Annotated in this window: 50 protein-coding genes and 3 pseudogenes (2 of these 53 cut by a window edge); 35 read left to right on the forward strand and 18 right to left on the reverse strand. The window is 71.5% G+C overall.

Annotated features, from left to right (window positions below; translation table 11 throughout):
• The 3 genes and pseudogenes from gltB to IPK81_04335 form a co-directional block, all read left to right on the forward strand.
• Window positions 1–381: pseudogene (gltB, locus tag IPK81_04325) on the forward strand (glutamate synthase large subunit) (it extends 4,267 nt beyond the left edge of the window).
• 33 nt (window positions 382–414) lie between these two features.
• A complete protein-coding gene (locus IPK81_04330) occupies window positions 415–1,866 on the forward strand; it encodes a glutamate synthase subunit beta (protein ID QQS13476.1) in 1,452 nt (483 codons plus the stop codon).
• On the forward strand, window positions 1,863–2,120 hold the full coding sequence (locus IPK81_04335) for a ribbon-helix-helix domain-containing protein (protein ID QQS13477.1): 258 nt from the start codon (window positions 1,863–1,865) through the stop codon (window positions 2,118–2,120). Before IPK81_04330 ends, IPK81_04335 begins: the two co-directional genes overlap by 4 nt.
• A gap of 15 nt (window positions 2,121–2,135) precedes the next feature.
• Here the strand turns inward: IPK81_04335 and IPK81_04340 are convergent, their stop codons facing one another.
• Complete coding sequence (locus tag IPK81_04340; protein ID QQS13478.1) at window positions 2,136–5,534, reverse strand: AsmA family protein; 3,399 nt, start codon at window positions 5,532–5,534, stop codon at window positions 2,136–2,138.
• A 103-nt stretch (window positions 5,535–5,637) separates the two neighbouring features.
• On the opposite strand from IPK81_04340, the gene IPK81_04345 reads away from it, so the two are divergent.
• From IPK81_04345 to IPK81_04355, 3 genes are read left to right on the forward strand one after another with little or no spacing between them, the layout of a single operon-like run.
• Window positions 5,638–5,880 (forward strand): DUF4169 family protein, encoded by a 243-nt coding sequence (locus IPK81_04345; GenBank protein QQS13479.1) that lies wholly within the window; start codon window positions 5,638–5,640, stop codon window positions 5,878–5,880.
• Window positions 5,877–6,170 (forward strand): N-acetyltransferase, encoded by a 294-nt coding sequence (locus IPK81_04350; GenBank protein ID QQS13480.1) that lies wholly within the window; start codon window positions 5,877–5,879, stop codon window positions 6,168–6,170. Before IPK81_04345 ends, IPK81_04350 begins: the two co-directional genes overlap by 4 nt.
• Entirely contained in the window at window positions 6,167–6,445 is a 279-nt protein-coding gene (locus IPK81_04355; GenBank protein ID QQS13481.1) for an N-acetyltransferase, read from the forward strand. Before IPK81_04350 ends, IPK81_04355 begins: the two co-directional genes overlap by 4 nt.
• 2 nt (window positions 6,446–6,447) lie before the next feature.
• Here the strand turns inward: IPK81_04355 and IPK81_04360 are convergent, their stop codons facing one another.
• The 9 genes and pseudogenes from IPK81_04360 to IPK81_04400 all read right to left on the reverse strand — a co-directional run bounded on the left by IPK81_04360 (window position 6,448) and on the right by IPK81_04400 (window position 18,424).
• The gene (locus tag IPK81_04360) at window positions 6,448–7,764 is read right to left on the reverse strand and encodes a methyltransferase domain-containing protein (GenBank protein QQS13482.1); all 1,317 of its coding nucleotides are present in this window, start codon (window positions 7,762–7,764) and stop codon (window positions 6,448–6,450) included.
• Between the two features lie 32 nt (window positions 7,765–7,796).
• Entirely contained in the window at window positions 7,797–9,413 is a 1,617-nt protein-coding gene (locus IPK81_04365; protein ID QQS13483.1) for a GMC family oxidoreductase N-terminal domain-containing protein, read from the reverse strand.
• Window positions 9,414–9,477: 64 nt separating this feature from the next.
• On the reverse strand, window positions 9,478–10,002 hold the full coding sequence (locus tag IPK81_04370; protein ID QQS13484.1) for a helix-turn-helix transcriptional regulator: 525 nt from the start codon (window positions 10,000–10,002) through the stop codon (window positions 9,478–9,480).
• A 51-nt stretch (window positions 10,003–10,053) separates the two neighbouring features.
• A complete protein-coding gene (locus IPK81_04375; GenBank protein ID QQS13485.1) occupies window positions 10,054–11,238 on the reverse strand; it encodes an adenylate/guanylate cyclase domain-containing protein in 1,185 nt (394 codons plus the stop codon).
• Between the two features lie 11 nt (window positions 11,239–11,249).
• Entirely contained in the window at window positions 11,250–12,980 is a 1,731-nt protein-coding gene (locus IPK81_04380) for an SDR family NAD(P)-dependent oxidoreductase (protein QQS13486.1), read from the reverse strand.
• A gap of 462 nt (window positions 12,981–13,442) precedes the next feature.
• Window positions 13,443–14,701: pseudogene (locus IPK81_04385) on the reverse strand (thiolase family protein).
• 38 nt (window positions 14,702–14,739) lie between these two features.
• Window positions 14,740–16,065 (reverse strand): aminotransferase class III-fold pyridoxal phosphate-dependent enzyme, encoded by a 1,326-nt coding sequence (locus IPK81_04390; protein QQS13487.1) that lies wholly within the window; start codon window positions 16,063–16,065, stop codon window positions 14,740–14,742.
• Window positions 16,066–16,215: 150 nt separating this feature from the next.
• Window positions 16,216–16,458 (reverse strand): Lrp/AsnC ligand binding domain-containing protein, encoded by a 243-nt coding sequence (locus IPK81_04395; protein QQS13488.1) that lies wholly within the window; start codon window positions 16,456–16,458, stop codon window positions 16,216–16,218.
• 61 nt (window positions 16,459–16,519) lie between these two features.
• Entirely contained in the window at window positions 16,520–18,424 is a 1,905-nt protein-coding gene (locus tag IPK81_04400; GenBank protein ID QQS13489.1) for a DEAD/DEAH box helicase, read from the reverse strand.
• Window positions 18,425–18,772: 348 nt separating this feature from the next.
• Here IPK81_04400 and tatC point away from each other — a divergent pair, with 348 nt between their 5' ends.
• The 9 genes from tatC to IPK81_04445 all read left to right on the forward strand — a co-directional run bounded on the left by tatC (window position 18,773) and on the right by IPK81_04445 (window position 27,713).
• Window positions 18,773–19,549 (forward strand): twin-arginine translocase subunit TatC, encoded by a 777-nt coding sequence (gene tatC, locus IPK81_04405; GenBank protein QQS14953.1) that lies wholly within the window; start codon window positions 18,773–18,775, stop codon window positions 19,547–19,549.
• 73 nt (window positions 19,550–19,622) lie between these two features.
• Window positions 19,623–20,903, forward strand: coding sequence for a serine--tRNA ligase (gene serS, locus IPK81_04410; GenBank protein QQS13490.1), 1,281 nt, complete (start codon window positions 19,623–19,625; stop codon window positions 20,901–20,903).
• Window positions 20,904–20,913: 10 nt separating this feature from the next.
• Window positions 20,914–21,702: a 5'/3'-nucleotidase SurE gene (gene surE, locus IPK81_04415; protein QQS13491.1), complete on the forward strand. Its 789-nt coding sequence runs from the start codon at window positions 20,914–20,916 to the stop codon at window positions 21,700–21,702.
• 13 nt (window positions 21,703–21,715) lie between these two features.
• Window positions 21,716–22,360, forward strand: coding sequence for a protein-L-isoaspartate(D-aspartate) O-methyltransferase (locus IPK81_04420; protein QQS13492.1), 645 nt, complete (start codon window positions 21,716–21,718; stop codon window positions 22,358–22,360).
• Window positions 22,361–22,746: 386 nt separating this feature from the next.
• Window positions 22,747–23,634, forward strand: coding sequence for a M23 family metallopeptidase (locus tag IPK81_04425; GenBank protein ID QQS13493.1), 888 nt, complete (start codon window positions 22,747–22,749; stop codon window positions 23,632–23,634).
• Between the two features lie 84 nt (window positions 23,635–23,718).
• Window positions 23,719–24,066, forward strand: a complete 348-nt coding sequence (locus IPK81_04430) for a RidA family protein (GenBank protein QQS13494.1) — start codon at window positions 23,719–23,721, stop codon at window positions 24,064–24,066.
• A 164-nt stretch (window positions 24,067–24,230) separates the two neighbouring features.
• Window positions 24,231–24,734: a peptide-methionine (R)-S-oxide reductase MsrB gene (gene msrB, locus IPK81_04435; GenBank protein QQS13495.1), complete on the forward strand. Its 504-nt coding sequence runs from the start codon at window positions 24,231–24,233 to the stop codon at window positions 24,732–24,734.
• 11 nt (window positions 24,735–24,745) lie between these two features.
• Window positions 24,746–25,372 carry a peptide-methionine (S)-S-oxide reductase MsrA gene (gene msrA, locus IPK81_04440; protein ID QQS14954.1) on the forward strand — a complete coding sequence of 209 codons (627 nt, stop codon included), beginning with the start codon at window positions 24,746–24,748 and terminating at the stop codon, window positions 25,370–25,372.
• Window positions 25,373–26,390: 1,018 nt separating this feature from the next.
• Entirely contained in the window at window positions 26,391–27,713 is a 1,323-nt protein-coding gene (locus tag IPK81_04445) for a tetratricopeptide repeat protein (protein QQS13496.1), read from the forward strand.
• 177 nt (window positions 27,714–27,890) lie between these two features.
• On the opposite strand, the gene IPK81_04450 is transcribed toward IPK81_04445, so the two are convergent.
• Together IPK81_04450 and IPK81_04455 are read right to left on the reverse strand one after the other, a co-directional pair.
• Entirely contained in the window at window positions 27,891–28,346 is a 456-nt protein-coding gene (locus tag IPK81_04450) for a hypothetical protein (protein QQS13497.1), read from the reverse strand.
• Window positions 28,347–28,545: 199 nt separating this feature from the next.
• Window positions 28,546–29,955, reverse strand: coding sequence for an FAD-binding protein (locus IPK81_04455; GenBank protein ID QQS13498.1), 1,410 nt, complete (start codon window positions 29,953–29,955; stop codon window positions 28,546–28,548).
• Between the two features lie 165 nt (window positions 29,956–30,120).
• On the opposite strand from IPK81_04455, the gene IPK81_04460 reads away from it, so the two are divergent.
• On the forward strand, window positions 30,121–30,336 hold the full coding sequence (locus tag IPK81_04460; protein QQS13499.1) for a transcriptional regulator: 216 nt from the start codon (window positions 30,121–30,123) through the stop codon (window positions 30,334–30,336).
• A gap of 27 nt (window positions 30,337–30,363) precedes the next feature.
• Here IPK81_04460 and IPK81_04465 read toward each other — a convergent pair whose 3' ends face one another.
• Both IPK81_04465 and IPK81_04470 read right to left on the reverse strand, forming a co-directional pair.
• Window positions 30,364–30,930, reverse strand: a complete 567-nt coding sequence (locus IPK81_04465; protein QQS13500.1) for a hypothetical protein — start codon at window positions 30,928–30,930, stop codon at window positions 30,364–30,366.
• Window positions 30,931–30,940: 10 nt separating this feature from the next.
• Window positions 30,941–32,104 (reverse strand): iron-containing alcohol dehydrogenase, encoded by a 1,164-nt coding sequence (locus tag IPK81_04470; protein QQS13501.1) that lies wholly within the window; start codon window positions 32,102–32,104, stop codon window positions 30,941–30,943.
• A gap of 141 nt (window positions 32,105–32,245) precedes the next feature.
• Between IPK81_04470 and IPK81_04475 the strand changes: the two genes are divergently transcribed.
• The 4 genes from IPK81_04475 (at window position 32,246) to gluQRS (ending at window position 35,306) form a co-directional block, all read left to right on the forward strand.
• Window positions 32,246–33,238, forward strand: a complete 993-nt coding sequence (locus tag IPK81_04475; protein QQS13502.1) for a hypothetical protein — start codon at window positions 32,246–32,248, stop codon at window positions 33,236–33,238.
• Window positions 33,239–33,294: 56 nt separating this feature from the next.
• Window positions 33,295–33,630: a DUF1491 family protein gene (locus tag IPK81_04480; GenBank protein QQS13503.1), complete on the forward strand. Its 336-nt coding sequence runs from the start codon at window positions 33,295–33,297 to the stop codon at window positions 33,628–33,630.
• Window positions 33,631–33,860: 230 nt separating this feature from the next.
• Complete coding sequence (locus IPK81_04485; protein ID QQS13504.1) at window positions 33,861–34,421, forward strand: hypothetical protein; 561 nt, start codon at window positions 33,861–33,863, stop codon at window positions 34,419–34,421.
• Window positions 34,422–34,454: 33 nt separating this feature from the next.
• Entirely contained in the window at window positions 34,455–35,306 is an 852-nt protein-coding gene (gluQRS, locus tag IPK81_04490; GenBank protein QQS13505.1) for a tRNA glutamyl-Q(34) synthetase GluQRS, read from the forward strand.
• Between the two features lie 4 nt (window positions 35,307–35,310).
• Here gluQRS and IPK81_04495 read toward each other — a convergent pair whose 3' ends face one another.
• From IPK81_04495 to IPK81_04505, 3 genes are read right to left on the reverse strand one after another with little or no spacing between them, the layout of a single operon-like run.
• Window positions 35,311–36,729, reverse strand: a complete 1,419-nt coding sequence (locus tag IPK81_04495) for an amidase (GenBank protein ID QQS13506.1) — start codon at window positions 36,727–36,729, stop codon at window positions 35,311–35,313.
• A 29-nt stretch (window positions 36,730–36,758) separates the two neighbouring features.
• Window positions 36,759–38,177: an amidase gene (locus IPK81_04500; protein QQS13507.1), complete on the reverse strand. Its 1,419-nt coding sequence runs from the start codon at window positions 38,175–38,177 to the stop codon at window positions 36,759–36,761.
• A gap of 46 nt (window positions 38,178–38,223) precedes the next feature.
• Window positions 38,224–39,609, reverse strand: a complete 1,386-nt coding sequence (locus IPK81_04505) for a tetratricopeptide repeat protein (protein ID QQS13508.1) — start codon at window positions 39,607–39,609, stop codon at window positions 38,224–38,226.
• A gap of 201 nt (window positions 39,610–39,810) precedes the next feature.
• Between IPK81_04505 and IPK81_04510 the strand changes: the two genes are divergently transcribed.
• Both IPK81_04510 and IPK81_04515 read left to right on the forward strand, forming a co-directional pair.
• On the forward strand, window positions 39,811–41,691 hold the full coding sequence (locus IPK81_04510) for a CoA-acylating methylmalonate-semialdehyde dehydrogenase (protein ID QQS13509.1): 1,881 nt from the start codon (window positions 39,811–39,813) through the stop codon (window positions 41,689–41,691).
• Window positions 41,692–41,869: 178 nt separating this feature from the next.
• Window positions 41,870–43,690 carry an ATP-binding cassette domain-containing protein gene (locus tag IPK81_04515; protein QQS13510.1) on the forward strand — a complete coding sequence of 607 codons (1,821 nt, stop codon included), beginning with the start codon at window positions 41,870–41,872 and terminating at the stop codon, window positions 43,688–43,690.
• 7 nt (window positions 43,691–43,697) lie between these two features.
• Here IPK81_04515 and IPK81_04520 read toward each other — a convergent pair whose 3' ends face one another.
• On the reverse strand, window positions 43,698–45,086 hold the full coding sequence (locus tag IPK81_04520) for an inner membrane CreD family protein (GenBank protein QQS13511.1): 1,389 nt from the start codon (window positions 45,084–45,086) through the stop codon (window positions 43,698–43,700).
• Window positions 45,087–45,247: 161 nt separating this feature from the next.
• Between IPK81_04520 and IPK81_04525 the strand changes: the two genes are divergently transcribed.
• The 13 genes and pseudogenes from IPK81_04525 to IPK81_04585 all read left to right on the forward strand — a co-directional run.
• Complete coding sequence (locus IPK81_04525; GenBank protein ID QQS13512.1) at window positions 45,248–45,976, forward strand: response regulator transcription factor; 729 nt, start codon at window positions 45,248–45,250, stop codon at window positions 45,974–45,976.
• Window positions 45,973–47,559, forward strand: a complete 1,587-nt coding sequence (locus IPK81_04530; protein ID QQS13513.1) for a histidine kinase — start codon at window positions 45,973–45,975, stop codon at window positions 47,557–47,559. Before IPK81_04525 ends, IPK81_04530 begins: the two co-directional genes overlap by 4 nt.
• Before the next feature lie 80 nt (window positions 47,560–47,639).
• Window positions 47,640–48,464, forward strand: a complete 825-nt coding sequence (locus IPK81_04535) for a thioesterase family protein (GenBank protein ID QQS13514.1) — start codon at window positions 47,640–47,642, stop codon at window positions 48,462–48,464.
• An 86-nt stretch (window positions 48,465–48,550) separates the two neighbouring features.
• Window positions 48,551–50,166, forward strand: a pseudogene (locus tag IPK81_04540) (peptide chain release factor 3).
• 26 nt (window positions 50,167–50,192) lie between these two features.
• Window positions 50,193–50,753 carry a chromate transporter gene (locus tag IPK81_04545; protein QQS13515.1) on the forward strand — a complete coding sequence of 187 codons (561 nt, stop codon included), beginning with the start codon at window positions 50,193–50,195 and terminating at the stop codon, window positions 50,751–50,753.
• The gene (locus IPK81_04550; protein ID QQS13516.1) at window positions 50,750–51,292 is read left to right on the forward strand and encodes a chromate transporter; all 543 of its coding nucleotides are present in this window, start codon (window positions 50,750–50,752) and stop codon (window positions 51,290–51,292) included. Before IPK81_04545 ends, IPK81_04550 begins: the two co-directional genes overlap by 4 nt.
• Window positions 51,293–51,341: 49 nt before the next feature.
• On the forward strand, window positions 51,342–51,977 hold the full coding sequence (locus IPK81_04555) for a redoxin domain-containing protein (GenBank protein QQS13517.1): 636 nt from the start codon (window positions 51,342–51,344) through the stop codon (window positions 51,975–51,977).
• A gap of 36 nt (window positions 51,978–52,013) precedes the next feature.
• The gene (locus tag IPK81_04560; GenBank protein QQS13518.1) at window positions 52,014–53,273 is read left to right on the forward strand and encodes an FAD-dependent monooxygenase; all 1,260 of its coding nucleotides are present in this window, start codon (window positions 52,014–52,016) and stop codon (window positions 53,271–53,273) included.
• A 19-nt stretch (window positions 53,274–53,292) separates the two neighbouring features.
• On the forward strand, window positions 53,293–54,141 hold the full coding sequence (locus IPK81_04565; protein ID QQS13519.1) for a DNA-3-methyladenine glycosylase 2 family protein: 849 nt from the start codon (window positions 53,293–53,295) through the stop codon (window positions 54,139–54,141).
• A gap of 9 nt (window positions 54,142–54,150) precedes the next feature.
• Window positions 54,151–54,810 (forward strand): dienelactone hydrolase family protein, encoded by a 660-nt coding sequence (locus tag IPK81_04570; protein QQS13520.1) that lies wholly within the window; start codon window positions 54,151–54,153, stop codon window positions 54,808–54,810.
• Entirely contained in the window at window positions 54,807–56,075 is a 1,269-nt protein-coding gene (locus IPK81_04575) for a beta-lactamase family protein (GenBank protein ID QQS13521.1), read from the forward strand. Before IPK81_04570 ends, IPK81_04575 begins: the two co-directional genes overlap by 4 nt.
• Window positions 56,063–56,560, forward strand: a complete 498-nt coding sequence (locus IPK81_04580) for a GNAT family N-acetyltransferase (GenBank protein ID QQS13522.1) — start codon at window positions 56,063–56,065, stop codon at window positions 56,558–56,560. The genes IPK81_04575 and IPK81_04580 overlap by 13 nt, the downstream gene beginning before the upstream one ends.
• On the forward strand, window positions 56,560–57,517 hold the 5' portion of the coding sequence (locus IPK81_04585) for an MFS transporter (protein ID QQS13523.1). The gene runs 323 nt beyond the window's last position; 958 of the gene's 1,281 nt are visible here — the first part of the coding sequence; the start codon lies at window positions 56,560–56,562; its stop codon lies off the right edge, out of view. Before IPK81_04580 ends, IPK81_04585 begins: the two co-directional genes overlap by 1 nt.

Below are 57,517 nucleotides of genomic sequence, written 5' to 3' on the forward strand. Positions count from 1 at the left end.
GCCGGCATGTCCGGCGGCATCGCCTACGTCTACGATCCGGACGGAAGGTTCGAGAGCCTGTGCAACGGCGCGATGGTAAAGCTGGAGCCGGTCGCGCCGGCCGATCCGGCCGCGACGGACCACGCCGACCGGCCGCGCCAGCGCTCGATCTCCGTCGACGACAGCGGCATGGGCGATCTGCTGCGGTTCGACGCCGAGCGCCTGCGCATCCTCGTCGAGCGGCATCTGCTGTTCACCGGTAGCGCCCGCGCCCGCGCGCTGCTGGGCGACTGGGACGCGGCGGTCAAACGCTTCGTGAAGGTCATGCCGACGGACTACCGCCGCGCGTTGACCGATCTCGCCGCCGAGCGCGCCGCGGCGAAAGCCGTCGCCGCCGAGTGACCGACACCGAATTCGCGTATTGGAGCTAAGGCCATGGGCAAGCCCACCGGCTTCCTGGAGATCGAGCGCAAGGACCGCGGCTACGAGAAGGTCGACGTCCGTCTCAAGACCTGGCGGGAGTTCGTCACGCCGCTGCCGGCGGCCGACGTGCGCCAGCAGGCGGCGCGCTGCATGGATTGCGGGATTCCGTTCTGCCACAACGGCTGTCCGGTCAACAACATGATCCCGGACTGGAACAACCTCGTGCACCGCGACCAGTGGCGCGCGGCGCTCGAGGCGCTCCACTCGACGAACAACTTCCCGGAGTTCACCGGCCGCATCTGCCCGGCGCCGTGCGAGGCGTCGTGCACGCTGAACATCGACGACAACTCGGTGACCATCAAGACCATCGAGTGCGCCATCGTCGACCGCGGGTGGGAGGAAGGCTGGATCCCGCCGCGGCCGGCGGCGCGCAAGTCCGGCAAGCGCGTCGCCGTCGTCGGCTCCGGTCCCGCCGGCATGGCCTGCGCCCAGCAGCTGGCGCGCGCCGGCCATGCCGTGACGCTGTTCGAGAAGAGCGACCGCGTCGGCGGTCTGCTGCGCTACGGCATTCCCGACTTCAAGATGGAGAAGCACCTCATCGACCGCCGCGTGCGCCAGATGGCGGCCGAGGGCGTCGAGTTCCGCACCGGCGTCGAGGTCGGCGTGACCATCTCCGTGAAGTCGCTGCTGGAGGGCTACGACGCCGTCGCCATGACCGGCGGCGCCGAGGCGCCGCGCGACCTCGAGGTGCCCGGCCGCGAGCTCGCCGGCATCCACTTCGCCATGGATTTCCTGACGCAGCAGAACAAGCGCGTCGCCGGCGACGACGAGGCCCGTGCCGCGCCGAAGGGCACCCTTTCGGCCAAGGGCAAGCACGTCGTCGTCATCGGCGGCGGCGACACCGGGTCGGACTGCATCGGCACGTCGAACCGCCAAGGCGCGGCGTCCGTCACCCAGCTCGAGATCATGCCGCGCCCGCCGGAGAAGGAGAACAAGGCGCTGACGTGGCCCGACTGGCCGCTGAAGATGCGCACCTCCTCCTCGCACGAGGAAGGCGCCGAGCGCGACTTCGCGGTGCTGACCAAGCGCGCGGTCGGGTCGAACGGCCGGATCGAGGCGCTGGAATGCGTGCGCGTCGACTGGGTCAAGGACGACGCCGGCCGCATGGTTCTCAAGGAGGTCCCCGGAAGCGCCTTCCAGCTCAAGGCGGACCTGGTTCTGCTGGCGATGGGCTTCGTCGCGCCGGTGCACGCCGGCATGATCGCCGAGTCGGGCGTGGCGCTCGACGCGCGCGGCAACGTCAAGGCGACGATGACCGACTACAAGACGTCGGTGGCGAAGCTGTTCGCCGCCGGCGACATGCGCCGCGGCCAGTCGCTCGTCGTGTGGGCCATCCGCGAAGGCCGCCAATGCGCCCGCGCCATCGACGAGCTCCTGATGGGAAGCAGCGACCTGCCGCGATGACGGAGTCGCCGCCGCGCGTGCGCAAGCGGTCGGTGACGATCGGCCGGCACCGCACCAGCGTGTCGCTCGAGGCGGCGTTCTGGGACGAGTTGAACCGGATCGCCGCGGCCGACGGCGTGTCGCTGAACGCGCTGGTGGCCGAGATCGACCGGGCGCGCATGGTCGGCCGCGACCCGCGCGACGCCACCAACCTGTCGAGCGCGCTGCGTCTGCGCGTGCTCGACGACCTGCGGCGGCGCGCCGGCGCGACGTGACGCGGGCGTCCGCCCTCAGAAAATCTTCTTCAGCTTCTTGAGCGGATCCGCCGGCTTCTGCTGCGCCGGCGCCTGGCCCGGCGCGGCCTGTCCCGGCTCCGCCGCCGGGGTGGTTCCCGGCGCGCCAGGCGCCGGCTGCTGCGGCCTGCCGGCCGACGCCGCCGCCGGCCCGCGGTCGATCTTGCGGCTGGGCGAGTCGATGGCGCCGGTCTGCCGGACGATCACGTAGGGCGCCTCCGGCGACTCCTGGACGTAGACGTTCGTCGTCGTCGCCATGGTCCACGCCGGCAGGTTGACCTGGGCGTCGGTGAGCGCCCATGCCCGGTTGCCCTCGACCCGCAGATCGCTGGTGCGCAGCTGGCCGTCGCGCATGGCGATCGTGCCCGACATCGGCCCCGACCGGTTGGCGAAGCGCTCGTTGGCGACACGTATCGCGGCGTTGATGTCGCCGATCTCCTCGGTGACGCCGCCGCTCTTGCCGCCGGCGAGCTTGTCGATCTGCTTGCCCAGCCCCTTGAGCGCCGCGCCGGCGACCTGGCCGCCGACCTGCTCGCTGGCCGAGGCGTTGAACCGCACGGTGCCCGAGACCTTACCTTCGCCGTCGATCGACGACACGATGGCCGCGACGCTGGTCAACGAACCTCGCGCGGCGAAGGTCAGACCGATCGTGCCGTCCACCCGCTTGCTGTCGCCGATGGTACGCGCCGCCGTGCCGAGATTGATGTTCGTCGCGCCGAGGCGCAGATCGAACGCGGCCCGGCCCGCGTCGATCGTGCCCGATAGATCGACGCCGCCACCGAACATCCCGCCGCTGAGCTTGGCGATGGTGAGCACCCCGCCGCGCAGAGTGGCGCGCAGCTGCGCGCCGTCGAGCCGCCATGGCGATTTCGCGATGGACGGCGCCTGGAGGTCGATATCGGCCTCAAGCGATTTGAGCGCCGACAGATTGATCGGCGCGTTGGAGAACCGGCCTCCCGAACCGCCGCCACCGGAGGCGGCCGCCGCGCCGCCGGGCGCCGCCGACCCGCCGCCGCCGGACAACTGGTCGACGTCCAGGGCGCTGGTCTTGAGGTTCGCGACGATCCTCGGCACGGCGCCACCCAGCGCGGCGTTGACGGTGCCCGAGCCTTGCACGCCCTTCACGGCGAACGAGCCGTTGAACGCGACGTTGTTCGTGTCGCCCTTGGCCGCGCCCGACGCGCTGACCGACCCTATTCCGGGCGGCGCGTTGCCGAGCGCCGCCATCAGCTTGTCGAGATCGGCCGTCTGGAAGGTGAACGCCGATAGATCGTAGCGCGTGCCGCCCTCCAGCAGCGCCACCTTGCCGGTCATCCGCAGCGCCATGCCCAGCGCGTTGACGGTGAAGTCGCGGAACGTCAGGTCGCGCGCCGTGCCGGCGACGCCACCCTGCAACGTGACGGCGCCGAGCGGCCCCTTCTTCAGCGGCGACGGCGCGCCCGCCAGCTTCAGCAACCGGTCGGCGTCGTTGGTCTGCACGTTCACCGAGAGGTCGAAGCTCGGGGTCGTCTCGAGATTGGCGACGCTGCCCTTCAGCGCGACGGCGGCGCCGGCGACGCTGCCGATCCGCGTGTCGCCGAACGTCAGCCTGCCGCCGCGGTAGGTGACGTCGGCGTCGACACCCTCGATGCGCTCGCCATTGTAGACGACACGGCCGATCTTGGCCTTTATGCGGGCGTCGATCGCGGCCGGAGCGGTGGCGGCGACCGCCGGCGCAGGAGTCGTCGCGGCCTTTCCGGCTGGCGCGCCTGGCTTCCCCGCCGGCGTTGCCGCCGCCGCGGGCGTGCGCTTGGGCAGGTAGGCGTCGAGGTCGATCGTGTCGGCCTGGAAATCCGCCGTCACGACAGCCGGCGTCGCCGCCAGCGTCGTCGACAGGCGACCGCGCATCGTCATGCCGTCGAGCTGCACGATGGCGTCGTCGACCCGCAACGCGGTGGCGCCGTCGCCGGCGATCTTGCCCTTGAACGAGAACGCGCCGAGCTTCCCCGACGGCACGCCGGCGACATCGACCTTCAACCACGCCAGCGTCTCGCGCAGGCGCGGGCCGGCGAGGCTCAGCTCGCCGGTGGCGCTGGGCTTTCCCTGCGCCGTCGTCATGGTCGAGGAGCCCGAGAGCTGGGCGTCGCCGGGCAGGGTCGCGTCCAGCTTGCGGATCGTCAGCAGACCCTTGTCGAGCGTCAGGTCGGCCACGACCTTGCGCATGGCGGCGCCGTTGTAGACGACCTCGCCCGCGTCGAAGACCAGCGCGACGGCGACGTTCGTCGGCAAGGCCGCGACCGCCGGAGCCGCCGCCGGCCGCGTGGGAGCGGCCGGAGTGGCCGGTCGGCTCGTCGGCGCGCCGGCGGCCGGCGCCGCCAACGCCAGCCACTTGTCGAGATCGAGCTTGGTGAACGACAGCTTGCCCTCGACGCTCATGGGATCGAGCTTTACCGTGATCGTGCCGCTGCCCTGGTCCTCGCCGAGCGTCAGTTTAAAGTCGCGCGCGGCGAACGCCGACGCCGACGCCTCGATCGCCCCGTTGAACGCGATCTTGCGCGATAACGTCGGCGGCAGCGCCGGCGCGGGCAGACCGGCCGCGCGCGCCAACGAAGCGACGAACGCCTCGAGGTTGGCGGCGTTCAGCGAGGCGTCGCCCTTCAGCGCCGCCGTCGCGGCGAGGTCGGTGGCGACGCCCGTGAACTTCGCCTCGCCGGCGTCGCTACGGACGAACAGCGACAACGGCACGCCCTGCGCGCCCTTGACGCCCAGCTTGCCGTCAAATCTGAGGGGGACGCCGTTGGCGGTCAGGCCGCCCTCGACAGCGAACGGACCGGCCAGGGACGGCACGGAGAGGGTCATCGACACCTTCTCGAACCGCGCCTCGCGGCCGGTCTTGGCGTCACTGTAGGTCAGCAGCCCGTCGACGACCACGATGCGCTGCGCCGAGATCGCGACGCCACCGCCCTCCTTGGCGCCCGTGGACGCCGCCGGCGCCTGCGCCGCGCCCGCCGTCGGCGGGGCGCCGGCCGGCGTGAACTCGTAGTTCGCGCGCCCGTCCGCCGCCACCTCGATCGCGATCTTCGGCTCGATCAGCCTGACTTCGGAGATCTCGACCCGCTTCGACAGCAGCGGCCACAGCGCCACGCCGGCCGAGGCCGCCTTCAGGTCCAGCATCTGCGCCGCCTTGCCGCCGGGCGCGTTCGAGAGGCGCACGCCTTCGGCCGAGACCGACGGCGTGGGGAACATCGACAGCCTCAACGGACCGTCGATCACCAGATCGCGGCCGGTCGCCTCCTTCACCTTGGCGACGATCTGCGGCTTGAACGCGTTCGGATCGATGAGGAACGGCGTCGCGACGCCGGCGGCGACGATCAAACCGACCAGGACGCCCACGCCGATGAGGATCTTCTTCAGCATCGCAACTCTCCTGCGCGCGTCCGGATCACGCTCGACGCTTCCATTCTAGCCCAGTCCAAGCGAGAATCGCGGCGACTTTGTGGTCGTCCCGGAAACGTGAACCATGGCCGAGATCGTCAATCTCCGCGCCGCGCGCAAGCGCCGGGCGCGCGACGCCAAGTCCCGCGAGGCCGACGCCAACCGCGCGAGCTTCGGCGTCTCGACGACCGCGAAGGCCGCCACCCGGCTCGAGAACGCCCGCGCCGAGCGAACGTTGCGCGGCCACCGGATCGACGGAACCCCCGAGGGAGACCCGCCGTTATCCACAGACGCGGGGCCGCCGGCCCGCCCATCGAGGCCGAAATGACCGACCATGTGCGCGACAACGCCGAGCGCGGCCGCTACGAGCTCCCGGCCGGAAACGCGACCGCCTTCGCCGAGTACATTCCGGCCGGCGACGTCCGCATCGTCACGCACACCGAGGTACCCCGGGCCGTCTCCGGCCGGGGAATCGGATCGACCTTGGTGCGCGGCATGCTCGAGGACATGCGCGCGCGGGGCCTGAGGATCGCGCCGCGCTGCTCCTTCGTCGTCGATTTCATCCGGCGCCATCCCGAGTACGCCGATCTGCGCGCGGAGCCGGGACCGCGGCCGTGACCGACACGGTGGTCGACCGTCCGGACCGCCGACAGTACGAGCTGGAGGTCGACGGCGTCGTCGCCTTCATCGAGTACGAGCCTGGCGACGGCCGCGTAGCCGCGACGCACACGGTCGTGCCTGAGGCGCTTGGCGGACGCGGCGTCGGATCGACCCTCGTGCGCGGGATGCTCGACGATCTGCGCGCGCGCGGTCTGAAGATCGAGCCCCGGTGTCCGTTCGTCGCGGCGTGGATCGGCAAGCATCCCGACTACGCGGACCTCGTCGCGGCGTAGCGCTACGCCGGCCGCACGCCAACGGCGCAGTGCATGGGATGGGCCATGAACAGCAGACCCTCGGCGGCGGCGCCGTCGCGCACGCGACGCCACGTCGTGGTCTCCTCCGGCGATAGCAGCGACAGCGCGTGGTCCTCGCGGTAGCGCCAGATCGGCCCCGACGGGTCATCGAGCGTCACCAGCGACGGAAAGCAGGTCAGATCCCGCAGGCCGGCGGCGCGCATGCGCCGGTACAGAGACCGGTCGGCGACGCCACGCGCGCCCACCGATTGCGGCGGCGTGGTCACCTTGCGACGGATATCGTCCGGCAGATCGAGATGCCACCATTGCGGCATGTCGAGCGCGCGCACGACCACGCCGACCCGCCCGCCCGGTTTCACCACCCGCATCATCTCGGCGATGGCCCGGTCGGCGTCGCATTCCTCCAGCACCGTGACGGAGAAGGCGCAGCCGAACGACGCGTCGTCGAACGGCAGCGACTCGGCGTCGCCCTCGGTGAAGCGGATCGCCGCGCCCGGGCACGCCGCGTCGACCAGCGCGGCGGCCTCGCGCAGCAGGAATGGATTAGTGTCCATCGCCGTGATCGGGGTCGCCGGGCCGAGCCGCGCGGCGAGCAGGCGGTCGAGCGAGCCCGCGCCGCAGCCGACGTCCAGGACGGCTTCGCCCGGCGCCGGCGCCATCACGTCGACCAACGCGCGGAACATCGCGCGGTAGCTCGGCGCGCGGGCACGGTCCTCCAGCGCCGCGACGCCGCCAAGATGCGCGCCGCCGAGCACGATCACGGTGAAGCGCTCCGCCAGCGCCGCGAGCGCCGGCTCCCATTGTGACGGCGCGAGGAAGAACGGCAGCAGCAGCAGCACCGGACCGGCTCCATGCGTGCGGTACGTGATGCCGGCGTGCGCGCCGCTTGCGGTAGCGATCGCCGGCGCGGTGGCGCGCCGCCCCGCCGCCTCGACCGCGTCGATGAACCCGCGCATCCCCGCGACCAGTTCGTCGCGGCGGTCGGCGACCACGTCGGCCCAGCCCGGCGCGTCGTACCCTTCGAGCGCCAGCCGCCGGGCGCCGGGCAGGCGCTCCGCGGCGCGCGCCGTCGTCTCGGCGGTCAATCCGCCGGCGCCGGCGATCATCAGGAGGCGATCCGCGACGCCGCCGAACGACGCCGCGTCCAGACGGGTCGGCACGCAGCAGACGATCCCCGCGAGCCGGTCGGCATGCGCCGACGCCAGACCCGCGATGTCGCCCGGCATCTGCGTCGCGACATGCGCCGACGCGATGCCGAGATGGTCGAGCAGCGCCAGCAGCCGTTCCGTCGGCGTCATACCGGTTCCCCGCATTCCAATGGACGGCCGGGCTAGGCCGCGCGCGCGTCCTCGCGGATCATCACGGCGGCCTTCTCGCCGATCATGATGGTCGGCGCGTTCGTGTTGCCGGTCGTCAGGGTCGGCATGATCGAGGCGTCCGCGACCCGCAGCCCGGCGATGCCGCGCACGCGCAGCCGCGAATCGACCACGGCGCGCGGATCCTCGCCCATCCGGCAGGTGCCGACGGGATGGTACAGCGTGTTGCCGGCGCGCTTGGCGTAGTCGGCGAAATCCGCGTCCGTCTCGATCCCTGGCCCCGGATACAGCTCGCCGGCGCTGTGACGCGCCATGGTCGGCGCCGCGAAGATCCGCCTCGTGTGGCGCACGCCCGCGATCAGCGCCGCCAGGTCGTCGGGCGACGAGAGGTAGTTCGGCCGGATCGCCGGCCGCGCCAGCGGATCGGCCGACGCCGCCATGATCGTGCCGCGGCTCGACGGCTTGACGACGCACACCGCGACGCTGATGCCCGGCTCGCGCTCGAGATGGCCGAAATTCTTCGGGTCGGCGCTGCCCGGCGTGAACAGAAGCTGCAGATCCGGGCTGGCGAGGCCCTCGCGGCTGCGGGCGAAGACCTGCGCCGTGGTGACGCCGAAGGTCAGCGCGCCGCGGCCCTCGACCACCCAGCGAAGCACCTCCCACGCCACCCGCGGCAGGCGCGAGAGCTGGTTGATGGTGACGAGATCGCGCACGCGGTGCACGACGCGCACGACGTAGTGGTCGACCAGGTTGGCGCCGACGCCGGGTAGATCGTGGTTCACGGCGATGCCCAGCGACTTCAGGTGCCCGGCAGGTCCGATGCCGGAGATCTGCAGCAGATGCGGCGAGTTCACCGCGCCGCCGGCCACGACCACCTCGCGCGCGGCGCGCAGTTCGCGATCCTGCCCGTTCTGCCGGAACGCGACGCCGACGCAGCGCTTGCCGTCGAGCAGCAGCCCGGTCGCCTGGGCGTCGGTCTCGATCCGCAGGTTCGCCCGGCCGCGCGCCTCGGCGAGGAAGGTGCGCGCGGTCGAGCCGCGCAGCCGGCCGCGCCGGGTCATCTGCGAATAGCCGACGCCGTCGCGCGTGCGGCCGTTGAGATCGGGATTGAGCGGAAATCCCGCCTCCTGCGCGGCGCTCACGAAGCGGTGCGTCGCCGGCAGGATGGTGCGGTAGTCCTCGACGCGCAGCGGCCCGCCGCGGCCGCGCTGGTCGTCGTCGCCGCCGTCGTAGGACTCGGATTTGCGGAACAGCGGCAGCACCTCGTCCCATGTCCAGCCGCGGCAGCCCATCTGCGCCCAGCCGTCGAAATCCGACGGATCGCCCCGCACGTAGAGCATGCCGTTGATCGAGCTCGAGCCGCCGAGGGTGCGGCCGCGCGGCCAGTCGAGCTGGCGGCCGCCCGTCGCCTCCTCCGGCTCGGATTTGTAGTTCCAGTTGACCACGGGATGGCGGATCAGCGTGCGGATGCCGGCCGGGATGTGGATCATCGGGTGCGTGTCGGGCGGGCCGGCCTCCAGGAGGACGACCTTCGAGCCGTCCTCCGACAACCGGCTGGCGACGACGCAGCCGGCCGACCCGGCGCCGACGACGATGTAGTCCGCGTCCATCTCCGGCGTTCCTCCCCGCATGCGCGTTCTTGTTCGGATCAGGATGGGCGGAACGCCGGCGCGGCGCCACCGCGTCGCGCGCGAGTCAGCCCCGCGCGGCGCGGCGGGGGGCCGACCGGTCGAACGCCAGCCGCTCGAAGAAGCGCCTTGTGTCGGGCGTGGCGCCCTCGCCGGCGACGGCGCGCACGCTGCTGAGGTCGAGCCGCCGGCCGCTGACGGCGTCGCCCAGCACGGGCTCGACGCGCCCGCCGGACGCCGCGTCCTCGAGCTCCATCGGCCGGCCGTCGACGGCGGCCGGGCCGAAGCGGTCGCCCCACTCCTTCAGGCCGACGATCACCGGGAACAGCGCCGCGCCTTTGTCGCTCAGACGGTATTCGTAGCGCACCGGCCGCTGCCGGTAGGGCACGCGGCGGAAGACGCCGGAATCGACCAGCGATTTCAACCGCGCCGTCAGCACGTTGCGGGCGACCCCGAGATTGGCCTGGAACTCGTCGAACCGGCGCACGCCGTACATCGCGTCGCGCACGATCAGCAGCGACCACGGATCGCCGACCACGTCGAGCGCGGCGGCGATGGAGCAGTTCATGTGGGCGAACGACGTCCGGCGCATGCGCGCGACTGTACGGAGGCCCGACGCCGCGCGCAACGGCGCGGCCCCGCCTCACGCCGGCGCGAACAGCTCCATCCGGCCGGGCACGCCGCGCAGCCGGTGCGGGCCGATCGAGCGCATCGGCCGCGGGCAATAGCGCTGGAAATCGGCCGACGCCAGCACCGGCTCGCCCAGCGCCTTGGTCATCGACTCCAGCCGGGCGCAGCGGTTCACCGCCGGGCCGATCACCGTGAAGTCGAGGCGGTCCTCGGTGCCGACGTTGCCGAACGTCACCATGCCGACGTGCAGGCCGACGCCGAAGCGGATCGCCTCGCGGCCGGCCTCGACGCGGCCGGCGTTGATCTCGTCGAGCGTGGCGCGGGCCTCGCGCGCGGCATCGACCGCGCCCGCGGTGGCGGCGGGCAGGAACGCCGCGTCGTCGACCGGGAAGATCGCCATCACACCGTCGCCGATGAACTTCAGGATCTCGCCGCCATGGCGCTTCAGCGCGCCGCCGACCGCCTCGAAATAGGCGTTGAGCAGCTCCAGCACCTCGCCCGCGGACGCGCGTTCGTTGAGCCCTGTGAAGTCGCGCAGGTCAGAGAACCACAGCACGGCGTTGATGCGGTCGCCGTCGCCGCGGCGGACCAGCCCGTCGAGGATGCGCTGGCCGGTGTGGTGGCCGATATAGGTCGCGACCACGGTGTCGGCGACGATGCGGTGCACGTGCATCTCGACCACGGCGCCGGCGTGGTCGATCAACCGCCGCAGATCGGCGAGATCGGCGTCGGTGAAGCCGCCGGGGCAGTCGGTGGAGAAGGTGGCTACCGGCGCGCGCCCGCCGCGGGCCATGCGCAGCGGCACGCCGAAATAGTCCGTACCGCCGGCGTCGCGCACCTCGTGCAGCACGGCGTGGGCGGCCGGCGCGAGCGCGTCGAGTCGGTGGCGCACCTCGTGCCCGGTCTCGCGTATCTCCTGCACCGGGCTGCCGATGTAGGCGCCTGTGAACTCGATCCCGCGTTTGCGTTCGATCAGCTCCGCCTCGACCGGCCGGTCGCGCCGCCACACCACGCCCAGCGCCTGGAGCTGCGGGTGCATCAGCTCGAGGCCGATGTAGAAGCGCCACACCGGGATGCCGGTGCCGCAGGCCCGCTCCATCAAGCCGACGACGAACGCCTCGAGGCGCGGCAGCAGCCGCCCCTCGCGGGCGATCCATTCCGCGACGGCCGCGACCCTGTCGGTCGAGTCGACGGCCATCGCCGGCTACCCTATCCGCCCATCACCACGCCGACCTCCTCCGAACTGGTGCGGTAGGCGGCGTTGGTCGACAGGTCGGCGATCCGGTCGATGTTGGCGGCGACGTCGTCGACGGTCGCCTGCGGTCCCAGGCGCGCGCCGGGACCCTCGCGGTACTCGATGCGCGAATAGTAGCCGGCGCCGGCCGCCCAGATCTCGCCGGTCCGCTTGCACTCCTCGCTGCACAGGTACGCCACCATCGGCGAGACGAACTCCGGCCGGATCCTCGCCAGCACCTCGGGCGTCATCAGATCCTCGGTCATGCGCGTGCCCGCGACCGGCGCCAGCGAGTTGACGAGGATGTTGTACTTCTGCCCTTCCAGCCGCAGCGCGTTCATGAAGCCGACCAGGCCAAGCTTGGCGGCGGCGTAGTTGGTCTGGCCGAAATTGCCGTAGATGCCGGAGTTCGACGACGTCAGCACGATCCGCCCGTAAGCCTTCTGGCGCAGGATCGGCCACGCCGCGTGGGTGACGTAGACCGAGCCCATCAGGTGGACCTGCATCACGAACAGGAAATCGTCCATCGACATCTTGCGGAACGACTTGTCGCGCAGGATGCCGGCGTTGTTGACCAGGATGTCGACGGTCCCGAATGCGTCGACGGCGGTCTTCACGATGTTCTTCGCGGCCTCGTGATCGGCGACGCTGTCGTAGTTGGGGACGGCCTGGCCTCCGGCCGCCTTGATCTCCGCCACCACCTTGTCGGCGGCGGCGTGGTCGCCGCCCTTGCCGTCGCGCGCGCCGCCGGGATCGTTGACCACGACTTTGGCGCCGCGCGACGCCAGCAGCATGGCGTGCGCGCGGCCCAGGCCGTTGCCGGCGCCGGTGACGATGGCGACGCGATTGTCGAAGCGGACGGTCATGGCTCGGTCACTCCCTAGGGAAAGCGGACGTTGAAGTGGGCCGCCGGAAAATCGGCGGGAACGGTGTACTCGCAGATCCACGACACGGCGCCCCACGGCTCCGTCTCGCTGAACAGGCGCACGCCGCGGCGGATCGCGGCCAGCGCGTCGGCGTCGAGATGCGGCGCGTCCGCCGCCTTGGGAATTCCGCACACGTCGGCGGCGGCGTCGGGCCGCGCCGGCTGGTTGGTGAAACGCGCGCCGATCCGCACCACGCCGGGTTTGGCGACGATCGTGCCGCACGCCGACGGGCAATCGAGGATGTGGGTCTGCGGCGCCTGCGGCGTCTCGCCGTCGCGGTGGCTGCCGATGATCCGGACCTGGCCCGCGATCAGCGGCCGCGAGCGCACGTCGAAGCTCCACGCCGGCCGGTGGTAGGCGACCACCGCGACCCGCCCGCTCCTGTTCGTCACCACGCAGGTCGCGCGCGGATTCGGCCCCGGCCCGCCGCGCACGCCGGCCGGTGGATCGCACAGCGCGGCCGGCCATATGACGGGCGCGGCGGCGCAGGCCGCTCCGGCGGCGTCGCAGGTCTCGGCGCTCAACGTCAGCGCGCCGTTCACCGCGACGTCGAAGCGCCGCGAAACGCCCGCCGCGACATGGGCCGGCGCCGACAGGCCGCCGCCCTCGACGCGGATCCGCACGCCCGGCGCGCGCGCCGCGTCGGCGACCAGCCCGACCTCGACGAAGCTCTTCGCGAACACCGGCTCGAAGCGGAACGCGGCGCGTGCCTCCGTGCCGTAGACGCCGCAATCCGCACCGACGCCGCACTGGATCGTCTGCTTGCGGCCCGGCGCGCATTCCGCCTCGCGCGTCTGCTGGCGCGGATTGTACAGGCGTTGTGGAAACGACGCCGGCCAGCGCGAGGGGATGTCCAGCGTCGTCGCCGGGCAGTTGGCGTCGTCGCCCCAGTCCGTGAACACCGCGCCGTCGGCGGCCAGCGCCGTCACGATCGTCGGGTTCAGCGCCTTGGACGGCCGCGACGGCGCGTCGACGATCCGCCGCCCTTCGTCGATCCGATCGGATTTCACACCCATCTGATAGGCGCCGCCGGCGCCCTCGCGATCGACGGTAACGGCCCCGAGCGGCGACTCCGCCGCCGGAAACGACAGGCGCATGGTCGCCGGCGCGGCGGGCGCCGCGACCGGGGAAGCCGCCGGCTTCGGCGCCGGCTTCTGTTGCGCGGCCGCCGGGACCATGACGAGAAACGCCGACAGGGCGGCGGCGAATAGTCCGGATGTCCTCATGATCGACGGCGACGCCTCAGGCCAGATCGGGTTTGCGGAGGATGATGACCGACGCGACGGCCTCCTCCATGCCGATCACCCCGCCGCCATTCTCCGCCAGCGCCACTTCGGCGCCTTTGACCTGGCGCGCGCCGGCCTCGCCGCGCAGCTGGCACGCCAGCTCGGCGAGCATCGACAAGCCGGTGGCGCCGACGGGATGGCCCTTCGACACCAGGCCGCCGGAGGTGTTGATCGGAAGGCGTCCGCCCGGCCCGGCCTCGCCCGATTCGACGAACCGGCCGCCACCGCCCTCCGGGCAGAACCGTAGCATCTCCGCCTGGTAGATCTCGCAGAACGAGGTGGCGTCGTGGACCTCGGCGACGTCGATGTCGTCCGGTCCTAGGCCCGCCATCGCGTAGGCCTTGTCGGCGGCGACGCGGGTCAGACCGGGTTCGTCCAGCCTGCGGTACTTGCCGCCGGCGAAGCCGATGCCCGCGACCTTCACGGCGCGGGCCCGAACCTCCTTCGGCAGCCGCTCGAGATACGCCGCCGAGCACAGCAGCGCCGCCGCCGCGCCGTCGCCGATCGGGGCGCACATCGCGCGGGTCAGCGGATAGGACACCGGCCGGTCCTGGAGGACGGCGTCGGCGGTCATCTGGAAGCGGTACTGCGCCTTCTCGTTGAGCGCGCCGTAGTTGTGGTTCTTGGCGGCGCCGGCGGCGATCTGCGCCTGCGTCGTGCCGTGCTTCCACATGTGCCACTTCGCCTGCATGGCGTAGGTGTCCATGAAGATCGTGCGGTCCGGCCCGGTCTCGAAGCGCGACCCGATCATCGCGCCGACGCGCGTCATCTCGTCGACAAGGCGGTCGTGCTGCGTGGTGATGTAGCCCTGCCCGAACGTGTCGGCGGTGCGCTCCGGCTTGTCGGGGCTGAACAGCTTCTCGACGCCCACGGCCAGGGTCAGCTCGTTGGTGCCGGCGAGGATGTCCTTCCACGCGCCCTGGAAGGCCGTCGAGGCGGTGGCGCAGGCGTTCTCGACGTTGAACATCGGCACCCGCTCGGGGAACAGCCCCTCCTCGACCAGCGGCTGGAACAGCGCCTGCCGCGGATCGAGTTCTGGCCCCAGAACGGCATGCCGCAATTGCCCAGCCACCCCGTCTCGATGTCGCGGCCGTCCTTCATGCCGGCGTCGGCCAGCGCGCCGAGATACGCCTCGCGCGCCAGATCGTGGAACGACTTGTCGGGGTGGCGCTTGAACTGCGTCGTGTGGGCGCCGATGACGTAGACGTCGCGCATGGTCATGGATGCTTCCGCCGGGATTGCGCGTCCAGCCGCTAGAGCGTCGCCTCGAGCTCGGTGAGCACCTCGTCGACGGCCTTCAGGCCCTCGTCGAGCTGCGCCTCGGTGACGATCAGCGGCGGCGAGATCACGAGCTGGTTGGACCGCACGTGCATCTGCACGCCTCGGTCGTTGAACATCGACTTGATGCGGCCGACCAGCGGATCGGGCGCGTTCCACGCCACCAGCGGCTCGCGCGTGGCGCGGTCCTTCACCAGCTCGATCGCCGCCAGCAGGCCGAGCCCGCGGACGTCGCCGATCAGACGGTGGCGCGATTCCAGCTCCTTGAGGCGGCGCATCAGGTACGCGCCTCGGCGCGCCGCGTTCTCGACCACGCCGTCGTCGAGCATCGCCTGGATGGCGGCGACGCCGGCGGCGCAGGACAGCGGGTTGCCGGTCTGGGTCGAGCCGATGGCGACGCCGCGGTCGAGGAACTTCGCGGCGATGGAGTCGCGCATCATGACGGCGCCCAGCGGCAGCACGCCGCCGTTGATGCCCTTCGACACGGTCATCATGTCCGGCAGGGCGTCGTAGTGCTCCATGGCGAACCACTTGCCGGTGCGGCCGAACCCGTTGATGACCTCGTCGGCGATCATCAGGATCCCGTACTTGTCGCACAGCCGGCGGAGGATCCCGTAGTACTCCGGCGGCGCCACGATCGGGCCGTTGCCGCCGGTGATCGGCTCGAAGATGATCGCGGCGATCGTGTCCGGACCCTCGGCGAGGATCTGCTCCTCGACGCTGGTGGCGCAGACGACGCCGCAGGACGGATAGGTCTGCTTGAACGTGCAGCGGTAGCAATACGGGTTCGGGAACTTCACCGAGCTGGCGAAGTTGTTGGCGCTGGCGCCGCGGCGCGGATCGCCCGACACGCCCAGCGTGGTCAGCGCCGTGCCGTGGTACGAGCGGTAGCGCGACATCACCTTGGCGCGTCCCGTCACCATGCGCGCGAAGGTCAGCGCCGCCTCGTTGGCCTCGGTGCCGGAGTTCATGAAGAAGAAGGTGTTGAGGTCGCCCGGCGTGACCGTGGCGAGCAGCCGCGACAGCTCCTCGCGCGGCTCGTTTCGGTAGAACGGCGAGATGAAGCACAGCTTCTCGGCCTGCGCCTTGATCGCCTCGACGATGCGCCGGTCCTGGTGGCCGAGATTGACGTTGAAGAGCTGCGCCGTGAAATCCAGCCAGCGCTTGCCGGTGTCGTCGTGGAAGTAGACGCCGTCGGCGCTTGTCACGCGCGGCGACGCCAGCGTGTCCTTGATCGAGGACCAGGCGTTGATGCTGACGCCTTCGGGCTCGTTGCGCAGCGTCGGGCTGATCTGGTTCACGCGGTCCTCCGGCGGTTGGGCGTCGCCGAAACGTACGTCGCGCGGCGCGACGCGGTCAACGAAACCCGATTGGAAGGCCGGGAAACATCGCGCTCGAGCCGCCGTCCGCGGACGGAACGGCGGCCTCCGGCGCCGCCAGCGGCGCGGGCGTCAGGTGAACGCCTTGAACGTGATGTAGGTGTAGGTGTCCTTGATGCCCGGCAGCGTCTGGACGCGGCTGGTCACGAAGTGGCCGACGTCGGTGGCATCGTCGAGATAGCACTTCATCAGCAGGTCGTAGGATCCGGAGATCGAGTGGACCTCCGACACCTGCTCGACGTCCTGCACCGCCGACGCGGCGACGTCGTACGCCTTCCCCAGCTCGCACTTCACGAGGACGAAGATCGTCTGCATGGATCCGCTCCGGGACGACGCCGCGCGCGGCCCGACGGGCCGGGCGCGCGGCGGAAAGCGCTCAGGCCGCCTCTTCGGCCGCCGGAGCGTCGCTGACGGGGGCCGCGACGCGCGGCGCCGGGCGCGGCACGGGGCGCGACAGGAACGCCGGCGTGAACTCGCCGAAACCGACCACGCTGGGCCCGTCGTCGCGGTCGTGGCGGCGGTCGTAACGCTCGCGGCGCGGGCGGTCGTCGTAGCCGCCGCCGCGCGGCGCGCGGTCGCCGAAGCCGCGGTCGTCGCGGCCGCGGCCGTGACGCGGACGGTCGTCGCCGCCGGCGTCGCGCGGACGCTCGCCGCGCGGCTCTCGGTCGCCCCGAGGCTCGCGGTCGCCACGCGGTTCGCGACGCGGACGGTCCTCGCGCGGCGCGTCGGCGACATCGCGCGCGACAACGGCCGGCGCGGCGTCCATCGGCGCCAGATCGGCCGGCGGCAAGAGGTCGTCGGCGCCGTCGCGGTCGGTGTCGCGGAAACGCGGCTCGCCGGCGGGGGCGCGGTCGCCGCGCTCGCCGCGGCGTCCGCCACGACGACGGCGCTCGCCGCGTTCACCGCGCTCGCGGCGCGGCTCCTCGCCGGAGACGACGACGGCCGGCAACGCCTCGGCGGGCGGCTGGAGATCGTCGGCGCCGTCGCGGTCGGCGTCGCGGAAATGCGGCGCGGCCACCGGCCGGTCCTCGCCACGGGGCGCGCCGCGATCGCGACCGCCGCGCGGGCCGGCGCGTCCACCGCGATCGCCGCCGCGCGGTCCGCCACGGCCGCGTCCGCGGCGGTGGCCGCCTTCGGAATCCGGATCGAAATCGATCTCGTCGAAACCGGCGATGGCGATGCGCGGCACCGGCTGGCCGATGGTCGTCTCGATCGCCGAGATCATGCGCGCCTCGTCGGGCGTCGCCAGCGTGTAGGCGATGCCGGTCTTTCCGGCGCGGCCGGTGCGGCCAATGCGGTGGACGTAGTCGTCGGACACGAACGGCACGTCGAAATTGAAGACGTGGCTCATGTCGGGGATGTCGAGGCCGCGGGCGGCGACGTCGGACGCCACCAGGATCTTGATCTCGCCGAGCTTGAAGCGGTCCAGCGTCTCCATGCGCGCGGGCTGGCTCATGTCGCCGTGCAGCGCGCCGACGCTGAAGCCGTGCTTGCCCAGCGACTTCGAGAGGATGTCGACATCCTTCTTGCGGTTGCAGAACACGATCGCGTTGCGGACGTCCTCGGAGCGGATCATCCGGCGCAGCGCCTCGCGCTTGTCGGCCTCGGGGATCACCGCGACGCCCTGCTTGACCAGCGCGGCGGTGGTCGCCGGACGGGCGACGGTCACCTCCTTCGGGTTCATCAGGAAGGCGTCGGCCAGCTTGCGGATCTCCGGCGGCATCGTGGCGGAGAAGAACAGCGTCTGGCGCAGCTTCGGGGTCAGCGAGGCGATGCGCTCGACGTCGGGAATGAACCCCATGTCGAGCATCCGGTCGGCCTCGTCGATCACCAGCAGCTTGACGTCGTTGAGCAGCACCTTGCCGCGCTCGAAATGGTCGAGCAGGCGGCCGGGGGTGGCGATCAGCACGTCGACGCCACGGTCCAGCGCCTTCTCCTGATCGTCGAACGAGACGCCGCCGATCAGCAGCGCCATGTTCAGCTTGTGGTACTTGCCGTAGGTCTCGAAGCTCTCGGCCACCTGGGCCGCCAGTTCGCGCGTCGGCTCGATGATGAGCGAGCGCGGCATGCGCGCCTTGGCCCGGCCGGAGGCGAGGATCTCGATCATCGGCAGAGTGAATCCGGCGGTCTTGCCGGTGCCGGTCTGCGCGCATCCGAGGACGTCGCGCCCCATGAGCACGTAGGGGATGGCCTGTTCCTGGATCGGCGTGGGCTCGGTATAGCCCTTCTCGGCGATCGCCTTGAGCACTTCGGGGCCGAGCCCCAGTTCTTCGAAAGTCATTGATTTCCCAAGGAAATTCCACTTGTCCGGTCGTCTGGCCGGGTTCCGGTGGAGCGGTCCGGCCGCCGTCGAGGCAAATGGCGGGACCGTCGGTTCACGAACGGTGCGCACTATAGGCGGGGGTGCCGCGCTGTCAACGCGACCCCACGCGTTTCCGCCATGCGGACCCGCGACAGCTAAACGCACCCCAGGTCACGCCGGCGTCACATGCCGATGGCCAGCGAGGCGCGCCGGTCGAAACGGGGGTGGAAAGCACCGGGGATTGGCGCCATAACCGGGCCCCGCCCCACCCGTGCCGACGGATCCGCCGCCGTGAAGCTGCTGGAAGGCCCCGAAGACGACAAGCCGATGCCGCTGTACGACCACCTGGTCGAGCTGCGGCAGCGCCTGATCAAGGCGTTGATCGGCTTCTTCCTGGTGTTCCTGGTCGCCTTCTATTTCTCGGCCCCGTTCTTCGAGATCATCGCCGAGCCGCTGCGCACGGTGACCGGCCGCGACCTGATCGTCACCGACCTGCTCGAAGGCTTCATGACGCGGGTCAAGCTGTCGGCCTTCGTGGCGCTGCTGATCGGCTTTCCGTGGATCGCGGGCCAGCTCTGGATGTTCATCGCGCCCGGCCTCTACCGCAAGGAGAAGGCCGCGTTCTTCCCGTTCATGCTGGCGACGCCGATCAACTTCTACATCGGCGCCCTGATCGGATACTTCGTGATGCCGGTGCTGTGGCGGGTGCTGGCGTCCTACGTGCCCGACGGCGTCGTCATCGACGCCAAGATGAACGAGTACGTCTCGCGCGTGCTGCAGCTCACCTTCGCCTTCGGCATCTCCTTCGAGCTACCGGTGCTGCTGACCCTGCTGGTGCGGGTCGGGCTGGTGTCGACGGCGGCGCTGGCCTCGAAGCGGCGCTACGCCATCGTCGTGGCGTTCATCATCGCCGCCGTGCTGACGCCGCCGGACGTCGCCAGCCAGCTCGCGCTCGCGGTGCCGTTGATCCTGCTCTACGAGATCTCCATCATCATCGGCCGCATGATCGAGAAACGGCGGCCGGCGGACACCGAGACGGACGAATCGGGTGGCGAGAAGCCGGCGGAGTCGTCGACCGGCGGCGTGCCGTCGTCGCCGGGCTGAGCCCCGGCGCCGCCCCGCGCCGCGCCCCTCCTCGACGCCCGCCCCGTCCGCCCGAGTTCAAGAAGCCGCCGCCATGCACGACATCAAATCCATCCGCGACAACCCCGGCGCGTTCGACGCCGGACTGAAACGCCGCGGCCTCGCGCCGCTGGCCGCCGAGCTGCTGGCCATCGACCAGCGCCGCCGCGCCGCCATCACCGAGAGCGAGCAGACGCAGGCGAAGCGCCGCGCGCTGTCGAAGCAGATCGGCGCCGCCCGCGGCAAAGGCGAGAACGCCGACACGCTGATGGCCGAGGTCGCCGCGCTCGACGCCACCCAGAAGGCGGCCGAGGCCGCGGCGGCGGAGGCCGGCAAGGCGCTCGACGACCAGCTCGCCGCGCTGCCCAACCTGCCCGACGACGCCGCGCCCGACGGCAAGGACGAGCACGACAACGCGCTGGTGCGCCGGGTCGGCGATCCGCGCAATTTTGCCTTCGCGCCGAAGGACCACGTCGCCATCGGCGAGGCCCTGGGCATGATGGATTTCGCCGCCGCCGCGAAGCTATCGGGCGCGCGCTTCGTCGTGCTCAAGGGCGCGCTGGCGCGGCTGGAGCGGGCCCTGGCCCAGTTCATGCTCGACCTGCACACCGGCGAGAACGGCTACACCGAGATCAACCCGCCCTTCCTGGTGAAGGACGCCGCCGTCTACGGCACCGGCAGCCTGCCGAAATTCGCCGAGGACCTGTTCGGCACCACCAACGGCTACTGGCTGATCCCGACCGCCGAGGTGCCGCTGAGCAACCTCGTCAACGACAGCGTGGTCGAGGAGAAGGCGCTGCCGATGCGGCTGACGGCGTGGACGCCGTGCTTCCGCTCCGAGGCGGGATCGGCCGGCCGCGACACCCGCGGCATGATCCGCATGCACCAGTTTCCCAAGGTCGAGCTGGTGTCGATCACGACGCCGGAGGAGTCCGAGGCCGAGCACCTGCGCATGACCGCCTGCGCCGAGGGCGTGCTGACGAAGCTCGGCCTGCCGTTCCGCACCGTCATGCTGTGCACCGGCGACATGGGCTTCGCCGCGCGCAAGACCTACGACATCGAGGTCTGGCTGCCGGGGCAGAACGCCTACCGCGAGATCTCGAGCTGCTCCAACTGCGGCGACTTCCAGGCGCGACGCATGAACGCCCGCTACCGGCCGAGGGAAGGCAAGGGCACGCGGTTCCTGCACACGCTCAACGGCTCCGGCCTCGCCGTCGGCCGCGCGCTGGTCGCGGTGCTGGAGAACTACCAGAACGAGGACGGCAGCGTGGCCGTCCCCGACGCGCTGCGCCCCTACATGGGCGGCCTCGACACCATCCGCGCGCCGGGCGCGTAGGGAACCGCAGATGACCTTCGCGCCGCTCGACCCGACGGGGGTCCGCATCCTCGTCACCAACGACGACGGCATCAACGCGCCGGGGCTGGAGGCGCTCGGCGAGATCGCGCACGCGCTGAGCGACGACGTCTGGATCGTGGCGCCGGAAGCCAACCAGAGCGGCGCCGGCCACTCGCTGTCGCTGTCGACGCCGATCCGCGCCCGCGAGGTCAATGAGCGCAAATTCGCCATCGAGGGCACGCCGACGGACTGCGTGCTGTTCGGCGTGCGCCACCTGCTGCGCGGCCGCGAGCCGACCCTGGTGCTGTCGGGCGTCAACCGCGGCGCCAACATGGCCGACGACGTCACCTACTCCGGCACCATCGCCGGCGCGATGGAGGGCTGCCTGCTGGGCTTCCGCTCGATCGCGATGAGCCAGGTCTACACCGCGCCGCATCCGGTCAAGTGGGCGACCGCGACGCACCACGGTCCCGACGTGATCCGCAAGGTGCTGTCGGTCGAGTGGCCGCGCGAATGCCTGCTGAACGTCAACTTCCCCGACGTGGTGGCGTCGTCGGTCACCGGCGTGGTCGCGACGCGGCAGGGCAAGCGCGGCTTCGGCGGCGGCGTCGAAGAGCGCGCCGATCCGCGCGGCGGCGCCTACTACTGGATCGTCTACCGGCCCGACGAGCCGCTCACCACCGAGGGCAACGACATCGGCGCGGTGCGCGCCGGGGCGGTGTCGGTGACGCCGCTGCATCTCGACCTGACGCACGAATCGATGCGGCGGCGCCTGCGCGACGCCTTCGGGCACGATTGAGGCCGGACGCGGGATGTCCAGCGCCGCCAAGCAGCGTCTGATCGCCGAGTTGCGCCGGGGCGGCGTGACCGACGAGCGCGTGCTGGCCGTGATGACCGCGATCCCGCGCGAGGCGTTCGTGACGCCGACCTTCGTCGAGCGCGCCTACGACAACATGGCGCTGCCGATCGGCTTCGGCCAGACCATCAGCCAGCCGCTGGTGGTGGCGGCGATGACGCAGGCGCTCGACGTCGGCGAGCGCATGAAGGTGCTGGAGATCGGCACCGGCTCGGGCTACCAGGCCGCGATCCTCGCCAAGCTCTGCCGCCGGCTGTTCACGGTCGAGCGCTACAAGGCGCTGTCGAAGGACGCCGAAAAGCGCCTGCTCGACCTGCGCATCCACAACGTCGTGTTCCATGTCGGCGACGGCACCAAAGGCTGGCCGCCGCAGGCGCCGTTCGACCGCATCATCGTCACGGCGGCGGCCGGCGAGATGCCGCGCGCGCTGGTCGACCAGCTCGCGGTCGGCGGCATCATGCTGGTGCCGGTCGGTCCGGATCCGGTGAACCAGACCGTCGAGCGCATCGTGCGGACCGAGGACGGCTTCACGCGCGAGCCGATCATGCCCGTCCGCTTCGTTCCCCTCGTCGCCGGCGCGCTGCCGACCTACGAGGCGTGAGGCGGCGGAGGGAACCACCCCGGTCTTCGTGTTCATCGCCATGCGCTTACAAGACCGCGGTGCGGCGGCGCGGATTCGCCCGCGGACGATGATCGTTTGAATCGCGCTTTGGACGCCATACCCCGCCTGTAAGCGGGCGCCACGGTCTCGCGGAGGCGAGGTCACCGGCCGTTCGGGGCGCGAACGGCCCAATGCGGGACGCGCACTCGGTCATACGCTTTTCGCGCCGGATCGAGACGGCGGTGATGGTCGCGGCGGTCGCGAATGCGGCGCGACGATGGCGGCGCGGCGCGCGGGGTGGATTCACGAGCGGTCGTTTTTGCGGTATCCTGCCGGCCATGAAAAACAACGCGCGTCGCTCCCCCTCGCGAGCGCGCCGCCGGAACGTGGCCTCGCGCGTCGGCGTCCCGCTCGTCCTGCTTCTCGCTCTCGCGGGCTGCCAGGCCTACGACGCGGCCGTCTACGGACGCCGCGGCGGCGTGGTCGAGTATCCCGGCTCTGGCGCCCGTCCCGACGCGCCGGCGATCTACGTCGTGCGCCAAGGCGATACGATGGACGGCATCGCCCAGCGCTTCGGCGTGCCGGCCAGCCGCATCGCCGAGCGCAACAGCCTGTCGTCGCCCTACAAGCTCTCGCCCGGCGCGTGGCTGGAGATTCCCGGCGCCCGGGTGGTCGAGGCGTCGGCGCCATCGGGCGCCGCGCCCGGCGGCGAACCGGCGTCGACCTCGTCGCCCAGCGGTCCGGTGACCTCGAGCGAACTGCCGCCGCCCCCGGGAGGCGCCCAGCCGCCGAAGCCCGTCGCGGGCGCGCTGCCGTCGTCGTCCGGCGCCGTCGCCACCACGTCGCCGACCGCGACGACGGCCACGCCGCCCAAGCCGGTCGCCCTGCCCGGCGCCGGGGCCCCGAAATTCGAGTGGCCGGTGCGCGGCCGCACCGTCCGCGGCTTCGGCGCCCAGGCCGATGGCCAGCGCAACGACGGCGTCAACATCGCCGCCGCGTCGGGCACGCCGGTGAAGGCCGCCGAGGGTGGCACGGTCGTCTACAGCGGCAGCGAGGTGAAGGGCTTCGGCAACCTCGTGCTGGTCAGCCACGCCGGCGGCTACGTCACGGCCTACGCCCATCTCGACAAGCTCTCGGTGCAGAAAGGCGCGGCGGTGAAGAAGGGCCAAAGCCTCGGCACCGTCGGCACGACCGGCGGCGTGGCCGAACCGCAGCTGCATTTCGAGGTCCGCCAGCGCAACAAGCCGGTCGATCCCGCGTCCGTTCTCCCCTGATCGTCGCCCGCCGGCGCGCTCGCGTCGCGCCGCCGCCGCCGCTATGGTGCGCCGCCGATTTCAGGCGACCATAGGAGCAGAATCATGAGCATCACCCGCATCGAGGCCGGCGCCCGCATGAGCAAGGCCGTCGTGCACGGCGACACCGTCTACCTCGCCGGCATCGTGGCCGACGACACGTCGCAGGACGTCAAGGGCCAGACCCGGCAGATCCTCGCCACGATCGACGCGCTGCTCGCCAAGGCCGGCTCGGACAAGAGCAAGCTGCTGTCGGCCAACATCTGGCTGACCGACATCACGACCTGGTCGCAGATGAACAAGGTGTGGGATGCCTGGGTGTCCCCCGGCAACACGCCGGCCCGCGCCACGGTCGAGACCAAGCTGGCCGGCCCGCAGTACAAGGTCGAGATCATGGTGCAGGCCGCCAAGTAGGCGGTCCGCCCGGACGGCATCGGACGGCGCGTTCCCCCGGGGACGCGCCGTTTTCCGTTTCGTGAACGGCGTTGATGGGCGGAGGGTCGCGCGCGCGGCTATATTGCGCACATGGACCGCGTCCGGCGAGGCCGGGACCGCGACCGACCGAAGGACGACCGACCATGACCCGATTCAGACGCCGGCATGTCATCTGGGGCGCCGCCGCTCTCGCCACGGGCGTCGTGGCCTCGCGTAGCTGGACCGCGACCGCGCAGGGACCGTCGAAGGCGTTCGAAGTCAGCTACTCCGAGGACGAGTGGCGCAAGCGCCTGTCGCCGGAGCAGTTCCGCGTGCTGCGCAAACACGGCACGGAACGCGCGGGCACCAGTCCGCTCGACCACGAGAAGCGCGCCGGCACGTTCCACTGCGCCGGCTGCGACCTGCCGTTGTTCGCCTCGACGACCAAGTTCGACAGCGGCACGGGCTGGCCGAGCTTCTGGCAGCCGCTGGACAACGCCGTCGGCACCAAGGAGGACCGCTCGTTCTTCATGACGCGGATCGAGGTCCATTGCCGTCGCTGCGGCGGCCATCTCGGCCATGTGTTCGACGACGGACCCAAACCGACGGGGCTGCGCTACTGCATGAACGGGATCGCCATGACCTTCAAACCGGCGGGTGCCTCGTGAGCGCCGCCGCCATGCCGCGCCGCTGGCTGGCGGCCGTCGCCGCCGCGCTGACCCTGGGCGCCGCCACGCTGGCGCTCGCGCAGGCGCCGACGCCCGCGCCGTCCGGCAAGGCCGTGGCGATCTTCGCCGGCGGCTGCTTCTGGTGCATGGAGCCGCCGTTCGACAAGATCGACGGCGTGACCGCGACGATCTCCGGCTACACAGGCGGCCACAAATCGATGCCGACCTACGAGCAGGTCACGGCCGGCCGCACCGGCCACATCGAGGCGGTCAAGGTCGAGTACGACCCGGCCAAGGTGACCTACGCGAAGCTGCTGGAGGTGTTCTGGCGCAACATCGATCCGCTCGATGACAAGGGCCAGTTCTGCGACAAGGGCGAATCCTACCTGTCGGCGATCTTCCCGGTCGACGAGGCGCAGCGGAAGGTGGCCGAGGCGTCGCTCGAGGCGCTGGTCGCGGCCAAGACCCTGCCCGGCAAGATCGTCACCCGCATCCTGCCGGCGGCCACGTTCTGGCCGGCCGAGGAGTACCACCAGGACTACTATCTGAAGAATCCGAACCGCTACCAGTACTACCGCTGGAGCTGCGGCCGCGACGCGCGCCTGAAGAAGCTCTGGGGCGAGCCGGCGGCGAAGTGATCGACGGCGCGTCGATTCCCTCTCCGTCGCGCGGCCGAGCGCTGAGCGCTGGTGGAAGCGAACAACGTCGCGCACATCCGCCACCGTCATCCCGAGCGCTTGCCTCCGCCATCATCCTGAGCGAGCGCCATCGGCGCGTCGTCGAAGGATCTTTCCGCGCCGGGCGCCATGACAAGATCCTTCGACTACGGCGCCGCGCGCCTCCGCTCAGGATGACAGTGTTTGGCTTCTGAACGGAGAGCGTCACCGCCCGGCGAGCAGTCATCGCGCGTTGCCTCCGCCGGCATCCTGAGCGAGCGCCGCCGGCGCGTTGTCGACGGATCTTTCCGCACCGGGCGCCACGACAAGGTCCTTCGACCACAGCGCTGCGCGCCTCCGCTCAGGATGACAATGTTTGGCTTCTGAGCGGAGAGCGTCACCGCTCGGCGAGTGGTCGTCGCTCCTCGTGGGCGCCGGCCACGATGTCATCCCGAGCGCAGCGAGGGATCCAGGCGCCGTCCCTGGATCCCTCGCTGCGCTCGGGATGACAGGGAAGCCCGGCGGAGAGGGAAGACTCCCCTTAGGCGACATTCCCCAGATCGACCCGTGGAACGGTGCGAACGCTGGCGCCCGATTTGTCGCAGGATTTGCGTGAACAGTTCTCTCGACACCGCGACCTTGGCGCCGATCTTCACCGGCTTCTCCGCAGGCTGGTCGGCGACCACTGCCCGACCGCCTCGGGCAAGGCCGGCGTGCGCATGAAACGTTGGCGAGACTGTAGGCCAGCGCGTGCAACTGGAGACGCACGCCATTTGGCGGCGAACGAGCAGCACGAAAGGCGCGTCCACTCGCGCACCGGTGCTCGCCGCGCGGTAGCACGGCCGAAGCCGCCCGCTTCCGTTCCAACGGCGGGCTTCGACCGGTCAGGCTCGACACGGGCGTTATCCAGGCGCTGTCGGCGTTGTCAGAACAGTGCAATCGCCGATACGCTCGCCACTCGATCGCCAGATCGGCCAGCCAGTGAGAAGGAAGTCGCCGGATGACACAGGACGCCCAGGGGAACGCGGTTTCGGGGGGCACGCCGGACGCTGTGGAACGTCTCGACCAAGCCATTCGCGCGTTCACCATCGGCTATGGCGACGCGATGGCGCTGCTGGATGCGGCAAGCGCCGTGTCGCCCGACATGCCCATGGCCCTGATCGCCAAGGCATGGATCGTCGCGATCCCGATCGACCCCAGGCTGGCGGTGATGGCCGCAGGCTTGGCCGAACGTGCGCGGGCATTGCCCCTGAACGAGCGTGAGCGGTCCCTGCTGGGCGCGCTCGACCGAATGCTGACCGGCGAAAGGCGGGCCAGCATCACGGCGCTCGAAGCGCATCTGCTGGACCATCCGCGCGATTTGCTCGCGCACTACGCCGCCTTCTACTGCGACGCGCTGTTGGGCCGCTTTCCCCGAATGCGCGAGCGAGCGGCACGCGCCTTGCCGTATTGGTCGTCTGACACGCCGGGTTTCGCGGTGTTGCGCGCGGCGCGGGGCTTCGCGCTGGAGGAGGCCGGCTGCTACGCCGAGGCGGAGGAGGATGCGCGGGCCGCCATTGCCCTGGAACCGCATCTCTATTTTGCCCACCACGGGATCATGCATTGCATGGAGATGACCGGCCGTCCCAAGGACGGCCTCGCCTGGAGCAGGGAGCACGCGGCGCTGTGGGCCTCAGCCGAAAGCGGCGCGCAGGGCCATCTTTGGTGGCACACCAGCCTGTTCCACGTCGAGCTCGATCAGTTCAGCGAGGCCCTGGAACTCTACGACGGCCCGCTGATGCGCACGATCCGCCCGATCGGGTTCGCGGTCAGCGACCCCGCCGCCTTGCTCTGGCGCCTGGACACGATGGGCTGCGATGTCGGCCGTCGGTGGAACGATCTGCTGCCCCGCTGGGAGGGGCGTGCCGACGGGCGGCATATGGTCTTTACCGACATGCACGCGGCGATGACCGAACTGCGCTCCGGCAACGAGGCTCTCGCGGAGGCACGCCTGTCCACCATGCGTCAGACCGCCGCCGGCACGGGCGAGACCGCGGCGTTGTATCGGGAGGTCGGGCTGCCGCTGGTCGAGGCGATCGTCGCGTTCCACCGCGGGGCGTATGACGACTGCGTCGAGCTTTTGTTTCCCTTGCGGCCCGAGGTCTGGCGCATTGGCGGCAGCATCGCGCAGCGCGACATCGTCGACTGGACCCTCACCACGGCCGCATTGCGCGCCGGACGGCGGGCGCTCGCCTGGGGACTAACCTACGAGCGCCTCGCGGCACGGCCTGAGAGTCTGATCAATCGGAGGTTCCAGCGTGAGGCGGAGCGGCTCTCTGCCTAGTCGCTTGCGAAGTCGGCGGGGGATGGATCGGGTGGGGGGCGACGTGCGGATGCGACTGATGCGCCGATCCTACGGCGGATCAAGGTTGAAGCAGCGTTGCTTCTCCAGATGTATCTCGCCCGGTCTGGATGTTGTCGTACATGGATCGGAAACGTGAGCTTAACGGATCCTACCGCATCAAATGTCCAATCCTGCCTTACGAAAACCTTCCAACCAGTGATCACGATCCGACTGGCGCGAGCACATCCTCATCCACAATTTGATGTGCGTCTTCAAGTCGTGATCGGGAGGACGCAGCCGCTCATATGACTTGATGGCTGTTGCCGCTTCTTCAGGTTTCCCCGCCTGCGCGTACGCGGCAGCCAGGACGGGATAGAGAAAAGCGGGAACGTTCTGATACACCTCGTGGATCTCAATGACCTTCGCGTAGTTGTGAGGCATGTAGTAGCAGTCGCACAGGGTATCGAGACGCTGATCATCGGGCGCATAGGGCTCGAGCCGCTCGGATTTCGTGAACCATTCCAGAGCCTGCTCCGGCTCGCCCGTGTAGCTCAGTGCACAACCGAGCGCGTAGTTGGCAAAGGGATCGTTCGGGTTGAGGGAAACCGCCCGTTCGGCGTGCTTTCGCGCCAACCGATGATCACCCGGGATATGGTACGAGAATGCGACATAGGCATTGACGTTGGATCTCTTTCGTCGAGCGCGACGGCCCGGCGGGCATGGTCCCTGCCGCGCGCCATTGTCGCTTCCGGCGGCAGCCCCAAGCAAAGTACGCCGAACATCGACGTCATGCCGAGACCGGCGTGGGCAAGGGCGTAGGTCGGATCCGCTCTTAGTTCATCGGCCCGAAGATCTTGCTCGGGTTCATGATGTTGTCGGGGTCGATGGACCGCTTGACGGCGCGCATCAGGCTGACCGCCTCGCCGTGCTCGGCGTAGAGGAACTTCACCTTGCCGATGCCGACGCCGTGCTCGCCGGTGCAGGTGCCGCCCATCTCCAGCGCGCGCGCCACCATGCGGTCGTTGAGGTCCTCGGCGCGGGCCAGGTAGGTCGGATCGTCGGGATCGACCATCATCGTCAGATGGAAATTGCCGTCGCCGACATGGCCGACGATCGGCGCGAACAGGCCACGCTCGTCGATGTCCTTCTTGGTCTCGAGGATGCAGTCGGCCAGCCGCGAGATCGGCACGCACACGTCGGTCGCCCACATGCCCCAGCCGGGCTTGAACGACTTCGTGGCCCACGCCGCGTCGTGGCGCGCCTGCCACATCTTGGTGCGCTCCTCGGCGATGCCGGTCCACGCGAAGTCGCCGCCGCCGTTCTCGGCGGCGATGGCCTGCACCATCTCGGCCTGCTCCTTGGTGCCCGCCGGCGTGCCGTGGAACTCGAGGAACAGCGTGTCCTTCACCGGCAGGCCGAGCTTGGAGTAGTGGTTCAAGGTCTGGATCTGCAGGTCGTCGACCAGCTCGATGCGGGCCACGGGGATGCCGGACTGGATGGTCTGGATGACGGTGTTGACGGCGCCCTCCAGCGATTCGAAGGCGCAGGTCGCGGCCGCCGCCATCGACTCGGGGACGCCGTAGAGCCGCAACGTGATCTCGGTGATGACGCCGAGCGTGCCCTCGGAGCCGACGAACAGCTTGACGAGGTCGTAGCCGGCCGAGGATTTGCGCGAGCGCCGCCCCAGCCGCATCAGCCTGCCGTCGGGCGTCACGACCTGCAGCGCCAGCACGTTCTCGCGCATCGTGCCGTAGCGCACCGCGTTGGTGCCCGAGGCGCGCGTGCTGGCCATGCCGCCGATGGAGGCGTCGGCGCCGGGATCGATCGGGAAGAACAGGCCGGTGGCGCGGATGTGCTCGTTGAGCTGCTTGCGGGTGACGCCGGGCTGCACGACGACGTCGAGGTCGTTCTCGTTGACCGCCAGCACGCGGTTCATGCGGCTGACGTCGAGCGAGATCCCGCCGTGCGGCGCGCTGATATGGCCTTCCAGCGAGGTGCCGGTGCCGAACGGGATGATCGGCGTCTTATGGCGGGCGCAGAGCTGGACGATCTTCTGCACCTCCTCCGCCGACTCCGCGAACACCACGGCGTCGGGCAGATGGGCCTCGTGGTAGGAGATGTCCTTGCCGTGCTGCTCACGCACGGCGTGCGCGGTGCTCAGCCGGTCGCCGAACATGGCCTTCAGCTCGGCGATGGTCGCGTCGACGTTCGGCGGGCGGGCCGGTGCGGTGGCGGTGGCCATGGGGGACTCCGGATCGGACGGCCGGCGGAGCCGGCGCGGGGTGCCGGGAAAATGGCGGTAAACGCCGGGGCAGGCAAGGCGGGCCCGACGCTGGATCGCGCGCTTACGGGTCCGATATGATAGAAGCGGATGTCACCAACGGGCTGCCGCGACGAAAGCCGATCCGTGAAAATCGAACCCATCCGGGCCGAGGCGGGTTACGACGCCGCGCTCCTCGCCATCGAACACTACTTCGATGTTCCGCCCCTTCCCGAGTCGCCCGAAGCCGAGCGCTTCGACACGCTCGCGTCGGTGATCGCGGCGTACGAGCGGGAGCACTGGCCGATCGGCGCGAGTGATCGGCACTTGCCCGCCGACGTCTCCACGCCAGCAGGCCGCTAGCGAGCATGCATGTCGCGTTAGGCGACGCTACACGATCAAGCCAGTCCAGATCACGATGTAGAGGGCATGCAGCGCCGGCACGACCACCAACAAAAGCCCCAGAGCAACGAGCGCCGTGCGCCGCGTCACCTTGTCACCAATGACATTGCCAAGCCACGAAGCCGCATATGCCTGTGTCGAAAATAGCGATCTGCGCATCAGCGCCGTCACAGCAGCGATAGCGAGGCCTACAGGGAGTCCTAGGAAGCCACCAGCATAGAGCCAGAGGATATGCACCGGCGGCGGCCCCCCAAAGTCCCGTGCGCAGAAGAGCCAAACGGCGCCGCTTCCCATCGCGGTACCATAGCCAGCGCCAACCGCGCTCAAGAGGACGATACGTAGCGGGACCGACAGCGCCAGTGGCGTCACAAGTACCCATGCAACATGCCCAGTGACCGCTCCAACCAACGCGAGCGCCGGGAAAACGAGCGGATAGCCAAACCCGAACGCAAGGAGAAACCAGGAATTCCGTGCTAAGAAAACTGCAAGCCAACCGACGAGACCGACTGGCCAGGCGATCGCGCAAATGACCGCGAAGCGACGCGCGGGACGCATGTCGGAACTCCTACGCCCACACCCGCTTGTACAGCTCCACGATCTCGTCCTTGGTGGGCACGCGCGGGTTGTTGTTGGGCGAGCCGGAGGCCAGCGCCTGCTCGGCCATGGTCGGCAGCAGCGACATGTACCTCGACTCGTCGAGCCCGTGCGCCTTGGGCGTCGGCACCTTGAGGTCGGCGTTCAGCTTGGCCAGCGCGTCGAGCAGGATGGCGACGGCGGTCTGGTCGGACACCTCGCCGCCGGCCAGCCCCATGGCCCGCGCGCAGTCGGCGTAGCGGTCGAGCGCGGCGTTGGCCGAGAAGGCGGTGATGGCCGGCAGGAGCATGGCGTTGCTGAGCCCGTGCGGCACGTGGAAGAAGGCGCCGATCGGCCGGCTCATGCCGTGCACCAGCGCCACCGAGGAGTTCGAGAACGCCATGCCGGCCTGGGTCGCGGCCAGCATCATCGCCTCGCGCGCGGCGCGGTCGGCCGGATCGGCGCAGACCTTGCGGATGTTGTCGTGGATCAGCCGCATCGCCGATTTCGCGAGGCTGTCGGCGTGCGGGCTGGCGCGCTTCGAGACGTACGCCTCGATGGCGTGGGTCAGGCTGTCGATGCCGGTGTCGGCGGTCAACCGGAACGGCTTGGTCAGGGTCAGCTCGTAGTCGACCAGGGCCGCGGCCGGCAGGCAGGGGACGCCCGCGATCAGCATCTTCTCGTCGGTCTCGACGTCGGTGATGATCGTGAAGCGCGTCACCTCCGAGCCGGTGCCGGCGGTGGTCGGGATGGCGACCAGCGGGATGCCCTGCTTCGGGATCGGGTTCGGCGTCTTGTAGTCGCGCATGCGCCCGCCGTTGGCCGCCAGCACGCTCATCGCCTTGGCGGTGTCGATCGGCGAGCCGCCGCCGAACGCCACCAGGCTGTCGTAGCCGCCGGCCTGCAGCGCCGCGACGCCGGCCTCGACCACCGTCGTGGTCGGATCCTCGATCGTGTCGGAGAACACGTCGAAGGCGACGCCGCCCTTGGCCAGCGCGTCGGTGCAGGCCGCGATCTTGCCGCTCGCGACCATGAACTTGTCGGTGACCACCAGCGCCCGGCTGCCGCCGACCTGGCGCAGCACGTCGGCGACCTGGGCCACGGCGCCGCCGCCGATGACGATCATGCGCGGCGTGAGGATGGTGGCGATGGACATGGCAATGGCTCCCGGGGCGGCGGATCGCGCGTGGTCGCGCGTTCCGGCGACACAACCCGCCGGCCCCGCCGCGGTCAACCCGAAAAGCTGAGGGCGGGGTTGTCCACTTCCGCCGCGGATCGCGGTGGCTATAGTCGGGCGATGCTCGAGGTGGTGACGGAGTCGCGGCGGATCGGCGCGGCGGTGCGGCGTCTGCGCCGCCGCCTCGGCGGCGTGCCGTCGCGAGGCGTCACCCTGTCCTGGGCCGGCGGCGGCCGCGTCGTCGCCGACATCCATTGGCTGCGCGACCACGGCTTCTGGTGGCGCCACGACGCCACCACGCGCGCCGACAGGCACGGCCTGACCTTCGGCTACGCGCCGTCGGTGCCCGGCCGGCACGAGAGCGCCACCTGCGAGATCAACCTGCCCGTTTCCGGCGCCGACCGGCGGCTGGCCGGCGCCATCCTGCGCGACGCGGATGGCGCGCTCTACCTCGCCCATAGCGGCCGCATCGGCGGCGTGCGGCCGGGCCGCGGGCGCGACGGGCTGCGCGCGGTGCTGGCCGGCGGCCACTGGCAGGGCGTGCGCTGGCCGGCAGGCCGGACCGGCGAGATGCTGGTGCTGGCGCCGATCGACGGCCCACGGCTGGCGCGCCAGATCGGCCGCTTCGTCGCCGCCGTGCACCGCTACAAGCGCGACGGCGACGACGCGCCCGTCGTGGCGCCGCGCCTGGTGGCGCGCGACGACCCCGCCGCCGATTCCGGGAACGGCGCCGACGCCGAATCCGCGCGACACGCCGCGCTGTGCGACCGCGGCCTGGTGCTCGACGCGCTGGGCGAGGAACTGCGCCGCCGCGGCCTGCGCGACGGCGACGCCGCCGGCGCCGGCGATCCGCTGTTCGCCGCGCGCGGCGGCGGCGCCCGTCTGGTCGACGTCGAGACCGACCTGTCGCCCGCGACCTTGGAGCGCGCGGTCGGCCGCCTGCTGCTGCGCCGCGCCGGATCGCCGGCCGATGCGCGCGCCGCCCTGGTGGTGCCGGCCGAGGACGCGCCGGCGGCGCTCGACGGCCTGTCGCGCCACGGCATCGCCGTCGTGCGCTACCGTTGGCGCGGCGCCCGGCCGGTGTTCGACGGCCTCGACGACGCGCTGGCCTGAGGCGCCGGCCCCGGGGCGCCGTTTCGCCGCCGCGCCGATTGCTGTATCCGTCGCCCATGGTGATGGGTTTGACGACCGGGCTCTGGGTGTCGGCGCAGGTGCGCCTGTGCGACCGCCGCGGCATGCCCGCCTACGTCGCGCGGCGCGGCGATCCGGACGCCGGCACGGTGCTGATCAAGGTCGTGCGCTTCGAGGCCGGCACCACGGTGTTCGCGCAGGCCAACGCGATGGACGACGAGCCGACCTGGCTGCGCGCCACCGGCCCGACTCCCGTCAGCGAGGCCGACGCCGACGCCTACATCGCGCGCCAGACCCAGCGCGACCCCGATCTATGGGTGCTGGAGATCGAGGACCGGCGCGCCGAATGGGTGCCGGACGGGCGGGTCGTCTGAGCCACCGCATATTGTGGATTTCCACGATATTTCACTACCATACGGCCACAGGCTGGGATAAAAAGAGAACATCGTAAGGATAAGCGGGCGAACTTCGGAACGAATACCCGCGGAAAGACGTAAGCCGTTTTAGCGCCTTATTTTTTACCCATGGTGTGAACATGAGCGAGTCCCCCTCCGCTTCAGTTCCGCCTTCAGGCACCGCCGACATAACGTCGGGTCTGATCGCGATGCCCGCCCCGGCCACGACCTCCACGATGGAGGCCGATGTCGCCGCCTTGGCCCACGCCCTCGACGAGGGCGCGCCGATCGATCTGCTGCTGGCCGGCCGCGACCTGGTCGAGCTGCCGCCCAATTTCCACGCGACGCTCTACGCGGCCGATCCGGTGCCGGACTGGTCCGCCGGCGCCTTCGACGGCGCGTCGCTCTCCGTCGCGATGGACGCCGTGTTCGCCGGCAGCTACGGCGAGAGCTTCCACGTCGGCGCCGAGCATCCGGCGTTCAGCGCGCGTATCGACGGCGCGTTCGACGGTCCCGTGCCCGGCGACGCGCTGGTCGATTTCGGATCGATCGGCGGCGGGCGTCCCGGACTCGCGCCGGTCGCGTTCGACGCGCCGACGCACATCGATCTGTCGGCGGATTCGGGCTGGCGCGTCGATCTGGCGGCGCAGTCGCTGCACGCGCCGGAGCTGTCGTGGCTGGCCGGCGGCGACGGCGGCGGCGCGCATGTCGGCGAGACCTGGGCCTGGGATGAGAGCAAGGGCGCCTACGTCTTCGACCACTACGTCTGACGTCGACGGCGGACGCCGGCGCGGCGGCCGGCCATGACCACGACCACACGCTTCGCGCCGAGCCCCAGCGGCCTCCTGCACCTCGGCCACGCGTTTTCCGCGTTGACGGCGTGGCGCGCCGCGCGCGATGGCGGCGGGACGTTCCTGCTGCGGATCGAGGACATCGACATCCGCCGCTGCACGCGCGAGTTCGAGGCGGCGATCCTCGAGGACCTCGCCTGGCTCGGCCTCGACTGGGACGGCGCGGTCCGCCGGCAATCCGACCATTTCGACGACTACGGTCGCGCGCTCGACCGGCTGACCGCCCTGGGCGTGGTCTATCCCTGCTTCTGCACGCGCGCCGAGATCGCGCGCGAGATCGAGACGGCCGCCAGCGCGCCGCATCTCGTGGCGCAGGGCCCGGACGGACCGCTCTATCCCGGCACCTGCCGCCACCGGCCGCTGGACGAGCGCCGCGCTCTGGTCGCGGGCGGACGCGAGTTCGCGCTGCGCCTCGACGCCGCGAAAGCCGCGGAGATCGCCGGGCCGTATTCCTTCCGCGACGCCGGACGCGGCGATGTCGCGGGGCTGCCGTCCCTGTTCGGCGACGTCGTGATCGCGCGCAAGGACACGCCGACCAGCTACCACCTCGCCGTCACGGTCGACGACGCGCTGCAGGGCGTCACGTTGGTCACCCGCGGCGAGGATCTGTTCGCCGCCACGCACGTGCACGGTCTGCTGCAGAAGCTGCTGGACCTGCCGACGCCGCGCTACGCCCACCACCGGCTGCTCGTCGACGCCGACGGCCGCCGCTACGCCAAGCGCGACCGCGCGTTGACATTGCGCGCCCTGCGCGAGTCCGGCGCGGCGGCCGCGGACTTACGCCGCCGCGTCGGGTTCGACTGACCCCTCAGGCCATCGCCATCGGCGGAGCCGCGATCGGCATCGCCTGCTCGAAGGCGTGGGCGGCGCGCAGCACCAGCGCGTCGGCGTAGTGCGGTCCGACGATCTGCAGGCCGATCGGCAGCCCGGCCTTGGTGAGGCCGCAGGGGATCGTCGCCGCCGGCTGCCGCGTGAGATTGAAGGTCAGCGTGAACGGCGTCCAGCCGATGCTGACGCCGTCGCCGCCATAGGCCGCCGGCAGTCCGACATCGATCGCCGGCACGGGCATCGTCGGCGTCACCAGCAGGTCGTACTTCTCGAAGAACAGGTTGAACTGCACGCCCATGCGGCCGCGGTCGACATGCGCCTGCACGACGCGCTCCAGCGGCAGGCGCGCTCCGGCCTCGGCGCCTTTGAGCAGGCCGGGGTCCATGCGCGCGCGCTGCTCGGTCGAGAAGTTCTTCATCAGGACGCTGAAATTCGACGTCCAGAGCAGGTCCTCCAGCACGCGCGGATCGATGCCCAGCAGATCCGGATCGTCCTCCACGACCTTGGCGCCGAGCTTCTTGAGCAGCTTGACGCCCTCGGCCACGGATTTCGCGACCTCGGGATCGATCGTGCTTTTCTCGACGAAGCCCAGGGTCGGCGAATAGGCGATCCGCAACCCCTTGACGCCCTTCTCGAGGCGCTTCGTGTAATCCTCGCTGTCGTCGGTCGGGATCGAGTACCAGTCGCGCGGGTCGGGCCGGGCGATGACGTTCATCATCAGCGCGGCGTCACGCACGGTGCGCGTCATCGGCCCGGCGTTCGACAGCGTTCCCTGGGCAGACGGCGGATAGAGCGGCACGCGCCCGAAGGTGGGCTTCAGGCCGAACAGGCCGGTGAAGGAACAGGGAATGCGCACGGAGCCCGCGCCGTCGGTGCCGATCGCGAGGTTGCCGATGCCGACGGCCTCCGCCGCCACGCCACCGCCCGACGAGCCGCCCGGCGTCTTGTGGATGTCCCAGGGATTGCGCGTTATGCCGAACAGCTTGGAGTCGGTCACGCCCTTCCAGCCGTACTCCGGCGACGTCGTCTTGCCCAGCAGCACGGCGCCACCCTCGCGCAGGCGGGCGGCCACCGGCGCGTCGGTCTCCCACGGACCATCGGGGCTGGTCGCGGCGCTCCCCATCCGGGTCGGCATGCCCTTGGTCTGCACCATGTCCTTGATCGTGGTCGGCACACCGTCGACGGGCCCCAGCGGCTTGCCGTTCGTCCAGCGCCGCTCCGACGCCTTCGCCGCCTTCAACGCGCCTTCTCTATCGACGTGCTGCATGCAGTTGAGCACGGGATTGAAGCGGTCCATCCGCGCGAACGCCGCCTTCGCGGCGTCGACCGGCGACGCCTTCCGGCGCTTGTAGAGGCGCGTCAGCTCGTGCGCCGGTAGCATCGCGAGATCGGTGGTCATGGGCCTCTCCGGATCGGGAACGTGGATGGTCAGGCCGCGGGCAGCGGCGGCACGCGGAACGGACGTTCCGCCAGCAGCTTGTCGGCGACCCGCAGCAGCAGCGCGTCGCGGCCGTGCGCCGCGACGATCTGGAGGCCCGTCGGCAGTCCGTCCGACGTCAGTCCCGACGGCACGCTGACCGCGGGATGACGCGTCAGGTTGAACAGCGCGGTGTACGGCGACCACATGAAGTTCGGCTTGCCGTCGGGCCCGTCCGGCGCCCGCATCCCGGTGTCGAACGCCCGCACGGCGAGCGTCGGCATCAGCACGACGTCGAACTCGGCCAGCAGCAGATTCCACGCCTGTCCGATGCGGCGGGCGTGCTGGCGCGCCTCCACGTACTGGTCGGACGTCACCTTGCGGCCCTCGTCGGCCATCCATCTCAGGCTCTCGTCCATCGACGCGTGCTTCTCCGCCGGGAACATCGACAGCAGCCGCTGCTCCGCGCCGATCCAATGCGTCCACCACACGGCGCGCGGATCCGGCGCCCCGGTGTCGGGCGCCTCGCGCTCGACCAGCTTCACGCCCAGCGACTTGACGGTCCGCGCGGCGTCGCGCGCGTTCTTCTCGACCTCGGGGTCGATCCAATGGTCGCCGATCCGGCCGATCCAGGCCGCCTTCAATCCCTTGAGCTTGCCCTTCAGCGCCATGACGTAGTCGACGCCGTCGTCCGGCAGCGCCGTGTCGTCCATCGCGTCGTAGCGGCCGATCAGGTTCATCGTCATCGCCGCGTCGAGCGCGGTGCGGGTCATCGGGCCGGTGTTGGCCAGCGTGTCCGTCAGGCTCGGCGGCCAGGCCGGCACGCGGCCGAACGTCGCCTTCAATCCGACCAGCCCGCAGAAGGCCGCCGGCAGGCGCACCGAGCCGCCGCCATCCGTGCCCAGCGATATCGGCCCCATGCCGGCGACCACCGCCGCCGCCGAGCCTCCGGACGAGCCGCCGGGCGTCTTCGCGAGGTTCCACGGATTGCGCGTGATCCCGTGCAGCGGGCTCTCGGTGACGCCCTTGTGGCCGTATTCCGGCGACGTGGTCTGCGCGAACAGCACGGCGCCGCCCTCGCGCAGACGCGTCACCGCCGGCGACTCGATGTCCCACGGTCCGGCCGGGTCGACCATCTTCGAGCCCATCACGGTCGGCCAACCGCGCACGCGGATCAGCTCCTTGATCGAGGCCGGCACGCCGTCCAGCGGCGACAGCGCCTCGCCCTTCTTCCAGCGCTTCTCCGACGCCCGCGCCGCCTTGCGCGCGCCCTCGGCGTCGAGATGGCTGATGGCGTTGATCCGCGGGTTCACCGCGTCGACGCGCTTGAGCACGGCGTCGAGCGCCTCGACCGGAGACGCCTTGCGCTTGTCGAACAACGTCATCAATTCGGCGGCGGTGCAGGCGGAAAGGTCGGTGTGCTTGGTCATGTCGAGGCTCCCATCCTCCGGATCCGATCTCGGCGCGCGGCGGCGGTCAACCGGCCGCCCGGTAGCGCCGCGACAGCGCGTCGGCGCGCAGACGCGCCGTCATCGCTTCCTCGGCGCGGCCGAGCCGCTCGTAGATCGCCGCCAGATCGCGTTTCACCCTCGGCACCGTGCCGCGCGCGCGGTCGTCGGCCAGCAACTCCGCCAGCGCGCGGTCGTTCCAGCCGGCCTTGATGAGCGCGTCCAGCCACAGGCCGCCGAACAGCGCGCGCTGGGCGTGGCTGCCGCCGATCGCGCGCAGATGCGGCTGCGCGTCGCCCAGCAGGGTGGCGGCCGCCGCCCAGTCGCCGCGGGCGTGCGCCGCCAGCCCGTGCGCCGCCGGCACGGCCGCCTCGACCCACGCCTCGCGCTCGAACGGACGCGCGCGTCCGGCGCGGTCCTCGAGGCTCGCCAGCATCTCGGTCACGGCGGCGGCCTCGCCGGCGCGCGCCAGGCCGTAGAGGTATTGAAGGTCGAGAAACGGCGAGTAGTGCTCGCGCAGGCGCGGCAGCAGGTAGGCCGCGACGTCGCGCCAGCGGCCGCCGACGTCGACGCCGCGCAGCTCCAGCCGCGCCAGCAGCGAGACGGCGTTGATCTGGTCCTGGCAGAACTCCTTCCACACGCCCCAGACGCGGCTATCGAACAACGCCAGCGCGCGCTCCGGCCGGTCGGCGTCGATATGGAACAGCGCGGTGTGCCACCAGTTGTGGGTCGACATGAAGGAGTTGCAGCTGGACCAGGTGTCGGACAGCCCCTCCATCCACGCGACGCCCTCCTCGATCCGGCCCTGCGTCTCCATCACGTGCGCCACGGCATGGTGCGCCCAGGGGTCGGCGCGCCGCATCGCGACGGCGCGGCGGCCGGCCTCCTCGGCCTCCGCGAGCCTGTGGCATTCCTCGAGCGCGAAGGCGTGCATGCCGTGCGCGTAGCCGATCTCGGCGTTGGCGGGCAGGAAGACCTCCGACAACCGCAGCATGCGGTCGGGCGCGCCGAGATCGAACCACAGGAGCTGGCCCAGTTTCGCCGCGAACAGGTCGCGCGGCCAGTCGGCGACGATGCCGTCGAAGCCACGGGCGGCGGCGTCGACCTCGCCGTCGACCCACGCGGACATCGCCGCCAGCCACGCCCGTTCGCGGTCGTTCATGCCGCGCAAGCCGCCGCGCGCGGCGTCGATCGAGCCGCGCGCGGCGGCGTGCGCGGCGGGATCGGCCATCGTGAGATTGAGCGACGCGGCGTGCAGCTGGACCAGCGGGACGTCTCGGGCCTCGCGCGCGAAGGATATGTAGGCGCCGAGGCCGTCGCCGTAGCGCAGCCACTCCTCGAGGGCGTGGTCGACGGCGGCGATGGCCGCGGCGTCGGCGTTGGAGACGGCGAGTCCCTGGGAATCCGTGGGCATGTGCGCGATCATGGATTTTCGCCGCGACCTTCCCACGCGCGCCGCCGCGAGTCGAGCCGCAGGCCGGCGCGGACGGGGCCGCGACCGTCCGTCGCCAGCCGGGCGCGGCCCTTTCCGCTATGCGGGGCCGGTGCTAGGTTCCGCCGCCATTTTCGGACGCCGGCGAAGAAGCGCCGGTGCGATCAACAGAGGAGACGGGCCATGGCCACGCAGATCGGACACCTCATCGGCGGCAAGAAGGTCGCGGGCGCCAGCGGACGCACCGGCGAGGTCACCAATCCCGCCACCGGCGAGGTGACCGCCCACGTCGCCCTGGCCTCGGCGGCCGAGGTCGACAAGGCGGTCCAGACGGCCAAGGCGGCCCAGACCGCGTGGGCGGCGACGCCGCCGCTGCGGCGCGCGCGCGTGATGTTCAAGCTCAAGGAGTTGATCGAGAAGCGCACCGACGACATCGCCCGGGCGCTAACCCTGGAGCACGGCAAGACGTTCGACGACGCCAAGGGCGAGGTCGGTCGCGGGCTTGAGGTCGTCGAGTTCGCCTGCGGCATCCCCCACCACATGCGCGGCGATTTCACCGAGCAGGTCGCCGGCGACATGGACAGCTGGTCGATGCGCCAGCCGCTGGGCGTCGTGGCCGGCATCACGCCCTTCAAGTTCCCGATCATGATTCGGTGCTGGTTGCGCGCCATGGCCATCGCCTGCGGCAACGCCTTCATCCTCAAGCCGTCGGAGAAGGATCCGAGCGCGCCGATGCTGCTGGCCGAGCTGTTCGTCGAGGCCGGCGTGCCCGACGGCGTCTTCCAAGTCGTCAACGGCGACAAGGAGGCGGTCGATTCGCTGCTGACCCATCCCGACGTGCCGGCGATCAGCTTCGTCGGCTCGACCGCGATCGGCGAATACGTCTACCACACCGGCACCCGTCACAATAAGCGCGTGCAGGCCCTGTGCGGCGCCAAGAACCACATGGTGGTGATGCCCGACGCCGATCTCGACCAGGTGACCGACGCGCTGATCGGCGCCGGCTACGGCGCCGCCGGCGAACGCTGCATGGCGATCTCCGTCGCCGTCGCTGTCGGCGGCATCGGCGACAAGCTGATCGAGAAGCTGGCGCCGCGCGTCGCGGCGTTGAAGGTCGGCCCCGGCATCGACCCGCAGTCGGAGATGGGCCCGCTGGTCACGCGCCAGCACCGTGACAAGGTGATGGGCTACGTCGACGCCGGCGTGAAGGAAGGCGCCAAGCTGGTGGTCGACGGGCGCGGCCTCAAGCTGCAGGGCTACGAGAAGGGCAACTTCATGGGGGGGTGCCTGTTCGACGACGTGAAGACAGACATGTCGATCTACAAGGACGAGATCTTCGGTCCCGTCCTGTCGGTCGTGCGCACGGACCGCTTCGACGACGCCATCGGCATGGTCAACGACCACGCCTACGGCAACGGCACGGCGATCTTCACGCGCGACGGCGACGCCGCGCGCACCTTCGCCAACAACGTGCAGATCGGCATGGTCGGCATCAACGTGCCGATCCCGGTGCCGATGGCCTACCACAGCTTCGGCGGCTGGAAGGCCTCGATCTTCGGCGACCACGGCATCTACGGCATGGAGGGCGTGCGCTTCTACACCAAGCTGAAGACCATCACCGCCCGCTGGCCGACCGGCATCCGGGGCGGCGCCGAGTTCAACTTCAGGCCCGCAACCAGGCGCGGCGGGTCCGCGGGCGCTCAGGCGCCCCGCGGCCGCATCCGGTCGATCGCCTCGGCGCGGGCGCGGGCGATCTTGAGAAGCTCGCCGTCGGTGGGATGGTCGACCGTCTCCACAGCGGCGATAAGCGGGCGCTTGTCGCGGTGGTGCGCCTCGACATGGGCGACGAAGCCGGTCTTGGCGTTGCCCGGCCCGACCACCAGCCATTCGCGGGCGCCGTCCAGCGCGCCCAGGATGGCGTCGAAGAAATGGTGGTCGTCGGCGGCGTGCTTGCCGTCGCGGCTGCCGGCGCGGTGGTGGAGATGCCGGTCCGGCGAGCGCGACCGCACGACCAGCTTATCGGCGGTGTCGGGCGAGAAATGGAACACCTTCGCCTCGAGATGATCCATCCAGACGATGGCGTGGTAATGCGACATATCCTGCCTCCGGGTGCGCGGTGCGCTTCGACGGGCCACGGTTAGGCCCGGCGGACCGCGGCGGACATGACGCAGATCAATCCTCCGGCGCCTTGCGGCCACCGCCGCCGTGGGGCATGAGGGCGCCCCGCCACCTTCCCGAGCCCATGGCCGCCCCTCCCCTCCTCGCGCTGCGCGACATCCGTTACGCGCTGTCCGACCAGACGATCCTCGCCGGCGCCGCCTTCGGCGTCGGTCGCGGCGAGCGGCTGTGCCTGGTCGGCCGCAACGGCGCGGGGAAGTCGACGCTGCTCAGGATCGCGGCCGGCGCGATGCAGCCGGATTCCGGTGAACGCTTCACCCAACCCGGCGCCTCGATCGCCTTCCTGCCGCAGGAACCCGACCTCTCGGCCGCCGCCGACGTCGCGGGCTTCGTCGCCGGCGGACTCGGCGCGGACGCCGCGGCCGACGACTACCGGGTGGCGCAATGGCTGGAGACGATCCGCCTCGACGGCGCGCGCGACACCGCCTCGCTGTCGGGCGGCGAGGGCCGCCGCGCGGCGCTGGCGCGCGCCCTGGTCGCCGACCCCGACATCCTGCTGCTCGACGAGCCGACCAACCATCTCGACCTGCCGACCATCGAATGGCTGGAGGAGACGCTGGGGGCGTGGCGCGGCGGCTTCGTGCTGGTCAGCCACGACCGGCGCTTCCTCTCGACCCTGTCGCGCGCGGTGCTGTGGCTCGACCGCGGCGTCGTGCGCCGTCTCGACGAGGGCTACGACCGCTTCGACGCCTGGTCGGAGGACATCCTGGCGCGCGAGGAGGTCGAGCGCCGCAAGCTCGACCGGCTGATCGAGCGCGAGACGGTGTGGTCGCGCACCAGCATCCGCGCCCGGCGCACCCGGAACGAGGGCCGGATGCGGGCGCTGCGGGCGCTGCGCGAGAAGCGCCGGACCCTGGTGGGACAGACCGGCAGCGCCACGATGCAGGCCGGCGCCGCGACGCCCTCCGGCGCGCTGGCGATCGAGGCCAAGGGAATCGCCAAGAGTTACGGCGGCCGCGACATCCTGCGTCCGTTCTCGACCCGCATCCTGCGCGGCGACCGGGTCGGTCTGATCGGGCCGAACGGCGCCGGCAAGACGACGCTGCTGCGCATGCTGATCGGCGAGCTGGCGCCGGATTCCGGGTCGGTGCGGCTGGGCGTCACGGTGCAGCCGGTCGTGATCGACCAGCGCCGCGCCGAGCTCGATCCGGCGCGCACCGTGTGGGAGACGCTGGCCGACACCAACGACCACGTGATGGTGCGCGGCCAGCCCAAGCACGTCGTGTCGTACATGCGCGACTTCCTGTTCCGCGACGACCAGGCGCGCCAACCAGTCGGCGCGCTGTCGGGCGGCGAGCGCAACCGCCTTCTGCTCGCCAAGGCGCTGGCGGCGCCGTCGAACCTGCTCGTGCTCGACGAGCCGACCAACGACCTCGACGCCGACACGCTCGACCTGCTGCAGGAGACGCTGTCCGACTACGACGGCACCGTGCTGCTGGTCAGCCACGACCGCGACTTCCTCGACCGCGTCGTGACCTCGACGATCGCGCTGGAGGGCGACGGATCGGCGGTGGAGTACGCCGGCGGCTACAGCGACTACCTTCTCCAGCGCGGCCCACGGCCCGCGGCGGCGGACGTCACGGCCCGCTCCGCGCCCGCCGCCGCGCCGGCGAAGCCGGCCGTCGCGCCGGCCGCCGGCCCACGCGCCGGCAAGCTCACCTACAACCAACGCCGCGCGCTCGATGGACTGCCCAAGAGGATCGCGGCGCTGGAGGCGGAGATCGCCGCCCTCGGCGCGGCGCTGGCGGATGCCGATCTCTACCGCCGCGACCCCGCCGGCTTCGCCGCCAAGACCGCCCGCCTCGCCGCCGCGGAGGCCGGGCTCGACGCCGCCGAGACGGAATGGCTCGAGCTCGAGACCCTGCGCGAGGACGCGGCGGGGTGACGCCCGCTCACGTCGCGGGCGCCGCCTCGGCGGCCGGACGGCGGCCGAGATCGCGGGTGGCGTACATCAGCGCCGCGACGAGGACGACCAGCACCGCGCTGCCGCCCAGCAGCGACCACGATTCGGCCTGCAGCAGCAGGTAGAGATAGGCGAACAGCGCCGCGCTGGCGGCGCCGAACATCGCCGCGAAGCGCGCCCGCGCCGTCGCCCGCCAGGTGTAGAGCGACGTCTGCGCCACCACGATCCCGGTCGCCATGGAGTAGGCGGCGGTGAATCCGAGATGCTCGCCGACCGATAGCAGGATCAGCGGAAACAGCGCCATCGCCGCGCCAGAGAGCGCGTATTGCACAGGATGCAGCCGGGCGCGGCCCGCGAGCTCGAACGCCAGGTAGAGCGCGAAGGCGCAGCCCACGGTCAGCAGCCCGTACTTGAGCATGCGCTTGACGCTGCGGTACGGCGTGACGGGCTGCACCAGTTCGACGCCGAACACCGACTCGTTGAGGCGCTTCATCAGGACGGCGCGCGACTCGTCGGCGGTGCTGGCGATCTGGCCGAAGCCGCGGCCGAGGATGCTGATCTGCCAGCGCGCCGAGAAGCGGTCCTCGCCGATCCGCTGCGCGACCGGCCGGAAGCGCCCGAAGAAGCCTGGATCCGGCCACGGCGCCGTCATGTCGATCGTCGTGAGGTTGCCGACCGGCATGAAACCGACCCGGCCGCTGCCGTTGAGGCGCAGGCGGATCTCGAACGGCACGCCGTCGGCCAGGCGCGCCGGATCGATCGCGCCGATCACCGCGTCGATGGCGTTCTCGCCCTGTGCGGCCGGCTCGAACGACGGCGTGCGGCCGTCGATGTCGACCGACTCGACCACGAGGCCGCGCAGATCGCCGGCGCCCAGCCGAAGGCGCACGCGGTCCGACCGCAGTCCGGCGACGACGCCCTCGGCGTTTGTCTCCGGTGTCTTGAAGCGGCCGCGCAGGGTCAGGTCGAGCGTGTAGACCACCGCCTCGAACATGCCGCGGTGGCGGACCTGGGGCGACAGCGCCGCCACGACCTCCAGCCGCTCCGGCAGGAGCAGCGCCTCGTCGCGGCCGCGCGGCGATTCGTGCGGCAGCAGCAGATACGGTCCGATCAGCGTCTGCTCGCCGCCCCACGACGAGGTGATCTCCTTGCGCGTGGTCTCGCTCAGCCGCCAGCGCTCGCCCGCCACGTCGTCGATCATGTTCAACGGGATCGCGAACATCAGCGCCAGCACCGCGAGCCCGCCGATCTTGCCGATCAGCCGCGCCCGCGCGGCCAGCGCGCGCGCCCACGGCGACAGACCGGCGGGATCGCGGGGCGGCGGCGCGGCCGGCCACGGTGAGGCGGGCGGCGGCGTGTCGGAGGTCGTGTCGGTCACGGTGTCGGCTCCTTCCATTGGACGGTCGCCGCGGAGGCTGACGCCGCCGGGTGGCCCGCGCGCGGCCGCGCCGTGCGCAACGGCCGGAAACTTGGTGCAAATCGGGTGCAATCGCGCCGCCGGGGCTTCACGCGGCGGCGCGGCGCGTGGACAATGCGGCCATGGCGAAAATCCTCGTGGTCGACGACGACCGGCATATCCGCGACGTGGTGGCGTTCGCGCTGCGCAAGGACGGGTTCACGACGGTCGAGGCGGCCGACGGCGCCGCCGCGCTCGACGCCGCGGCGCGCGAACGGCCCGACCTCGTCATCCTCGACGTCATGATGCCGGAACTGGACGGCGCCGAGGTCTGCCGCCGGCTGCGCGCCGGCTCGACGGTGCCGATCATCTTCCTGTCGTCGAAGGACGACGAGATCGACCGCGTCGTCGGCCTCGAGCTGGGCGGCGACGACTACGTCGTCAAACCGTTCAGCCCGCGCGAGCTGGTGGCGCGGGTCAGGGCGGTGCTGCGCCGGCCGCGCGCGGCGGCGCCGGAACCGGCGGACGGCGAGGCGCCGGCGCGCCGCGTGATCGCGCGCGGCCCGCTGTCGCTGGACATCGACGCGCATGTCGCGCGCTGGGCCGGCGCGACGCTGCCGCTGACGGCGACGGAGTTCGCCATGCTGCGCGCGATGGCCGAGCGGCCCGGAACGGTGTTCACCCGCGACAGCCTGATGACGCACGCCTACGACGACCGCCGCTACGTCAGCGACCGCACCATCGACAGCCATGTCCGCCGCATCCGCGCCAAGCTCGCGGCAGCCGGCGGCGCGCCGGTCGAGACGGTCCATGGCGTCGGCTACAAGCTGGTGGTCGACGGCGCCGCCGACGGACGCGCCATAGCGCCATGACGCGCTGGCGCCCGCGGCTGCGGACGGTCCTGCTCGCGGTCAATCTCGCGCTGCTCGCCCTGCCGCTGGGCGGCGTGTGGTTCCTGCGCGTCTACGAGAGCGCGCTGCTGCGCCAGACCGAGTCCGAGCTGATCGGCCAAGGCGTGCTGATCGCGGCCCAGTTCCGCGCCGAGTGGCTGGCGGCGGCGCCGGCCGGCGCGCTGGCGGCGATGCCGGCCTCCGCCACGCCGCCTTCCGCCGACCGCTGGCAACCCATTCCCGCGACGCTCGACCTCGCCGACGATCCGGTGCTGCCGGCCGCGCCGGCGGCGGCGGCGGGGGCGGAGGCCGAGCCGGTGGCGCGGCGGGCCGGCGCGCCGATCCGCGCGGTGCTGCTGTCGGCGCAGCGCCACACGCTCGCGGGCATGCGCATCGTCGACGCCAAGGGCGTGATCGTCGCCAGCACCGAGGACGACCAGGGCCGTTCGCTGGCGGCGCTGGAGGAGGTCGCCTCGGCGCTGCGCGGCGCCCCGGCGTCGGCCCTGCGCGCGCGCGACGCCAAGGCCTATCCCGGCGGGCCCGGCTGGGCGTTCAGCCGCGTCGCCGAGGTGCGCGTGCACGTCGCCATTCCCGTGGTCGAGGACGGCCGGATCCTCGGCGCCGTGGCCTTGCGGCGCACGCCGCGCACCCTGCTGCAGGCGCTATGGGGCAAGCGCTACCATCTCGCGGCGCTGGCCGCCCTTTTGTTCGCCGCGGGCGGCGCGCTGGCGGTGTTCACCGCCCTGACCGTCAGCCGTCCGGTGGCGGCGGCCGTCGACCAGGCCCGGCGCGTCGCCGCCGGCGAGCGCGACGCGGTGCGGCCGCTGCCACACCGCTACACGCGCGAGGTCGCGGATCTCTCGGCCTCGCTCGACGCCATGGCGCGCACGCTGGAACGGCGCGCCGACTACATCCGCGACTTCGCCGCCGAGATCGGCCACGAGTTCAAAACGCCGCTGGCCTCGATGCGCGGCGCCGTCGAGCTGCTGCGCGACGATCTCGACGCGATGTCGCCGGACGACCGCCGCCGCTTCCTCGACAATCTCGGCGGCGACGTCGCCCGTCTGGACCGCCTGACGCGGCGTCTGCTGGAACTGGCGCGCGCCGACGCCGCCCGGCCGGCCGGCGACGAGAAGGCCGATGTCGGCGCCGTCGCGCGCGCCCTCGCCGAACGCTTCCGCGATAGCGGACCGTCCCTCCGGCTGGCGCCGCCAGACGACGACGCCGTCGTGGCGGCGATCGATCCGGAGTCGCTGTCCTCGGCGCTGGCGTGCCTGGTGGAGAACGCCCGCGACCACGCCGGCCCCGGCGCCACCGCGACGATCGGCTGGAGCGTCGACGGCGCCCTCGTGCGTCTGCGCGTCGCCGACGACGGTCCCGGCATCTCCGCCGGCAACCGCGCGCGGGTGTTCGACCGGTTCTTCACGACGGCGCGCGATGCCGGCGGCACCGGGCTCGGCCTGCCGATCGCGCGCGGCCGCCTGGCGGCGTTCGGCGGCACCATCCGGTTGCTCGACGACGCGCCCGGCGCCGTCTTCGAGATCGACCTGCCGCGTGCCGCCTAGCGGGCCCGCCGCCGTCCGCGGCGTGGACGCGGCGGACCGGATCGCCTAGCAACGCGGGCTGGACGCCACGGAACCGACGCATGCCCGACCACGCCGCCGCCCTGATCCATCCGTTCGACGAGGCTTCGGCGCTGACACCGGCCGGCCCCGGCCTCTGGACCGGCCGGACCAGCGACGCCTACTGGAATTTCGGCGGCCCGTTCGGCGGCATCACCGCGGCGGTCATGCTGCGCGCGCCGCTGGAGGCGCCGGACCGACTGGGCGAGCCGGTGTCGCTCACGGTGAACTACTGCGCGCCGGTGGCGAAGGGCGCGTTCACCGTGTCCGCGCGCGCCACGCGCACCAACCGTTCGACCCAGCATTGGTACGTCGAGCTGTCGCAACCGGAAGGCGGCGTCGCCATCACCGCGACGGCGGTGTTCGCGACCCGTCGGCCGACATGGTCGCATTTCCCCGCCAAGCCGCCCGACGGTGGCGATCCCGACTCGCTGCCGGCATTGCCGACCGGCGGCATGTCGGCGTGGCTGTCGCGCTACCGCTTCCGCTTCGTCGACAACGCGCCGGGCGGCGGCGGCACGGCGCCCGCCAGCGCCCGGTCGGTGGTCTGGATGGACGACGCGCCGGCCCGGCCGCTGGACTTTCCGTCGATCGCGTCGTTGTCCGACGCGTTCTTCGCGCGCATCTTCCATGTCCAGCGGGCGTTCTTCCCTGTCGCGACGGTCTCGATGACGGTCTATTTCCATGCCGCCGAAGAGGAGATCGCCGCGGTCGGCGCCGCGCCGCTGCTGGGCGTGGCCGACGGGCGGGCCTTCACCCGCGGCATCTCCGACCAGACGGGCGAGCTGTGGTCGCGCGCCGGCCGTCTGCTCGCGACCACGCACCAGATCGTCTACTATCGGAACTAAGCCGGCCGGTTCGTCGCCCGGCGCCTTGACCCCCGCCAGCCGGCGGGCTACGCCGCGCCCCCGCCCCGACCGGTCCCGCCCCAGAGATGTCGCTCGTCACAGCCGCCACCGAAGATTCCGCGCTCGCCGGCCATCCGTCGGCCCGGCGGCGGACGTTCGCCATCATCTCCCATCCCGACGCCGGCAAGACGACCCTGACCGAGAAGCTGCTGCTGTTCGGCGGCGCCATCCAGGCGGCGGGCGCGGTCAAGGCGCGCGGCGACGCGAGGCGCGCGCGCTCGGACTGGATGAAGATCGAGCAGCAGCGCGGAATCTCCGTCACCACCTCGGTGATGACGTTCGAGTACGGTGGCGCGGTGTTCAACCTGCTCGACACGCCCGGCCACGAGGATTTCAGCGAGGACACCTACCGCACGCTGACGGCCGTCGACTCGGCGATCATGGTGATCGACGCCGCCAAGGGCATCGAGGCGCGCACCCGCAAGCTGTTCGAGATCTGCCGCCTGCGCGACGTGCCGATCGTCACCTTCGTCAACAAGATGGACCGCGAGTCGAAGGATCCGTTCGAACTGCTCGACGAGATCGCCTCGACCCTGGCGCTGGACGTCACGCCGATGACCTGGCCGGCCGGCTCGGGACAGGCCTTCCGCGGGTGCTACGATCTGGCGCGCGACCGCATGCTGGTGTTCGGCGCGCAGGACCGCGAACGCATCGGCGAGGTCGTGGAGTGCGCCGGCGTCGACGACCCGAAGCTGGCCGGGGCGATGCCGGCCGAACAGCTCGACAAGCTCAAGGAGGACGTCGAGCTGGTCCGCGCGGGCTATCCCGAGTTCGACCTCGGCTCGTACCGGGAGGGCCATCTGACGCCGGTGTATTTCGGCAGCGCCTACAACAACTTCGGCGTCCGCGAGGTGCTCGACGCGCTGGCCGAGCACGCCCCGCCGCCGCGGCCGCAGCCCACCGAGACGCGCGCGATCCTGCCGACGGAGTCGAAGGTCACGGGCTTCGTGTTCAAGGTCCAAGCCAACATGGACCCCAACCACCGCGACCGCGTCGCCTTCATGCGCCTGTGCTCGGGCCGGTTCCAGCGCGGCATGAAGCTGAAGCAGGTCGGCACCGGCAAGACGGTCACCATCGGCAGCCCGATCCTGTTCTTCGCGCGCGACCGCGAGATCGTCGACGAGGCGTGGCCGGGCGACATCATCGGCGTGCCCAACCACGGCACGCTGCGGGTCGGCGACACGCTGACCGAGGGCGAGGAACTGCGCATCACCGGCATCCCGAACTTCGCGCCGGAGATCCTGCGCAGCGTCCGCCTCCACGACCCGATGAAGTCCAAGCAGCTCAGGCGCGCGCTCGAGGACCTCGCCGAGGAGGGCGTCACGCAGGTGTTCCGCCGCACGCTGGGCGGCGACTGGATCGTCGGCGTCGTCGGCACGCTGCAGCTCGACGTGCTGCAGACGCGCGTCGAGACCGAGTACCGGTGCGCATCGCGCTCGAGCAGGCGCCGTTCGAGACCGCGCGTTGGATCTCGGCCGACTCGAAGGCCGATCTCGACGCGTTCATGAACGTGCAGAAGGCCGCGATCGGCGAGGACCGCGACGGCGCGCCGGTGTACCTCGCGCGCAACGCGTGGGAGCTAAACACCGTGCGCGAGCGCTTCCCGGCGATCCGGTTCGCCGAGACGCGCGAGCGGCATTGACGCCGGCCGCGCGGCGGTAGGCGGCCATGGGCGAGAGCGCTCCGCCGCCGCCGCGCGTCACCCGCCTCCAGCTCTTCCTCGCCTTCGCCAAGGTCGGGCTGCTCGGCTTCGGCGGCGACTCGGCCTGGGCGCGGCGCGTCGTGGTCGAGGAGCGCCGCTGGCTCGACGACGCCGACTACGTCCGCGTCGTCGCGGTCGGCCAGATCCTGCCCGGCGCGAACACCGCCAACGTCGCCATCATGATCGGCGACCGCTTCCACGGCGCGGCCGGCGCGTTGATCGCGATGGCGGGCCTGACGGCGATGCCTCTGGCCATCCTGATGGCGCTGGCGACGTTGTATAATCGCTTCGCCGAGGCCCCCGACGTGAAGGCCGCGATCGCCGGCACCGCCGCCGCCGCGGCCGGCATGGTGATCGGCACGGCGCTGAAGATCGCCCGCCGCCTGAGGCCGACACGCGTCGCCATCGCCTTCGGGATCGCCACGTTCATCCTCGTCGGATTGCTGCGGATCCCGCTGCTTGTCGCCGTCGCGGTCCTCGCGCCGCTCAGCGTCGCCGCCGTCGTCTGGCTGGAGCGGCCGCGGTGAGCGACGATCCGCTCTGGCGCCTCGCCGCGACCTTCTCGACCCTGTCGCTGCTCGCGATCGGCGGCGCCAACGCGATCCTGCCCGATCTCCACCGGCAGGTCGTCGACGGCGCGCGGTGGATGACCGACGCCGAGTTCGTGAACGCCTACGCGCTGGCGCAGGCCGCGCCCGGCCCCAACGTCCTCGTCGTCAGCCTGATCGGCCTGCACGTCGCGGGCGCCTGGGGCGTGGTGGTCGCGACGCTGGCGATGGCGCTGCCGTCGGGGCTGCTGGCCTTCGCGGTCGGACGCTTCGTCGCGCGCTCCTCCGGCATGCGGTGGGTGCGGGTGGCGCAGGCCGGCCTGGTGCCGATCACGATCGGCCTCATCCTCTCCAGCGGCGGCGTCATGGCCCGGGCCGCCGACCGCGACGCGCTGACGCTCGCCCTGACCGTCGGCACGGCGGTCTTCGTGTTCGCGACCGAGCGATCGCCGCTCTGGGCGCTGGCGACCGGCGCGGCGCTCGGGATCGTGGCGTCGCGGTTGGGGATGTTCGGCTGATCGGTGCGCCCGCGCTTGAACGAACCGCCGCGCGGTGCGAGATTCAGGCATGGTCCGTAGAGATTTCCCGAGGCCCACGCGCCGGCGGTTCCTCGTCGGCGCCGCGGCGGCGATCTCGGCCTTCCCGGGCGCGGCGCGGGCGGGAGCGGCCGTGGGCGCGCCGGCGCCGGACTTCGCGATGCCCGACACCCAGGGCCGGATGGTGCGTCTTTCGGCGCTGCGCGGCCGCGTCGTCGCACTCGAATGGACCAATCCGCTGTGCCCGTTCGCCGGCAAGCACTACGAGGCCGGCGCCATGCAGGCACTGCAGCGCGAGACGCTCGCCGCCGGCGGCTCATGGTACTCGGTGATCTCCTATCCACGGGAATCGGTCGGCTACGCCAGCGAGCTGGAGGCGGAGTTGCTGGCGGAGACCCGGAGATCGGCGGCGACGGCGACCCTGCTCGATCCCGATACCGCGCTCGCGAAGCTCTACGACGCGCGCGCCACGCCGCACATCTTCATCGTCGACCGCGCCGGCGTGCTCGCCTACGCCGGCGGCATGGACAGCGTCGCCTCGACCGAGATCGCCGACATCGCCCGCGCAGAGCCCTACGCGCGCGACGCTCTGCGCGCGGTCGTCGCCGGCCTGCCGGTGGCGCGGCCGGTCACGGCGCCCTACGGCTGCCAGGTGAAGCACCTGTGATGCGAGGTCCGGAACGACGCCGGCCGTCGGGAAGCCATGGCGGCTAGCCTGCGGAAGGTCCTGATCGCGGGCGGCGGCATCGGTGGCGTCGCCACGGCGCTGTGCCTCAAAAGACTCGGCGTGCCGTTCCTGCTCTTGGAGCAGGCCGCGGCGTTCGGCGAGATCGGCGCCGGCATCCAGCTCAGCCCCAACGTCACGCGGCTGCTGGCGCGGCTCGGCGTCGGCGACGAACTGGCGCGCATCGCCGTGCGGCCGGAAGGCCTCGAGATCCAGTCGTGGCGGTCGGCGGAACGCATCCTGTGGACGCCGCTGGGCGCGGCGGCCGAGGCGCGTTTCGGCGCGCCATACTTCCACGCCCACCGCGCCGACGTGCTCGACCTTCTGGTGCGGGCGCTCGGGCGGGACCAGGTGGTCTTCGGCGCCCGCGTCGAGTCGTTCGCCCAAGACGCGGACGGCGTGACGGTGGCCATCGCGGGCGGCGCGACGCATCGCGGCGACGTGCTGGTCGGCGCCGACGGCGTCCATTCCGTCGTGCGCCACCAGTTGTTCGGCGACGGCGCGGCGCGTTACGCCGGCAACGTCGCATGGCGCGGCACCATGCCGGCGGAGGCCGTCGCGCACCTCGGGGTCGCGCGCGTCTCCAACAACTGGTGGGGACCGGACCGCAGCGTCGTGCGCTACTTCATCTCGGCCGGCCGCACGTTGAACTGGATCGGCATCAGCCGCTCCGCGACGCCGACGCGCGAATCGTGGTCGGCGCTGGGCACGGTGGAGGACGCGCTGGCGGAGTACGCCGGCTGGAACCCGGCGATCCTGGCGATGATCGCGGCCACCACGCGGCTCTACCGCATGGCGCTCTACGACCGCGCGCCGCTCGACCGCTGGACCGACGGCCGCGTCGCGCTGACCGGCGACGCCGCGCACGCCATGCTGCCCTACCACGCGCAGGGCGCGGCGCAATCCATCGAGGACGCATGGGTGCTCGCGGGATGCCTCGCCGACCAGCCCGGCCGGCCGGCGGTGCGCTGGCGCGCTACGAGGCGATCCGCCGGCCGCGCGCCAACTGGCTGCAGGCCTACTCCGGCGAGGCCGAGGCCCTGTTCAACATGGCCGATCCGGACGCCGTCGCCCGCCGCGACGCGCGCCTGCGCGAGAACATGCGCCGCTACCCCGACGGCTTCCCCGAGGGCCAGATCCGCATCTACGGCTACGACGCCGAGGACGCGCTGCGCGAGAATCCGCCACGCGCCGGCTGACCGTCGCGGCGCCCCGCGGACGGTTAGCGCGGTGCCGTGACGCATGCTATGCCGGCCGCATGACGCTTCCCTTCAGGCTCGACGAAGCGCGCGTGCGCGAAGGCATGGACCATCTGGCGCGGCTCGATCCACGCATCGCCGAGGCGCGCGCCATCTACGGCGATCCGCCGCTGCGCGTGATGGACGAGGGCTTCGCCGCGCTGCTGCGCTCGATCGTCGGCCAGCAGGTCTCCGTCGCCGCCGCGCGCAGCATCTGGAACCGCGTCGAGGCGATGCTCGATCCGGTCACACCCGAGCGGGTGCTGGCGTGCGCCGACGAGGAGCTGAGGGCCTGCGGGCTGTCGAACAACAAGGTGAAGTTCGCGCGCGCGCTGGCGCTGGACACGGCCGAACGGCGCATCGTGTTCGAGGAGCTGGCCGCGCTCGACGACGACACGATCGTCGCGCACCTGACCCGGGCCAAGGGCATCGGCCGCTGGACCGCCGAGATCTACATGATGTTCGCGCTCGGACGGCCCGACGTGATGCCGGCCGCCGATCTCGGGCTGATGACGGCGGCGCAGCACCTGCTGAAGCTGCGGCGGCGGCCCGATCAGAAGCGTCTGCTGAAGCTGACGATGCCGTGGCGGCCGTGGCGCTCCGTGGCGTCGCTGTTCCTGTGGCACTACCGCCACAACATGCCGGATTTCAGCGACAGCCCCGCCGCGGTGGCGCGGCGCGAGGCGGAGCGCGCGGCCAAGGCGGCCCGCGCCGCCGCGCGCCCGCAACGCGTCGCGGCGCCGGTGGCGGCGAAGAAGCCCGCGCCGAAGGCGGCGGCCGAGCGCAAGACGGCGCGCAAGGCGCCGACAGCCAAATCCGCGACGACCAAGCGCGCCACGGCGCGCAAGCCGGTCGCGCGCGCACGCTAGGAGACGACGATGTTCGACCTCGAAGGACCGTCGCGGCCGCCCGCCTCCGGCGGCAGACCCAAGCGGCTGGTGCTGCTGCTGCACGGCTACGGCGCCAACGGCGACGATCTGATCGGACTTGCCGATCCGCTCGGGCCGCTGCTGCCCGACGCCGCGTTCCATTCGCCCAACGCGCCCTACCCGTGCGACGGCAACCCGTACGGCTACCAGTGGTTCGGGATCTCGCGGCTCGATCCGGCGCTGATGCTGGCCGGCGTGCGCGGCGCGGCGCCGTTCGTCGATTCTTTCCTCGACGGCCTGCTCGAGGAATATGGCCTGACCGAGAGCGAGACCGCGCTGGTCGGCTTCTCGCAGGGCACGATGATGTCGCTGCATGTCGGCCTGCGACGGAAGCGCGCGCTGGCGGGCATCGTCGGATTCTCCGGCCTGCTGCCCGGCGCCGAGATCCTGAAGGACGAGATCCGCACGCATCCGCCGGTGCTGCTGGTCCACGGCGATTCCGACGACATGGTGCCGGCGGCGGCGATGGGCCGCGCCGAGGCGGCGCTGGCCGCCAACGGCGTCGCGGTCGAGACCCATCTCTCGCGCGGGGTCGGCCACGGCATCGACCAGGGCGGGCTGGAGAAATGCGCCCGCTTCCTCGCGCGCCATCTCGGAGGCGGACGATGACCGCGGCGTTGAAGGAGCGGATCCGCGACGACGTGGTCGTCGAAGGCGTGGTCGCGTCCGGCTTCGAGGCCGTCGCCGACCGGTTTCTCGCCAATTTCCGCGACCGCGGCGAGGTCGGCGGCTCGGTGTGCGTGACGCTCGGCGGCGAGACCAAGGTCGATCTGTGGGGTGGGCTGGCGGATTCCAAGACACGCCGGCCTTGGACGCGCGACACCGTCGCCACCGTGTTCAGCTGCACCAAGGGCGCGACCGCGACCTGCGCCCACATCCTGGCCAGCCGCGGCCTGCTCGACCTCGACGCGCCGGTGGTCGAGCTGTGGCCGGAGTTCGGGAGCAACGGCAAGGAGCGCGTGACCACGCGCATGATGCTCGACCACTCCGCCGGCGTGCCGGCCCTGCGCGCGCCGGTGGCGCCGGAGCGCTCCTACGACTGGGACTACTGGACGGAGCGGCTCGCGGCCGAGGCGCCGTTCTGGCAGCCGGGCACGCGCAACGGCTACCACGGCTTCACCATCGGCTGGACGGCCGGCGAGATGGTGCGCCGCGTCGCCGGCGTCTCGCTCGGGACGTTCTTCCAGCGCGAGATCGCCCAGCCGCTGGGGCTCGATTTCTGGATCGGCCTGCCGGAGGCCGTGGAGCCGCGCGTCGCGCCGGTGATCCCCTACGTCTACAAGGCGGCCGAGGCGAAGACGCCGTTCATGGAAGACCTCAAGCGCCGCGACTCCATCGCCTCGCTGTTCTTCTTCAACAACGGCAAATGGCGCTCCGGCGGCGCCAACAGCCGCGAGGGCCACGCCGCCGAGATCGGCGCCGCCAACGGCGTCACCAACGCCCGCGGGCTGGCCGGCCTCTACGCGCCGCTGGCCAACGGCGGCGCGCTGGGGGACGTCCGCCTGGTCGACGCCACGGCGCTGGCCCGCATGGGGGAGGTGTCGATGGCGACGCACGACGACGCCACCTTGCGCATCCCCACCCGCTTCGCGCTCGGCTACATGAAGTCGATGGACAACCGCCGGCGCAGCGCCGCCGCCGCGCTGTGGGGCGAGGATTGCGACAGCGTCATCATGGGACCGGCGGCGTTCGGCCATGTCGGCGCCGGCGGCTCGCTGGGCTTCGCCGATCCGGCCCACGGCTTGTCGTTCGGCTACGCCATGAACCTGATGGGCCCCGGCCTGCTGATGAACGGCCGCGGCCAGCCGCTGGTCGACGCCGCCTACCGCTCGATCGGCCTCACCTCCAAGGATTCCGGGGTGTGGACGCGCTGAGGCCCGCGCTGCGCGACGCCACCGCCGCCGACCGCGCGTGGCTGCTGGAGGCGGTCGCGGCGCTCAACGACCACGAGCGCGCGCTGCACGACACGCGGCTGCCCGGCGCGGCGATGGCCGCCGCCTATCTCGCGACGATCGAGCGCGCGACGGTCGACCAGGACGGCTCGATCGTGCTGGCCGTCGCCGACGACGGCCCGGTCGGATTCATCGCCTGCCGGGTCGAGCGCGGCGACACACCGGCGGAGACGGCCGATTCCAACGTCTTCGGCTACGTGTCCGACGCCTACGTCGCCCCGGCCGCGCGCGGCCGGGGAGTCGCGGGTCTGCTGCTGGCGGAGGCCGAGCGGCGGTTGCGCGCGCTCGGCGTGACGCGGCTGCGGCTCGGCTCTCTGGCCGCCAACACCGCCGCCATCCGCGCCTACCGCAAGGCCGGCTTCGCCGACTACGAGGTCGTGCTCGAGAAGCGCGTCGGTGGCGGCTGATGTTGGCGATCTTCCGGCCGCTGAAGGACCGCGCCGTCACGACCATGTGGTCGGGACTGGCGGCCTCGACCATCGGCGAGGACGTGTTCCGCGTCGCCGTGGTGTGGCTGGCCGTCGAGGCCGCCGGCAATCTCGCCGCCCTGGTCAACGCCGCGCAGTACGGCGCGATGTTCGTGGTCGGCCTGCTGGGCTCCTCGATCATCGACCGCTGGCGGCCGGAGCGCGCCATGGTCGGCGCCAAGCTGTGGAGCGCCGCCCTCGCGATCCTGCCGGTGGCCGGCTACTACATCTGGGGCGTGTCGATTCCGCTGCTGGTGCTGTCGGTGATGGGGCTCGCCGGCCTGCGCATGGTGTTCACGCCGGCGCTGCAATCGACCGTGCCGACGCTGGTGCGCGACCGGACGGCGCTGCAGGCCGTCAACGGGCTGTTCGACGCGACGTGGCGGCTGGCGCGGCTGGTCGGCCCGATCATCGCCGCGCTGCTCGAGCTGATCGTGCCGGTGATCCATTTCCTGTCGGTCACGGCGCTGGGGTTCCTGCTGTCGGGCCTCGCCGTGCACGCCGTGCGCCAGCGCCTCGTCGATCCCGACGCGCCCAGGCTGCGCGTGACCGCCGGCCTGTGGGGCGCGTTCGAGGCGGTCAGGGACGGCGCCCGACTGATCCTGCGCGAACGCATCATCGGCATGCAGCTCGTGCTCAACGCCCTGGTCAACGGACCGTGGAGCGTGGCGCTGCAGCTCGCCATCGCGCTGATGGTCAAGGAGCACGATCCCCGCCTGTTCGGTATCGACGGGCTGGCGGCCTACGCCTTCATCATGGGCGCCTGCGGCGTCGGCGACGTCAGCGGCAACCTCGTGGCCGGCAGCGCCCGCTTCAAACGGCCGCTCTCGACCATGTTCCTCGGCTACGTCGCGATGGGCGCGGGTTTCGCGCTGCTGGCAGTCGCGGCATGGACCC

The organism is Rhodospirillales bacterium, from assembly GCA_016699855.1.
GTDB lineage: Bacteria > Pseudomonadota > Alphaproteobacteria > Reyranellales > Reyranellaceae.

Bases quoted from the DNA above. Each gene is read 5' to 3' on its own strand.
- IPK81_04375 (QQS13485.1), bottom strand. From the start codon at position 11,238: ATGGCCGTCGACTCGACCGACAGGGTCGCGGCCGTCGCGGAATGGATC.
- IPK81_04565 (QQS13519.1), top strand. From the start codon at position 53,293: ATGACGCTTCCCTTCAGGCTCGACGAAGCGCGCGTGCGCGAAGGCATG.
- msrB (QQS13495.1), top strand. From the start codon at position 24,231: ATGACCCGATTCAGACGCCGGCATGTCATCTGGGGCGCCGCCGCTCTC.
- IPK81_04400 (QQS13489.1), bottom strand. From the start codon at position 18,424: ATGACTTTCGAAGAACTGGGGCTCGGCCCCGAAGTGCTCAAGGCGATC.
- IPK81_04470 (QQS13501.1), bottom strand. From the start codon at position 32,104: ATGTCCATCGCCACCATCCTCACGCCGCGCATGATCGTCATCGGCGGC.
- IPK81_04475 (QQS13502.1), top strand. From the start codon at position 32,246: ATGCTCGAGGTGGTGACGGAGTCGCGGCGGATCGGCGCGGCGGTGCGG.
- IPK81_04545 (QQS13515.1), top strand. From the start codon at position 50,193: ATGGGCGAGAGCGCTCCGCCGCCGCCGCGCGTCACCCGCCTCCAGCTC.
- IPK81_04575 (QQS13521.1), top strand. From the start codon at position 54,807: ATGACCGCGGCGTTGAAGGAGCGGATCCGCGACGACGTGGTCGTCGAA.
- IPK81_04345 (QQS13479.1), top strand. From the start codon at position 5,638: ATGGCCGAGATCGTCAATCTCCGCGCCGCGCGCAAGCGCCGGGCGCGC.
- IPK81_04530 (QQS13513.1), top strand. From the start codon at position 45,973: ATGACGCGCTGGCGCCCGCGGCTGCGGACGGTCCTGCTCGCGGTCAAT.
- IPK81_04510 (QQS13509.1), top strand. From the start codon at position 39,811: ATGGCCACGCAGATCGGACACCTCATCGGCGGCAAGAAGGTCGCGGGC.
- IPK81_04560 (QQS13518.1), top strand. From the start codon at position 52,014: ATGGCGGCTAGCCTGCGGAAGGTCCTGATCGCGGGCGGCGGCATCGGT.
- IPK81_04495 (QQS13506.1), bottom strand. From the start codon at position 36,729: ATGACCACCGATCTCGCGATGCTACCGGCGCACGAGCTGACGCGCCTC.
- tatC (QQS14953.1), top strand. From the start codon at position 18,773: ATGCCGCTGTACGACCACCTGGTCGAGCTGCGGCAGCGCCTGATCAAG.
- gluQRS (QQS13505.1), top strand. From the start codon at position 34,455: ATGACCACGACCACACGCTTCGCGCCGAGCCCCAGCGGCCTCCTGCAC.
- IPK81_04515 (QQS13510.1), top strand. From the start codon at position 41,870: ATGGCCGCCCCTCCCCTCCTCGCGCTGCGCGACATCCGTTACGCGCTG.
- IPK81_04480 (QQS13503.1), top strand. From the start codon at position 33,295: ATGGTGATGGGTTTGACGACCGGGCTCTGGGTGTCGGCGCAGGTGCGC.
- IPK81_04505 (QQS13508.1), bottom strand. From the start codon at position 39,609: ATGCCCACGGATTCCCAGGGACTCGCCGTCTCCAACGCCGACGCCGCG.
- IPK81_04370 (QQS13484.1), bottom strand. From the start codon at position 10,002: ATGCGCCGGACGTCGTTCGCCCACATGAACTGCTCCATCGCCGCCGCG.
- IPK81_04535 (QQS13514.1), top strand. From the start codon at position 47,640: ATGCCCGACCACGCCGCCGCCCTGATCCATCCGTTCGACGAGGCTTCG.
- IPK81_04465 (QQS13500.1), bottom strand. From the start codon at position 30,930: ATGCGTCCCGCGCGTCGCTTCGCGGTCATTTGCGCGATCGCCTGGCCA.
- IPK81_04570 (QQS13520.1), top strand. From the start codon at position 54,151: ATGTTCGACCTCGAAGGACCGTCGCGGCCGCCCGCCTCCGGCGGCAGA.
- IPK81_04430 (QQS13494.1), top strand. From the start codon at position 23,719: ATGAGCATCACCCGCATCGAGGCCGGCGCCCGCATGAGCAAGGCCGTC.
- IPK81_04350 (QQS13480.1), top strand. From the start codon at position 5,877: ATGACCGACCATGTGCGCGACAACGCCGAGCGCGGCCGCTACGAGCTC.
- msrA (QQS14954.1), top strand. From the start codon at position 24,746: ATGCCGCGCCGCTGGCTGGCGGCCGTCGCCGCCGCGCTGACCCTGGGC.
- IPK81_04420 (QQS13492.1), top strand. From the start codon at position 21,716: ATGTCCAGCGCCGCCAAGCAGCGTCTGATCGCCGAGTTGCGCCGGGGC.
- IPK81_04330 (QQS13476.1), top strand. From the start codon at position 415: ATGGGCAAGCCCACCGGCTTCCTGGAGATCGAGCGCAAGGACCGCGGC.
- IPK81_04380 (QQS13486.1), bottom strand. From the start codon at position 12,980: ATGCGCGCCGGGCCGCAAGCAGACGATCCAGTGCGGCGTCGGTGCGGA.
- serS (QQS13490.1), top strand. From the start codon at position 19,623: ATGCACGACATCAAATCCATCCGCGACAACCCCGGCGCGTTCGACGCC.
- IPK81_04555 (QQS13517.1), top strand. From the start codon at position 51,342: ATGGTCCGTAGAGATTTCCCGAGGCCCACGCGCCGGCGGTTCCTCGTC.
- IPK81_04395 (QQS13488.1), bottom strand. From the start codon at position 16,458: ATGCAGACGATCTTCGTCCTCGTGAAGTGCGAGCTGGGGAAGGCGTAC.
- IPK81_04335 (QQS13477.1), top strand. From the start codon at position 1,863: ATGACGGAGTCGCCGCCGCGCGTGCGCAAGCGGTCGGTGACGATCGGC.
- IPK81_04445 (QQS13496.1), top strand. From the start codon at position 26,391: ATGACACAGGACGCCCAGGGGAACGCGGTTTCGGGGGGCACGCCGGAC.
- IPK81_04365 (QQS13483.1), bottom strand. From the start codon at position 9,413: ATGCGGGGAGGAACGCCGGAGATGGACGCGGACTACATCGTCGTCGGC.
- IPK81_04525 (QQS13512.1), top strand. From the start codon at position 45,248: ATGGCGAAAATCCTCGTGGTCGACGACGACCGGCATATCCGCGACGTG.
- IPK81_04340 (QQS13478.1), bottom strand. From the start codon at position 5,534: ATGCTGAAGAAGATCCTCATCGGCGTGGGCGTCCTGGTCGGTTTGATC.
- IPK81_04360 (QQS13482.1), bottom strand. From the start codon at position 7,764: ATGACGCCGACGGAACGGCTGCTGGCGCTGCTCGACCATCTCGGCATC.
- IPK81_04500 (QQS13507.1), bottom strand. From the start codon at position 38,177: ATGACCAAGCACACCGACCTTTCCGCCTGCACCGCCGCCGAATTGATG.
- IPK81_04455 (QQS13498.1), bottom strand. From the start codon at position 29,955: ATGGCCACCGCCACCGCACCGGCCCGCCCGCCGAACGTCGACGCGACC.
- surE (QQS13491.1), top strand. From the start codon at position 20,914: ATGACCTTCGCGCCGCTCGACCCGACGGGGGTCCGCATCCTCGTCACC.
- IPK81_04485 (QQS13504.1), top strand. From the start codon at position 33,861: ATGCCCGCCCCGGCCACGACCTCCACGATGGAGGCCGATGTCGCCGCC.